At 38.5% G+C, this 57,671-nt stretch carries 55 protein-coding genes, 3 pseudogenes and 1 riboswitch (1 of these 59 running past the window's edge); of the genes and pseudogenes, 9 read left to right on the top strand and 49 right to left on the bottom strand.

Annotated features, from left to right (window positions below):
• From murB to EO118_RS00265, 8 genes and pseudogenes are all read right to left on the bottom strand, one after another.
• Window positions 1-408, bottom strand: a pseudogene (gene murB / locus EO118_RS08710) (UDP-N-acetylmuramate dehydrogenase); its annotated part reaches 495 nt to the left of the window's first position; the annotation flags it as partial.
• A gap of 1 nt (window position 409) precedes the next feature.
• Window positions 410-760, bottom strand: coding sequence for a YlbF family regulator (locus tag EO118_RS00290; protein ID WP_127067981.1), 351 nt, complete (start codon window positions 758-760; stop codon window positions 410-412).
• 190 nt (window positions 761-950) lie between these two features.
• Complete coding sequence (gene trmL, locus EO118_RS00285; RefSeq protein WP_127067979.1) at window positions 951-1,439, bottom strand: tRNA (uridine(34)/cytosine(34)/5-carboxymethylaminomethyluridine(34)-2'-O)-methyltransferase TrmL; 489 nt, start codon at window positions 1,437-1,439, stop codon at window positions 951-953.
• Between the two features lie 15 nt (window positions 1,440-1,454).
• Window positions 1,455-1,925, bottom strand: coding sequence for a cyclic pyranopterin monophosphate synthase MoaC (gene moaC, locus EO118_RS00280; RefSeq protein ID WP_062400980.1), 471 nt, complete (start codon window positions 1,923-1,925; stop codon window positions 1,455-1,457).
• A gap of 189 nt (window positions 1,926-2,114) precedes the next feature.
• On the bottom strand, window positions 2,115-2,789 hold the full coding sequence (locus tag EO118_RS00275; protein WP_127067977.1) for a metal-dependent hydrolase: 675 nt from the start codon (window positions 2,787-2,789) through the stop codon (window positions 2,115-2,117).
• Window positions 2,790-2,967: 178 nt separating this feature from the next.
• The gene (locus EO118_RS08565) at window positions 2,968-3,129 is read right to left on the bottom strand and encodes a hypothetical protein (RefSeq protein ID WP_164723867.1); all 162 of its coding nucleotides are present in this window, start codon (window positions 3,127-3,129) and stop codon (window positions 2,968-2,970) included.
• 15 nt (window positions 3,130-3,144) lie between these two features.
• Complete coding sequence (locus tag EO118_RS00270; protein ID WP_127067975.1) at window positions 3,145-4,011, bottom strand: SHOCT domain-containing protein; 867 nt, start codon at window positions 4,009-4,011, stop codon at window positions 3,145-3,147.
• Window positions 4,012-4,032: 21 nt separating this feature from the next.
• Window positions 4,033-4,701, bottom strand: a complete 669-nt coding sequence (locus EO118_RS00265; RefSeq protein WP_164723911.1) for a DUF4352 domain-containing protein — start codon at window positions 4,699-4,701, stop codon at window positions 4,033-4,035.
• 328 nt (window positions 4,702-5,029) lie between these two features.
• Here EO118_RS00265 and EO118_RS08705 point away from each other — a divergent pair, with 328 nt between their 5' ends.
• Entirely contained in the window at window positions 5,030-5,128 is a 99-nt protein-coding gene (locus tag EO118_RS08705; protein ID WP_240626942.1) for a putative holin-like toxin, read from the top strand.
• Window positions 5,129-5,375: 247 nt separating this feature from the next.
• Here EO118_RS08705 and gnd read toward each other — a convergent pair whose 3' ends face one another.
• Genes gnd through thrC form a run of 3 tightly spaced genes read right to left on the bottom strand, consistent with a single transcriptional unit; the run spans window position 5,376 to window position 9,179 of the window.
• Complete coding sequence (gene gnd, locus EO118_RS00260) at window positions 5,376-6,791, bottom strand: decarboxylating NADP(+)-dependent phosphogluconate dehydrogenase (RefSeq protein WP_127067971.1); 1,416 nt, start codon at window positions 6,789-6,791, stop codon at window positions 5,376-5,378.
• A gap of 23 nt (window positions 6,792-6,814) precedes the next feature.
• Window positions 6,815-7,672, bottom strand: a complete 858-nt coding sequence (locus EO118_RS00255; protein ID WP_127067969.1) for a DMT family transporter — start codon at window positions 7,670-7,672, stop codon at window positions 6,815-6,817.
• A gap of 7 nt (window positions 7,673-7,679) precedes the next feature.
• Window positions 7,680-9,179 carry a threonine synthase gene (gene thrC / locus EO118_RS00250; protein WP_127067967.1) on the bottom strand — a complete coding sequence of 500 codons (1,500 nt, stop codon included), beginning with the start codon at window positions 9,177-9,179 and terminating at the stop codon, window positions 7,680-7,682.
• 244 nt (window positions 9,180-9,423) lie between these two features.
• On the opposite strand from thrC, the gene EO118_RS00245 reads away from it, so the two are divergent.
• Window positions 9,424-9,855, top strand: coding sequence for a DUF4236 domain-containing protein (locus EO118_RS00245; RefSeq protein ID WP_127067965.1), 432 nt, complete (start codon window positions 9,424-9,426; stop codon window positions 9,853-9,855).
• A gap of 173 nt (window positions 9,856-10,028) precedes the next feature.
• A riboswitch (cobalamin riboswitch) is annotated at window positions 10,029-10,199 on the top strand.
• A 357-nt stretch (window positions 10,200-10,556) separates the two neighbouring features.
• On the opposite strand, the gene EO118_RS00240 is transcribed toward EO118_RS00245, so the two are convergent.
• Entirely contained in the window at window positions 10,557-11,363 is an 807-nt protein-coding gene (locus tag EO118_RS00240; protein WP_127067963.1) for an ADP-ribosylglycohydrolase family protein, read from the bottom strand.
• A 256-nt stretch (window positions 11,364-11,619) separates the two neighbouring features.
• Between EO118_RS00240 and EO118_RS00235 the strand changes: the two genes are divergently transcribed.
• From EO118_RS00235 to ychF, 4 genes are all read left to right on the top strand, one after another.
• Window positions 11,620-12,957, top strand: a complete 1,338-nt coding sequence (locus EO118_RS00235) for an MATE family efflux transporter (RefSeq protein WP_127067961.1) — start codon at window positions 11,620-11,622, stop codon at window positions 12,955-12,957.
• A gap of 161 nt (window positions 12,958-13,118) precedes the next feature.
• The gene (locus EO118_RS00230) at window positions 13,119-14,348 is read left to right on the top strand and encodes an LL-diaminopimelate aminotransferase (RefSeq protein WP_127067959.1); all 1,230 of its coding nucleotides are present in this window, start codon (window positions 13,119-13,121) and stop codon (window positions 14,346-14,348) included.
• Between the two features lie 162 nt (window positions 14,349-14,510).
• On the top strand, window positions 14,511-15,485 hold the full coding sequence (locus EO118_RS00225; protein ID WP_127067957.1) for a diaminopimelate dehydrogenase: 975 nt from the start codon (window positions 14,511-14,513) through the stop codon (window positions 15,483-15,485).
• A 326-nt stretch (window positions 15,486-15,811) separates the two neighbouring features.
• Window positions 15,812-16,918: a redox-regulated ATPase YchF gene (gene ychF / locus EO118_RS00220; protein ID WP_127067955.1), complete on the top strand. Its 1,107-nt coding sequence runs from the start codon at window positions 15,812-15,814 to the stop codon at window positions 16,916-16,918.
• Between the two features lie 244 nt (window positions 16,919-17,162).
• On the opposite strand, the gene EO118_RS00215 is transcribed toward ychF, so the two are convergent.
• The 5 genes and pseudogenes from EO118_RS00215 to EO118_RS00195 all read right to left on the bottom strand — a co-directional run bounded on the left by EO118_RS00215 (window position 17,163) and on the right by EO118_RS00195 (window position 19,677).
• Window positions 17,163-17,477, bottom strand: a complete 315-nt coding sequence (locus EO118_RS00215; RefSeq protein ID WP_127067953.1) for a DUF3343 domain-containing protein — start codon at window positions 17,475-17,477, stop codon at window positions 17,163-17,165.
• Between the two features lie 58 nt (window positions 17,478-17,535).
• A pseudogene (gene yedF, locus EO118_RS08800) lies at window positions 17,536-17,874 on the bottom strand (sulfurtransferase-like selenium metabolism protein YedF); the annotation flags it as partial.
• 378 nt (window positions 17,875-18,252) lie between these two features.
• Window positions 18,253-18,333: pseudogene (locus EO118_RS08795) on the bottom strand (hypothetical protein); the annotation flags it as partial.
• A gap of 64 nt (window positions 18,334-18,397) precedes the next feature.
• Window positions 18,398-19,426, bottom strand: a complete 1,029-nt coding sequence (gene selD / locus EO118_RS00200; protein WP_127067951.1) for a selenide, water dikinase SelD — start codon at window positions 19,424-19,426, stop codon at window positions 18,398-18,400.
• A gap of 44 nt (window positions 19,427-19,470) precedes the next feature.
• Window positions 19,471-19,677: a DUF951 domain-containing protein gene (locus EO118_RS00195; protein WP_127067949.1), complete on the bottom strand. Its 207-nt coding sequence runs from the start codon at window positions 19,675-19,677 to the stop codon at window positions 19,471-19,473.
• Between the two features lie 530 nt (window positions 19,678-20,207).
• Here EO118_RS00195 and rbr point away from each other — a divergent pair.
• Window positions 20,208-20,756 (top strand): rubrerythrin, encoded by a 549-nt coding sequence (rbr, locus tag EO118_RS00190; protein WP_127067947.1) that lies wholly within the window; start codon window positions 20,208-20,210, stop codon window positions 20,754-20,756.
• A 506-nt stretch (window positions 20,757-21,262) separates the two neighbouring features.
• Window positions 21,263-21,754 carry a hypothetical protein gene (locus EO118_RS00185; RefSeq protein ID WP_127067945.1) on the top strand — a complete coding sequence of 164 codons (492 nt, stop codon included), beginning with the start codon at window positions 21,263-21,265 and terminating at the stop codon, window positions 21,752-21,754.
• Between the two features lie 107 nt (window positions 21,755-21,861).
• On the opposite strand, the gene EO118_RS00180 is transcribed toward EO118_RS00185, so the two are convergent.
• Window positions 21,862-23,250, bottom strand: coding sequence for a cation:dicarboxylate symporter family transporter (locus tag EO118_RS00180; RefSeq protein WP_127067943.1), 1,389 nt, complete (start codon window positions 23,248-23,250; stop codon window positions 21,862-21,864).
• A 330-nt stretch (window positions 23,251-23,580) separates the two neighbouring features.
• Here EO118_RS00180 and EO118_RS00175 point away from each other — a divergent pair, with 330 nt between their 5' ends.
• Window positions 23,581-24,477: a LysR family transcriptional regulator gene (locus EO118_RS00175; RefSeq protein WP_127067941.1), complete on the top strand. Its 897-nt coding sequence runs from the start codon at window positions 23,581-23,583 to the stop codon at window positions 24,475-24,477.
• A 46-nt stretch (window positions 24,478-24,523) separates the two neighbouring features.
• Here EO118_RS00175 and EO118_RS00170 read toward each other — a convergent pair whose 3' ends face one another.
• From EO118_RS00170 to EO118_RS00005, 31 genes are all read right to left on the bottom strand, one after another.
• Window positions 24,524-25,849: an APC family permease gene (locus tag EO118_RS00170; RefSeq protein WP_127067939.1), complete on the bottom strand. Its 1,326-nt coding sequence runs from the start codon at window positions 25,847-25,849 to the stop codon at window positions 24,524-24,526.
• 1 nt (window position 25,850) lies between these two features.
• A complete protein-coding gene (locus EO118_RS00165) occupies window positions 25,851-26,576 on the bottom strand; it encodes a gamma-glutamyl-gamma-aminobutyrate hydrolase family protein (RefSeq protein ID WP_127067937.1) in 726 nt (241 codons plus the stop codon).
• 206 nt (window positions 26,577-26,782) lie between these two features.
• Window positions 26,783-28,333 carry a citrate lyase subunit alpha gene (citF, locus tag EO118_RS00160; RefSeq protein ID WP_127067935.1) on the bottom strand — a complete coding sequence of 517 codons (1,551 nt, stop codon included), beginning with the start codon at window positions 28,331-28,333 and terminating at the stop codon, window positions 26,783-26,785.
• Entirely contained in the window at window positions 28,323-29,255 is a 933-nt protein-coding gene (locus EO118_RS00155; protein WP_127009957.1) for an aldolase/citrate lyase family protein, read from the bottom strand. Before EO118_RS00155 ends, citF begins: the two co-directional genes overlap by 11 nt.
• Window positions 29,255-29,524 carry a citrate lyase ACP gene (locus EO118_RS00150; RefSeq protein WP_126939352.1) on the bottom strand — a complete coding sequence of 90 codons (270 nt, stop codon included), beginning with the start codon at window positions 29,522-29,524 and terminating at the stop codon, window positions 29,255-29,257. Before EO118_RS00150 ends, EO118_RS00155 begins: the two co-directional genes overlap by 1 nt.
• Before the next feature lie 123 nt (window positions 29,525-29,647).
• Window positions 29,648-31,069 carry an anion permease gene (locus EO118_RS00145; protein ID WP_127067933.1) on the bottom strand — a complete coding sequence of 474 codons (1,422 nt, stop codon included), beginning with the start codon at window positions 31,067-31,069 and terminating at the stop codon, window positions 29,648-29,650.
• 652 nt (window positions 31,070-31,721) lie between these two features.
• Entirely contained in the window at window positions 31,722-32,624 is a 903-nt protein-coding gene (locus EO118_RS00140; RefSeq protein WP_127067931.1) for a LysR family transcriptional regulator, read from the bottom strand.
• 96 nt (window positions 32,625-32,720) lie between these two features.
• Window positions 32,721-33,419, bottom strand: a complete 699-nt coding sequence (locus EO118_RS00135) for a Bax inhibitor-1/YccA family protein (RefSeq protein WP_127067929.1) — start codon at window positions 33,417-33,419, stop codon at window positions 32,721-32,723.
• Between the two features lie 9 nt (window positions 33,420-33,428).
• Window positions 33,429-35,165, bottom strand: coding sequence for a pyruvate kinase (gene pyk, locus EO118_RS00130; RefSeq protein ID WP_127067927.1), 1,737 nt, complete (start codon window positions 35,163-35,165; stop codon window positions 33,429-33,431).
• Between the two features lie 10 nt (window positions 35,166-35,175).
• The gene (locus EO118_RS00125; RefSeq protein ID WP_127067925.1) at window positions 35,176-38,583 is read right to left on the bottom strand and encodes a DNA polymerase III subunit alpha; all 3,408 of its coding nucleotides are present in this window, start codon (window positions 38,581-38,583) and stop codon (window positions 35,176-35,178) included.
• Between the two features lie 164 nt (window positions 38,584-38,747).
• Window positions 38,748-39,359 carry a L(+)-tartrate dehydratase subunit beta gene (gene ttdB / locus EO118_RS00120; protein WP_009352944.1) on the bottom strand — a complete coding sequence of 204 codons (612 nt, stop codon included), beginning with the start codon at window positions 39,357-39,359 and terminating at the stop codon, window positions 38,748-38,750.
• Window positions 39,359-40,258 carry a L(+)-tartrate dehydratase subunit alpha gene (ttdA, locus tag EO118_RS00115; protein WP_127067923.1) on the bottom strand — a complete coding sequence of 300 codons (900 nt, stop codon included), beginning with the start codon at window positions 40,256-40,258 and terminating at the stop codon, window positions 39,359-39,361. Before ttdA ends, ttdB begins: the two co-directional genes overlap by 1 nt.
• A gap of 14 nt (window positions 40,259-40,272) precedes the next feature.
• Window positions 40,273-41,541, bottom strand: coding sequence for an SLC13 family permease (locus EO118_RS00110; RefSeq protein ID WP_127067921.1), 1,269 nt, complete (start codon window positions 41,539-41,541; stop codon window positions 40,273-40,275).
• Between the two features lie 283 nt (window positions 41,542-41,824).
• Complete coding sequence (locus EO118_RS00105) at window positions 41,825-42,871, bottom strand: AraC family transcriptional regulator (RefSeq protein ID WP_164723879.1); 1,047 nt, start codon at window positions 42,869-42,871, stop codon at window positions 41,825-41,827.
• 43 nt (window positions 42,872-42,914) lie between these two features.
• Window positions 42,915-43,778, bottom strand: a complete 864-nt coding sequence (locus EO118_RS00100) for a M48 family metallopeptidase (protein WP_127067917.1) — start codon at window positions 43,776-43,778, stop codon at window positions 42,915-42,917.
• A 589-nt stretch (window positions 43,779-44,367) separates the two neighbouring features.
• Window positions 44,368-46,179, bottom strand: coding sequence for a translational GTPase TypA (gene typA, locus EO118_RS00095; protein ID WP_127067915.1), 1,812 nt, complete (start codon window positions 46,177-46,179; stop codon window positions 44,368-44,370).
• Window positions 46,180-46,314: 135 nt separating this feature from the next.
• Entirely contained in the window at window positions 46,315-47,265 is a 951-nt protein-coding gene (locus tag EO118_RS00090; RefSeq protein WP_127067913.1) for a DDE-type integrase/transposase/recombinase, read from the bottom strand.
• Window positions 47,266-47,427: 162 nt separating this feature from the next.
• Complete coding sequence (locus EO118_RS00085; protein WP_127067911.1) at window positions 47,428-48,657, bottom strand: DUF695 domain-containing protein; 1,230 nt, start codon at window positions 48,655-48,657, stop codon at window positions 47,428-47,430.
• Window positions 48,658-48,676: 19 nt separating this feature from the next.
• The gene (locus EO118_RS00080; protein ID WP_127067909.1) at window positions 48,677-48,922 is read right to left on the bottom strand and encodes an immunity 17 family protein; all 246 of its coding nucleotides are present in this window, start codon (window positions 48,920-48,922) and stop codon (window positions 48,677-48,679) included.
• A gap of 117 nt (window positions 48,923-49,039) precedes the next feature.
• Entirely contained in the window at window positions 49,040-49,591 is a 552-nt protein-coding gene (locus tag EO118_RS00075; RefSeq protein ID WP_127067907.1) for a DMP19 family protein, read from the bottom strand.
• Between the two features lie 103 nt (window positions 49,592-49,694).
• Complete coding sequence (locus EO118_RS00070; protein WP_206168279.1) at window positions 49,695-50,330, bottom strand: hypothetical protein; 636 nt, start codon at window positions 50,328-50,330, stop codon at window positions 49,695-49,697.
• A gap of 139 nt (window positions 50,331-50,469) precedes the next feature.
• The gene (locus EO118_RS00065) at window positions 50,470-51,459 is read right to left on the bottom strand and encodes a tetratricopeptide repeat protein (RefSeq protein ID WP_206168402.1); all 990 of its coding nucleotides are present in this window, start codon (window positions 51,457-51,459) and stop codon (window positions 50,470-50,472) included.
• Window positions 51,460-51,654: 195 nt separating this feature from the next.
• Window positions 51,655-52,299 carry a hypothetical protein gene (locus EO118_RS00060; RefSeq protein ID WP_127067905.1) on the bottom strand — a complete coding sequence of 215 codons (645 nt, stop codon included), beginning with the start codon at window positions 52,297-52,299 and terminating at the stop codon, window positions 51,655-51,657.
• A gap of 525 nt (window positions 52,300-52,824) precedes the next feature.
• Window positions 52,825-53,019: a DUF6678 family protein gene (locus tag EO118_RS08650; protein WP_206168277.1), complete on the bottom strand. Its 195-nt coding sequence runs from the start codon at window positions 53,017-53,019 to the stop codon at window positions 52,825-52,827.
• Window positions 53,016-53,498 (bottom strand): DUF6678 family protein, encoded by a 483-nt coding sequence (locus EO118_RS00045; RefSeq protein WP_206168276.1) that lies wholly within the window; start codon window positions 53,496-53,498, stop codon window positions 53,016-53,018. Before EO118_RS00045 ends, EO118_RS08650 begins: the two co-directional genes overlap by 4 nt.
• A gap of 58 nt (window positions 53,499-53,556) precedes the next feature.
• Window positions 53,557-53,841 carry a DUF2695 domain-containing protein gene (locus EO118_RS00040; RefSeq protein ID WP_127067903.1) on the bottom strand — a complete coding sequence of 95 codons (285 nt, stop codon included), beginning with the start codon at window positions 53,839-53,841 and terminating at the stop codon, window positions 53,557-53,559.
• A gap of 38 nt (window positions 53,842-53,879) precedes the next feature.
• The gene (locus EO118_RS00035; RefSeq protein WP_127067901.1) at window positions 53,880-54,299 is read right to left on the bottom strand and encodes a hypothetical protein; all 420 of its coding nucleotides are present in this window, start codon (window positions 54,297-54,299) and stop codon (window positions 53,880-53,882) included.
• Between the two features lie 275 nt (window positions 54,300-54,574).
• Window positions 54,575-54,778: a hypothetical protein gene (locus EO118_RS08695; protein WP_240633513.1), complete on the bottom strand. Its 204-nt coding sequence runs from the start codon at window positions 54,776-54,778 to the stop codon at window positions 54,575-54,577.
• A gap of 39 nt (window positions 54,779-54,817) precedes the next feature.
• Window positions 54,818-55,681, bottom strand: coding sequence for a hypothetical protein (locus EO118_RS00025; protein WP_127067899.1), 864 nt, complete (start codon window positions 55,679-55,681; stop codon window positions 54,818-54,820).
• 372 nt (window positions 55,682-56,053) lie between these two features.
• Window positions 56,054-56,230, bottom strand: a complete 177-nt coding sequence (locus tag EO118_RS00015) for a hypothetical protein (RefSeq protein ID WP_206168401.1) — start codon at window positions 56,228-56,230, stop codon at window positions 56,054-56,056.
• Between the two features lie 759 nt (window positions 56,231-56,989).
• Window positions 56,990-57,671, bottom strand: a 682-nt coding sequence (locus EO118_RS00005) for a hypothetical protein (RefSeq protein WP_206168400.1), incomplete at its 5' end; no start/stop codon positions are given.

Raw genomic sequence — 57,671 nt, 5'->3', positions numbered from 1 at the left:
GAACACAGCACCTCCCAAACTGCCAGGAATGCCAACGGCAAATTCCAAGCCACTTAAGCTTTCACGTTGAGCATATTCAGACACTTCTTTCAAGGTATATCCTGCGCTCATGGTAATCGTTGTACCCTCGTGATATTGTTCCTCTTGCAATTCTTTCAAGCAAAGCACAACGCCACGCATGCCACCATCTTGTATGAGTACATTAGAACCTAAACCGAGTACGAAAGGTTCCTCACCATGAGTATGTAGAACACGCATACACTCTTGCAATTCTTGTACCGAATGAGGTAATACAAGCAGATCTGCAGGCCCTCCAATTTGAAAGGTCGTATACGGTGCCAACAGGGCATTCCGTTGGATACGATCCGGTGGAACCACCTGTTGCAACGCTTCCCATACAGCGTTCATATTACTGTGCCTTTTCTAAAATTTTCATACCTTCAGTGATTGGTTCGCTGATGATGCGATAAATGTCGTTTGCCACTTGTGTCCAACGTGCATGAGCTGTTAAGTATGCATTCGCACCAGAATTAGCTTGCACCATTGGCAATAATCCTTCTAATTTTTTCAACAAATCTTCCGCTTCAGGAGCGTCTGCAATTTTTGCATATTCCAATTGCATTTGTAAAGACATGAATTCTTCTACCATGCCTTTTGCCGCTTGGTCATCTTTAATCGCTTCTTGGGCTGCCATCATTTCTTTATGCTCTTCGCTGTCGCGCATTGCTTTTTGCAATTCATAAGCTAAATCGTAATTCATAATTCCTCCTCAATCCTATTAGGATTTCATTCTTATATACTTTCATATATTGTGTATGCCATACCACCTATCACATCTAATCTTCGGTCGTACTGTGAAAGTCTATAGTTTTCACCGCATATAGACTATACCATATGATTAGACTGATTATATACACTATTTCTATAGACCAACACCTACTATCAAGAGCCTACACCTCGATAGATACTCCTGGTCCAACGGCCTGCAAATCTGGGAAATCCAGTTGGCGCATAGCTTCATAGGCAATGATTGCCACTGCATTCGATAAATTCAAAGACCGCGCTTCATCAATCATAGGAATGCGAATGCACGTATCTGGATTAGCCGCAATAATTTCTTCTGGCAAGCCTTTTGTCTCTTTACCAAATACTAACATATCTCCAATTTCATATTGCACTTCTGCATGGGTATGGGCTGCCTTTGTCGTAGCATACCAAAAACGCCTGTCATTATATTGCTCATACACTTCATCCAAAGACTTATGTATTTTTACATCCACTAAATGCCAATAATCAAGGCCTGCTCGTTTTAAATATTTATCTTCAATGGAAAATCCCAATGGTTCCACCAAATGTAGTGTCATATGATTTGCTGCACAAAGGCGTGCAATATTGCCCGTATTACCAGGAATTTCCGGTTCTACTAATACAATTTCCATGATTCACCTACTATCTTATCGCTTAAAATGTCCGCTTTTACCACCTTGTTTTTCCACAAGATACACAGGACCAATGGTCATACTTTTATCTACGGCTTTTACCATATCATAGACCGTTAATAGACCAACTTGAACCGCTGTTAACGCTTCCATTTCCACCCCTGTAGGGCCCGTAGTTTTCACCGTGCTACGAATGCACACAGCTTGTTTCTCTTCTACCAAGGAACAGTCTACACTCACCTTCGTCAATGCCAATGGATGGCAGAGCGGAATGAGGTTGGACGTTTGCTTCGCTCCCATGATGGCTGCCAATTGTGCCACTGCCAGAACATCACCTTTTTTGACATTCCCGCTAGCCACAATACTGAAAGCTTCCTCACTGAGCGTAATGAACCCTTCTGCTACGGCCACGCGCTCTGTGTGATCCTTTTGGGACACATCCACCATATGCGCATTACCGCCTTCATCAAAATGTGTTAATTTCATAGATACCTCCATGTGAAGATTATTATACCATAGAGAAGGGATTGACGTCAGTAATCTGTATTGTGAAAGGTCTAAGATATAGAAAAGAACTGTCCCAATGTGATTCAGGAACAGTTCCTTTCTATTATACGTCTTCATGTAAAGATCTTTTTATCGCATCTAAATGAATATAAGCTTAGTGATATGTAATTACAGTTCAATAGTTTGCCCCGGGTCGACCACAAGTCCTGCTTGTTTATGTTTTGCTTCCAACAATGCTACAAAGGTTGCTGGTTCTTTATCGATAACAGGCCATGTTTTGTAATGAATTGGAATAGTTGTATTCGCTTGAATCCAAGACGCTGCTGTCACTGCATCTTCCACACCCATGGTGTAGTTATCGCCAATTGGTAGTAATGCATAGTCGATGTCACCATGGCGGCTGATTAACTTCATATCGCTGAACAATGCCGTATCACCTGCAAAGTATACACGTTTACCAAAGAACTCAATCACTACGCCTGCTGCATGTCCACCTGGCACTCCAGAACCATGGAAGGCTGGCGTTAAACGAATGGAACCAAATGGGAAATTGAACTTTCCACCTAAGTGCATGGCATGCGTGCGAGCACCTGCAGACGCCGCTTTACCTGCTACCTCAGCCGTAGAGATGACAAGAGCATCGTTATTTTTCGCAATCACATCGGTATCACCATAATGATCATCATGACCATGAGACACAAAAATGTATTGGCACTGTATATCCTCTGCCTTTGCCACATCCCAAGTATTACCTGTAAAAAACGGATCACATACCAACGTGACCTCACCATTGCTCAAAGCAAACGTAGCATGACCATAATACGTTAACGTTACCTTGCTCATAAGAATACCTCCCTCAGATTATCTTAATCCAACAATATTTGTTAAGTAAATTATATCATTCATAGAAAGCTGGTCGCAAGATAAGTAAATGAATTCTACATTCACATATTCCAAAAATAGAGGAGTTGATTAATTTATCAACTCCCCTTCAATAATATATTTTTCAATTAAGTTATAGTTAATAGTCAAACCACATTAATATTACACTTACAATCATAATTAAAGTAATTTTTAATCCAGCTTTATCTTGTAGAGCAAGAGGCAATCTATGTCCAAAAAATGTTTTTGCAAATGCATAAGCTCCACCTATTAAGAATAAAGTTCCCGCTATATCCTTCATTAATATCCCTCCAATCTACAGTTTCTTCAATAATTCTATTTTTTTCATTTCAAACTCATTTTCATTAATTAAACCGAGTTCTTTTAATTCTGCTAACTTTTTTATACTTTCAATTATATCAACTGATTGATTCCCAGTATAAGATGGTTGTCTTGTATCAGTTACTACAACTGTATTATTTATCTTTTCTGCATTTCTTTTCATTATAATTGTTAGAAGAGACACACATTCTTCTAATGCTTTATAGATATTTTTATATTCGTAAGACGACCTAGACTGTGGTGGTACACCTGAATGTTCTCCGATAAAATTGATATATCTTTGAGACGCACCTATGCTATTCAATACTAATTTAATTTGTAGCATTTCACATTTTCTATTATCAGTTCTTGACGGTAACATTGCACCAATAATCCCACCTGCTTCGCCAAAAAGTAATCCACCTACTGCAGCTCCAACTAAACTACTACCCACACCAGTTTGATTTCCATTATCTATAATTGCAAAATCTACTATATTATCAAAAGGCACTAAATAGTCTGTAATTGTATCACTAAAAAAGCCCGTATCTAATAAAGGTATATTAACAAGTTGTCTTTTTTCATCTAATTCAATATATACATTGTTCGCTCTTCCTGGTGCTACACGATGTACTCTATGTGTCACAGTAAAATCTTCAGGCGAAACCCATTTTTTCTTTTTATATAAAGCTAAGAGCTCTTCGTACTCTAAATCCTCAATTTCCATATTAATAAGATTTCTACTTTTAAAGCATGTAGGACAAAGATATTTTTCCGATTTCTTCATCATACCTTTTTGTAACTTCCCATTAAAGTCAGCTACAATTGACTTATTACATGAAATGCATCTATAAGTTTTCATATTAGCTACCTATTTATTTAACTATGGATTTAAAGTAATATATTGATCCTTTGTACGGCTTAAAGCACTTCCTCCAATAACAAAATTCAAAGCTTTGCTATTAGCTACATCTTGCGGCACATCAAAATAAAGTTTTTTCGTATGCTCAACCCCTGGATTGACTAAATCTAGGTAATCTTGGTTAGCATGTTCAATTCTATAAGAGTACGCATAGGAATTTTTTCCTGCCACCATTCCAATTTCGTTCCCCTCTATTTTTGCGGGATTATTACTAATATTTTTATATTTTAAAGTAACAACCACATATACGCCCTGCGGTTTTTGATGTTCAACGCCATACTCATCTATCCATTGTGGTAAAATTTCTCGATTTAATACCACAAACTCAAACTCTTTAGTTTTAACTACTTCTCCTATTTTATGTGTATTCTCAGATTTTGTTTCTGTATCAGCTTTTTTAACTTCTTTTTCACTCTCTTTTTTAGTCTCTACTTTTGTAGTTGATGCTGTTTCCTTAGGCTTTGTAGCTGGAGTATCCCCAGAAAGCCATATACCAACACATATAATCACTATTGATGTTCCTAGAATTTTCAATCTAGGTTTAGTAGAGAAAAATGGCGCCACCATTCTAGGTTTGACTAACCCCACTAAAAGCCAAATAATTGCCCCAAAAAACAAAAACATAGCCATTATCATTTCCTCCTTTTATGATAACTCACCCTCTTTTACAACGTCATAAAGACGCTTCTTAGCACAATTATACAAAATGTCCCCCCCCCGTCAACATTTTTAATGAGATATTCTCCTATAAAAGACAATTTACCTACACAATTAAAAGCGACCACCCCTCACATTCTCTGCAAGAAGTAGTCGCTTCGCTATGTATTATCCAGTTGTAAAGTGCTATACTAAACTTAGAGCAATTAATGTTGCCCCTAGGGGCGATATGCGTTTGGCTCATCTCTTAGTAGACTTCGGATTTACTTGTTAAATCCCCCCTCGAAAGGAGGTGAGTGCCATGACTGTATTTGAAGCTTTAATGATCGCATTAACTTCATGTACCTTAGTGGTACTTTTAATCACATGTATTGTCATGATCATTACATTGATCAAGTAATATATAAGTATTAAGGCCTAACGTATATGTAGAGTATTAGCCGTACTCTGCACGTTAGGCCTCATCTTAGATTCCGAGATGAGCTTGACGCTGTTAGACATCAATTGCTCTTCTTATGTATATAGTAAAACATTGTCCTGTAAAAGTCAACATCCCTAGGCCATCACCTAGGGATGTTTGCTATATGTTCATTTCACAAAATCTAGTTATAGATTAGCATTTTTAGGAAAAAGATGCAATATAGTTCTTACGCTTCCGCCCACTCTGTATGGAATGTGCCTTCTTTGTCTGTACGTTCGTAGGTGTGAGCACCGAAGAAGTCACGTTGTCCTTGGATTAGATTTGCTGGCAATACGCCACGACGATAGGAATCGAAGTAATCTAAGGATGCACTGAACGCAGGTGTTGGGATGCCATAACGTTTCGCAGCAATGATCGCTTCACGCCATTTTGCTTGGTGTGTTTGCAATGCTTCTGCGAAGAATGGATCCAACATCAAGTTATTTAAATCAGGGTTATTAGTGAATGCTTTTTTAATATCTTCTAAGAATGCTGCACGGATAATGCAACCACCACGCCACAATAATGCCATATCACCGAAGTTGATATTCCAATTATATTCTTTTGCTGCTGCTTTAATCAATGCAAAGCCTTGTGCATAGGAACAAATTTTAGACGCATATAAGGCAGAATGAATCGCATCAATCAAGGCTTCTTTATCGCCTTCAAATACTTCTGTAGGACCTGCCAACACTGGTTCTGCCAACACACGTTCCGCTTTGTAGGCGGACATAGCACGAGCAAATACCGCTTCAGCAATAGTTGGAATTGGCACACCAAGGTCTAAGCCTTCTTGGCTCGTCCATTTACCAGTACCTTTTTGACCTGCTTTGTCCAAGATTTTTTCTACTAATGGAGTTCCATCAGTATCTTTTACTTTCATAATTTTAGCAGTGATTTCGATTAAATAAGAATCTAATAATCCTGTATTCCATTTCGCAAATACATCACCGATTTCGTCATCACTCATACGAAGCAATTCTTTCATCATGAAGTAGGCTTCGGAAATCAATTGCATGTCGCCATATTCGATGCCGTTATGAACCATTTTTACATAGTGACCAGCACCGTCATCGCCTACGTATGTGCAGCAAGGACCGTCTGCCACTTGGGCTGCAATAGATGTAAAGATTGGCGCTAATTCGTTGTAAGACGCTTCGTTACCACCTGGCATTAAGCTCGGTCCGTTCAAAGCGCCTTCTTCACCGCCAGATACACCAACGCCTAAGAAACGGAATCCTTTGGATTCTAAGTATTTTGTACGACGGATTGTATCTGGGTAATGGGAGTTACCGCCATCGATTAATGTATCACCTTGGTCTAAATATGGTAAGAACGCTTCGATCATGTCGTCTACAGGTTGACCTGCTTTCACCAAGAACATGATTTTACGAGGTTTCTCTAACATCGCTACAAATTCTTCTGGTGTATGTGCTCCTCCGATTGTTCCTTCATGGCTATAGTTGGCTACAAACTCATCTGTTTTTTGTGGTGTACGGTTGTACACAGCAATGCTGAATCCATGACGGGCAATGTTACGGGCCAAGTTTTGTCCCATAACAGCCAAACCGACTAGACCAAATTGATATAATTTTTCACTCATCGTCATACCTCTTTCTTGATTGACTACCGTGTGTGAGCTTGTTCTTCTTTCAAACGAGCCAACATCACTGATGAACTAAACATAATAATACCTGCAATGACGGTCGCCAAGGCTAGGTTTTCTCCGAAGACGATAAATCCCCAGAAGGAGTTAAAGAATACCCCTACATATTGCATAAATTGTGCCACCACCGCATTGGTTGCCACAAATGCACCGGTTAGGAAGAACTGAGCCACTACGGAAATGGCTCCAATGCATCCCAAATACAGCGCTTGTGTTGCATTAGGCCACACAAATTCTGGTATCATCACGATGCCGCCTACTAGCATGGTGGTGACTAAAAAATAAAACATAATTTCATAGGAACTGTGACCGCCCTTTAAGCTAATGGTGCGAATCGTTGTATAGGCCGCCGCCGATAAGGCTGCTCCTGCAATGGCAATAAAAGAATACCAATGCAATCCCGATAAATTCCATGGTTGAATCATATACACAACGGCTAAGAAGATCAATCCTAACCATTTAGCAGATCCATCAGGCAATTTTTCTTTCAACACAAAGTTGCTAAAAATCAGGACGAATATACCTGATAATTGAAATAGTATGGATGCATCTGCCATCGTCATATAGACTAATGCAATGAAATTACTTAAATTTCCTAATCCACCGAAGATACCACGCAAGGTTAATAGTCCTCTATGTTCCGTGGAAAAAGAAATTCCTTTTTGTCGCATCACTATGAGTACGGCAATTGTTCCTATGAGCCCTCTGAAAAATGTCACCTCTGCCGCCGGCATACCATCGCCTAGAAGTTTCACGAATAAATTCATAATACTGAAGGCGAAGGATGACATGAGGGAAAAGAAAAATGCTTGTACCATAGGTCACCTATTGTTTGAAAGTATCCACAAAGGATAGAATTTCTTCTTTCATAGATTCTTTCGGAATCACCTTAGTAAAACGCAATGGTTTGTGTTGTAACTCCGCCAATTGTTTTGGACAACTCACGCCTGTAACAGCGGAAATATTGTCTAAGCTTTCATAAGGAGTTGCTCCTACTTTGATATCCAAAGCTTCGCAAATCGGTGTTGGGAATTTGAAAGGATGTGCCGTGGAAGCAATCACTGTGTGACGGTGACCATCTTCAGGATGAGCCTCTAGCTCTTTCATATAAGCTCCCATCGCCACCGCTGTGTGTGGATCCATCACATATCCATAGGAATTGTATACTTGCTCAATAACAGCTTTTGTCATCTCATCGTCTACATAAGCACCAGCAAATTCTTTTTGCACTGCTTGTAGTTCTTCTGCTGTTACAGAGAATTTCCCCTCTGCTTTCAACGCTTTCATGCGCTGTGCTGTCAATTCCGCATTTTCACCACTCACATAATAGATAAAGCGTTCAAAATTAGAACTTTCTAAAATATCCATGGATGGAGATATGGTCGTGTAAAATGGACGATTCATATCATACGTACCAGTGCTGAAGAAATCTGCCAGTACATTGTTTTGATTGGATGCACAAATCAATTTGCCCACTGGAATACCCATGCGTTTTGCATAGTACGCCGCCAAAATATTGCCAAAGTTACCTGTTGGCACCACCACGTTGAACGCTTCATCTTCGTGGATAGCTCCTGTATTCACTAGCTCCGCATAGGCTGCTACATAGTACACCACTTGTGGCGCTAGTCGGCCGATATTGATGGAGTTTGCAGAGGAGAACTTCACCCCTTTGTCTGCCACTTCCTTCGCCACATCAGCATCCACAAAGAGACGTTTCAAGAATTGTTGCGCATCATCGAAGTTCCCTTCGATGGCCGTTACATTTACATTGGCCCCTTCTTGCTTTTGCATTTGCTCTTGTTGCATTGGGCTAACGCCGTCTGTAGGAAAAAACACTTGAATGTGCGTTCCTGGCACATCTTTGAACCCTTCTAAGGCTGCTTTCCCTGTATCACCAGAGGTGGCTGTCAAGATCAATACTTCTTTTGTTTCTTGCTCCGCTTCTTTCGCTGCCACCAACAAATAAGGGAATAAGGACAACGCCATATCTTTAAAAGCTTGTGTACGACCGTGGAACAACTCCAACACAGACACTCGCTCTAACAAGGAATGCATAGGCGCCATATCTGGTGTATCAAAGTTCACCGTATTGTAAGCACTGCGAATCATCGTTTCTAATTCTGCTTCTGTAAAAGTAGTAAATAACTTACTCAACACAACCAGTGCAATTTCTTCATAACTTTTGTCTGCTACATCTTGATAGGAAAGGCATTTCTCCGGAAATGTTTCTGGCACGTAAAGACCGCCATCACTCGCCAATCCATTGAGCAACGCAAAGGTTTCACTCACCGTTTCATGACTGCGCGTACTTGTATATTTCATTCTTTCATCCTTTATGTTTCACAATATATTGTATTATCTTCATTCATTATAAATTAATGCTATCCATTTAGCAAGAAAAGGAGTACTCCAATCTCGGACAATTCTATTACGATACCTTTCATCTTTCATACCTATAAATCAGTATTCAATTCTATGAAAGTATTGTACAATGATACATAAGAATACGTTCGACAAACACTTAGGAACCACACCTAAAAATTAATGAGAGAAGGAGGGGATACACATGGGTTTTAGATTCAGAAGAACCTTAAAGATTGCACCTGGCATTCGCCTTAATTTTGGTAAAAGCGGAGTCAGTGCCAGCATCGGTCCTCGTGGGGCAAAGATGACTGTAGGAAAGGATGGAGTACGCACAACTGTGGGCCTTCCTGGTAGTGGAATGTCTTATACTCACTACGAACGTTACCCTGATGGCGCTAGTACTACAAGTAATTCTATCCCATTCACGCCTACATGCCCCCGTTGTGGTCATCACATGCGTAAAGCCTGGGCGAACTGTCCAAAGTGTAGCTACAATTTGTTACCTACATCAACACCACCTAGCAATCCGAAGCCAGTAAACTCTGATTCCACACAAGAACCTTCGTCAACAGCAGGCTGTGGTTATTTATTATTAATAATAGTAGTCATTGCTTTCATCATATACAGTATATAACTATAAAAAATCCATTCAACAGGTTATATAAGACTGAATACCTGTGCAGATAATACAAGGTATGATAATTAGTAATAAAAGTCACAATTATACCACCCTAATTATAAAAAAGTCATACGTATTCATCTTGTTCTTGACATAAAAAAAACAAAAGAGTACAATACACACATACAATCAAACATTCGGGAATAGGTGCGAAAGCATAATAGAGAAGCCAGTTAAAGTCTGGCACGGTCCCGCCACTGTAAAGCAGAGCAAATCCAAATTATGTCACTGGGAAACTGGGAAGGCTGGAGGCGCGTTGAAGCTGAGTCAGGAGAACTGCCTATTCATCATTCACCACTTGACCTACGAGAGATAGGGAGGAGAATCAAAGGCCTTTTTCTGATACTCCAAAATGCAAGAAAAAGGATTTTTTATTACTACGATATGCGTTGTATGGGATACGTCACATATTGATGATCGCCTTATCATGGCCAAGTGAACTTACCATTATGGTATTAGCACTCAAAGTGTTGATATAGTTGTCATGATTTTGTATGGGCGTACATCATCATCCTAAAAAGAACCTGCCGGCGGGCAGGTTCTTTTTTATTTTCTCTCTATCGTCATTGCCTTTCACATGGTACAATACAATTGCATGGGGATTCCGGCCCCTTGTATCATACCCTCAAAGGCAATATGCGTGTCCAGCGCTAGCTTTAGAGGGTTTTTTCTTTGTCCATATACATGGTCTTAAAATCTTCATAATCTTCCACCATGTAGTCTGGCATCATTGACAAGGCTTTTTCTTGTATCCATTCTGGAATACCATAATAAGCACCTGCTACAGCACCAACGATAGCACCTAAGGTATCGCAGTCACCACCGATGTACATTACATTACGGATAGCCGATTCATAATCTTCACTTTCAAAGAAACACTGCATGCCTTCTGGCACAGTTTTCTGACAGCTTGGCTCAAACGTATACGTCCTGTGCAGTTCTTCCACACTGTAGTCACCTGGATAGTAGGATTTTACCATCTTTTGGATTTCCTCTTTCGTCGCTCCATGCAATGCTTTGAACACGGCTAACGCTGTCACCTCTCCTCCTTTTAATCCTTCTGGATCATTATGAGTCGTACCTGTTACAATTTGGCTCAACAATTTGACTTCCATTTCACTATTCGCTACATACGCTACAGGACTAATACGCATAGCCGCTCCATTGCCCCAACTACCATAAGGTTCAGTTACATCCGACAAAGCCCATTGAAAAAACTTCGCTCCAAATCCACCCATTGGCAACGGATTGGCAAGAAAATATTCTTTTATGCGAAACATAGTCACTCGTTCTAGCTGCGTCCCCCTTCCTTTTACGTCAATCAAAGCCCGTGCAATAGCACATGTTAAAATTGAATCATCTGTAGGCTCACATTGTTCTGATAAGAACTCAAAATCTCGGCTTTTGATATTATCAAACTCATAGATAGAGCCTGCCATATCACCAATGATTGCTCCTAACATATAACTCCTTTCTTGTGTCTCTACCATAACAGTTGCATTAAAAGTATAATTCTATGCGAAAATTATATACTTCTATATTTTCTATGCAACATACCACGTTATACCCATTGATATAACTGAATTATCATCATTATATACCACATCCTTTTAAGAGACAATACCTCCTGATAGTCATAGACATAAAGTATATTTAGTGATAAAATTAAATGTTATTAAAAATATTAAAAATGTAAGTAAGTTTGTTTTGGGAGGCACTATGTCTTTACTTTCGATGATTAAACACTTTTGTTTAGTGGCCGCCCCCGTCACAGCAACACAAGTTTCATTAATTCTCGGCAGCTTTGTAGCTGTCACCTTAACGGGGCAATATAGTACAGTGGATCTAGCCGGCATGGCTATGGGCTATAATTTATGGGTAGCAGCCTTTTTTGGTCTCACCGGTATTCTTCTAGGAGTCACTCCTATCGTATCTCACGCTTTAGGAGCTAAAAAAACAGAATCTATCGCTTCTATTATGTGGCAAAACGTCTACTTGGGACTTATCTTCGCAACATGTCTTATTATAGCCACCGTCAGCGGTCTTTCTCCTTTACTAGACATGCTCGGCATTGAGCCCGCTGCTAAAATAGTATGTCTGCAATATATGCATGCAATGTGCGTAGCCTTTCCTGCCATGATGATCATGTCCGCTTTCCGATACATCGTCGATGCTCATGGCAATACACGCTATTCTTTATACATTATTAGTAGTAGTGTCTTGATTCAATCCATTGGCAATGCTATCTTTATTCCAGGTCTCGGCCCTATTCCTGCCTTCGGTGGCTTCGGTGCCGGCATCGCAACAGTCATCGCCTATTGGTATATGATGTTCTGTTATCTTGGAATGATTACGTACCACCAAAAATTTAAGCACTATCACTTTTGGTCCTCTTTTACAGGACCTAGTTGGGTACTCATTCGCGACCAATTGTCCTTAGGTATTCCTATCGGATTATCTATCTTCGCTGAGATTAGCATTTTCAGCGCTGCTGGTATTTCCATGGCCAACTTCGGTACGGACATCATTGCAGCCCATCAAGCTGCAGCTAGTTTCCTAGGTGTTACTTTCTCCTTTCCTCTCAGCTTGAGCATGGCTTCTACCATTGTCATCGCCTATGAATTGGGTGCCAAACGATACGAGCAGGCCATTACCTATACATGGATTACTCGTGGCGTAGCTATCTTTATCGCCCTTTGCATTGGCACCTACTCTTTTACGCACATCGATTACTTGGCAGGGCTGTTCACCAATGAGGATCACATGATTCCTCTCATTGAAAGTTTCATTTCTTACGCCGTATTCTTCACTATTATCGATGCCTTAGGCACTCCATTGCAAGGAGTGCTACGTGCCTATCGAGATGTAACAAGCGTATCTATTATTGCTATCGGCACATACTGGGGCGTGACTGTCCCTGTGGCCTATCTTTGCTTCTTATTCACAGACTTCGGTCCCTATTCAGTATGGATTGGATTATTAACTAGTACTTCGACCGCTGCCTTGTGCTATATGTATCGTTTGAGGAAAGTACAGCGAACCCTATTAACAATATAACTATTAACCTTTACAGGGCCGTTCTTAGAGCGGTCCTGTTTTTTGCTTTGACATATTGCTATTAATACTATAGAATATAGAGATGCAATTTAAAGGTTCTCTTGAAGTCCCTTTGCTTCTCTATAGATTACTATTGTTATATTTTAAGATAAGGAGCTCCTATGGCTACTGTAAATCCAAATTATGAAAACCTACAAGGTTCTTATTTATTCGCTAATATTGCTCGTAAAGTAGAAGCTTTCAAAGAAAGCCATCCTGATGCAGACATCATTCGCCTTGGCATTGGTGATGTGACACGTCCTCTTGTACCGGCTGTCATCGAAGCTATGCATGCAGCAGTAGATGAAATGGGATCTGCCGACACATTCCGTGGCTACGGCCCTGAACAAGGCTACGATTTCTTGCGCAACGCTATCGCCGAAGGAGATTACGCTCCCCTAGGCATCACAATCCAACCGGATGAAATATTCGTGTCTGACGGAGCAAAATCTGATGTGGGTAACATCCAAGAAATTTTCTCCGAAGATAACATCATTGCAATCACCGACCCTGTATACCCTGTATACCTAGATTCCAATGTCATGGGCGGTCGTACTGGCAAAGCTATCGATGGTATTTATGAAAAAGTAGTATACCTACCAACGAATGCAGAGAACAACTTCTCTCCTGCATTTCCAAAAGAGCGAGTAGATATCGTATACCTTTGCTGCCCTAACAATCCAACTGGTACTGTATTAAGCCGTGCTCGCTTAGCAGAATGGGTGCAATGGTGTAAAGAAAACGAAGCGATTTTGATGTTCGACTCTGCTTACGAAGCTTTCATCACTTCTACGGATACAGTTCGTTCTATTTATGAAATCGAAGGCGCTCGTGAAGTGGCTATCGAATTCAGATCTTTCTCTAAAACAGCTGGATTTACTGGCACTCGTTGCGCCTACACAGTAGTTCCTCATGAAGTAACGGCTAAAAACGCAGAAGGCAAACGCGTTCCTCTAAATCCTATGTGGAATCGTCGCCAAACGACAAAATTCAACGGTGTTCCTTACATCATCCAACGTGGTGCTGCTGCTGTTTACACTCCAGAAGGTCGTGCCCAAATCAAAGAGCACATCGCTTATTACATGGAAAACGCTCGTATCATTCGTGAAGGCTTAGAAGCTATTGGTCTTACTGTATTTGGTGGTGTAGATGCCCCATACATTTGGATCCAAGCTCCTGCTGGCATGAGTAGCTGGGACTTATTCGACACTTTATTAGAAAAAGTACACATTGTGAGCACTCCTGGTTCTGGTTTTGGTCCGGAAGGTGAAGGTTATTTACGCTTAACTGCCTTTGGCAGCCGTGAAAATACACTTCGTGCAGTAGAACGTATTAAAACACTACAATTTTAAAATCCCCCTTTTCTCCATGGGAATTTTTCGCTATAATGGTACATGCGAAAAATAGCGGACACAGTTCCTCTATTGTATTTCATCATATACTGTAATTTCTTATTACAGTCCGTATAGTGTTTCATATTAATGAAAGTGTCAACTTTCACGAAAGGAAGTAACATGAGCAACATTCGTATTGGTATCGTTGGATACGGTAACCTTGGTCGCGGTGTAGAAGCGGCTGTAGCATTACAACCAGATATGGAATTAGTCGGTGTATTCTCTCGCCGTTCTGGTTTACAAACTGTCAGTGGCGTGCCTAGCTACACTATGGAAGAAGTTGAATCTTTCAAAGGCAAAATCGACGTCATGGTATTATGCGGTGGTAGTGCCACAGACCTAATCGATCAAACTCCAGCTATCGCAGCTCATTTCAATGTCATCGATAGTTTCGACACACATGCTCGCATCCCTGAGCATTTCGAAAACGTACGTAAAGTAGCACAAGAAGCTGGCACTGCTGCTTTAATTTCTTGCGGTTGGGACCCTGGCATGTTCTCCTTGCAACGTGTATACGCTGAAAGCATCTTACCACAAGGTGATTCTTACACATTCTGGGGCCGTGGCGTATCTCAAGGTCATTCCGATGCAATCCGTCGTATCGAAGGCGTAGCAGATGCTCGTCAATACACTGTACCTAAACAAGAAATCATCTCTGCCATCCGCAATGGTGAAACTCCTGAAGTCACAGCGACTTCTTCTCACCTTCGCGAATGCTATGTAGCGCTTGAAGAAGGCGCTGATGCAGCTCGCATTGAAAACGAAATCAAAACAATGCCTAACTACTTCGTTGGTTATGAAACAACAGTGACTTTCATTTCCCAAGAAGAGTTAGATGCCCACCACAGAGGCATCCCTCATGGTGGTCTTGTCATCCGTAGTGGCGAAACTACAACAGGTACAAAACACATCTACGACTTCGGTTTACAATTAGATTCTAACCCTGAGTTCACTGGTGCAGTACTCGTTGCCTTCGCCCGTGGCGTACATCGCTTAGCAGCACATGGTGGCCGTGGTACTTTCACAGTATTCGATATCGCACCAGCTTGGTTATCCCCAAAATCTGCTGAAGAATTACGTGCCCATTATCTATAAGATATACCTTTGACAATAGTATCTCCTTTCATGAGATACACGAGGTTGTAACAAATAGCACTAAAAAAATAGAGGAACGTCGATCAAAAAGTGTCAACGTTCCTCTATTTTTATATTTTCTATAAATCTATTGGCAGGTAGTATGCAATTATGGTATACTATGACTGTAAAAAAGAGAGCCCACAACGCGCACTAGGCGTTAGGCTCATCTCGAAACGTATCAAAAATCGAAATGCCTAACGTGTTAAGGTACGCGAAACCTTATATCGTTAGGCCTTTATATTACTTCGATATTTTTTCGCAATTAACAAAGGAGTTACCCTCACATGAGCACAAATTTAGAAGTAGGCATTGTAGGCCTTCCAAATGTCGGAAAAAGTACATTGTTTAATGCTATTACAAAAGCTGGCGCAGAAGCAGCAAACTACCCTTTTTGTACCATTGAACCAAATGTAGGCGTAGTAGACGTACCAGACGCTCGTTTAGCTGTGTTGGCTGAGATGTTCGGTTCTAAACGCATCTTACCAGCTGCTATGCGTTTCGTAGACATCGCTGGATTAGTGGCTGGTGCATCCAAAGGTGAAGGTTTGGGTAACAAATTCTTAAGCCACATTCGCCAAGTCGATGCCATCGCTCAAGTCATTCGTTGTTTCGATGACCCTAACATTACACATGTGGCTGGTTCTGTAGATCCTGTTCGCGATATTGAAATCATCAACACTGAACTTTGTTTAGCCGACCTTGAAAGCGTAGATAAACGCTTACAACGTATTGCTAAGTTAGCAAAATCTGGTGACAAAGATGCTCGCATTGAAGCGCCTATTTTAGAAAAAGTATCTGCTGCATTAGGCGATGCTATTCCTGTTCGTGCCCAAGGCTTAACAGAAGATGAATTGGAAATCTTAAAAGACTTAACACTATTAACAGCTAAAAAATCTTTATACGTAGCCAACGTGGGAGAAGACGAAGTATCCGATTACTCTGGCAACGAATTTGTAAAGCAAGTAGAAGAATATGCAGCAAAAGAAGGCTCTGGCGTAGTTGTGGTATCTGCTCGCATTGAATCTGAAATTGCTGAATTATCCGACGAAGAAGCAACGGCTTTCTTAGCTGACCTTGGGTTAGAAGAAAGTGGTTTAACAAAATTAATCAAAGCTAGTTATTCCTTATTGGGTTTAATTAACTACTTTACAGCGGGCGAAATGGAAGCTCGCGCTTGGACTATTGTAGAAGGCACAAAAGCACCTCAAGCAGCCGGTAAAATCCACTCTGACATCGAAAAAGGTTTCATTCGTGCAGAAATCGTATCCTTTGACGATTTAGAAGCTTGCGGCAGCCAAAATGCGGCTAAAGAAAAAGGTCTTGTTCGCCTAGAAGGCAAAGACTATATCATGAAAGACGGCGATGTAACGCATTTCCGCTTCAACGTATAATAACCTACTAATACAATACAGGCATATACAGTGTACTTTGACTTAGAATATCACTGTATATGCCTCTTTTACTTTCTTTCACTTCAAAACTCATTTACAATATGTATCTATCAATGATGCAAGCATATAAACACGTTTACATACAAACTACGCATAAAAAACTAGGCACACATTTTCCGTGTGCCTAGCTTTTATACTGTTTATACTATTTTAATACATCCTCAACTATTTACTATTACCTATGTTAGCAAAGTGTACGTACATATTCTATCGGCTCTTTCCCCTTTTCATAATAATACATATGAGAAGGGGTTATTTTTTCTACTTCAAAGATACGCAACACTTCTTCTATGTATTCTTCTTGCACACCAATAGAGAGCCCACAAGCGCTAGATAGCTCTGGTGGAACTGGCATTAACTGATGAGGCACTTTATATTGCCCTAGCATTTTATCTGCTTTGTCTGCAAAATAGTAAGAGCTAAATAGAACGAGTACTTTTTGTGGTACCTTATCTGTGGCTGTATCAGGTTTCTTACTATCTACTGCAAAAACGTTCATGTCCGCCTACCTCATTCCATCTTTCCAGTTCTATCTGTCAATGTTACCACGCCTCTAATTACAATGTAACAAAGGGTTCTTGCATCATACTTTCAGTAATAGCATACAGATTCGTAATAGTGCCTACTTGTACTTTGTCTTTCACCTCGTAAAAGTCTAAGCAAATGCCACAACCACTAACAGTGACCCCTGCCGCTTCTAAGGCTTTCAAGTTTTCTATATGTTCCGACCCTTCTACTAGCATTTTTGCAGCGCTATTAATGCAATAGATGGCTTTTGGTTTCACATCTGTTTCTGTCAATACATAGATGAACGTTTTCATCAAATTACGACCTAACTCTTCACTGCCTTCCCCTAAATAATCTTTTGTCAACAATAGCACTTTACCGCCCATAGAAGAGGTTGGCACAGACGGTCCCGCAGTTCCCATCAATTCAGGTGGTACCGTATCTTGACTAATCGGTGCGCCCATAGCTGCTTTTTCTGCTTTTGTTTTTTCATAGGCTGCTATGCTACGTTCCAAGCTACCTGTTCCATTTGTCATATAAAATGGGGCCTCTCCACCAGCAATCGTTGTATTTGTGACAACCTTTCCTAAAGGGGCAGCAAATTCATTTTCAAAAATAGCTTCCAAATCTAGGTCTTCTAGATCATTCGACGTTTGAATATTCACAGCACTAACCGCAGCCACTTCCTCTTTCACCGCTGTAGGAGGAATCAATACCACAATGTAATTTCCCTCTTGCTCTAGCACATGGTTTTCATAGCCTCGGTATTCCCCTAATTTCACCACATTGTCACGACTCACATCATTGTCGACGATGACTTTCACATACGTATTTGCATCGGCATCCATCGCCTTTTTCGCTTCAATCACCGGCGCTGGGCATACTTGGCCTCGCATATCTATCGTTACTTCTTTATTTGACATAGACTTGTTTCCTTCCTTCCTGAATGACACGGCCGATCTGTGCAGCCTGTAAACCCTTTGCTTGTAACTCTGAAAGCAACTGCTTTCCTTCACTTTCAGAACAAGCAAATAATAAACCACCCGATGTTTGTGGATCAAAGCAAATATCGCTCCATACAGGCTCTAAATGAGCCGAAAATTCTGCTTGGTCTCCCAGAGCCTTGCGATTCCCATACGTGGACGCTGGAACTAAACCCATACTAGCAGCCTCTAATACATCGGTAAAGAGAGGAATTTGCTCCACATAGAGTTCAATAGAGGTTCCACTAGCTTTTGCCATTTCAGACACATGACCAATTAAACTAAACCCTGTAATATCCGTACAGCCATGAACAGCAAACTGTGCAGCCACATCTCGAGCCCCTTTATTAATCGTTCCCATGCTTTGCATAGCTTCCTGCACACCTTCCGAGAATACGCCACCTTTTGCAGCCGTGTTCATAATCCCGGTCCCAATCGGTTTAGATAGAATCAGCACATCCCCAACTCGAGCATCTCCATTAGTCCAAATATGTCGAGGATCGATGAGACCTGTCACAGCCATTCCAAAAACAGGCACTTCATTTTCAATACTATGACCACCAAGAAGCGCTACTCCTGTCTCTAGTAAGACCTCATTAGCACCTTCTAATACCTCACGAAGGACACCTTCTTTCACTAAAGGCACCGGAAAACCTACAATATTCAGCGCTGAGATGGGAGTACCACCCATAGCATATACATCGCTTAGGCTATTACACGCCGCCACTCGACCAAAGAGTCTAGGATCTGCCACTGGAGGTGTAAAAAAATCCACCGTCTGTACAATGGCTTGACTATCATTAATTTGATACACCCCAGCATCTTCCATACCAGATGCATCGGTCAATACAGCTGGATGCGTAGGCATCTGCATATGTTGCAACACATCCGCTAAGATATGAGGCCCAATCTTACACGCGCAACCACCCTTGGCTGCATATTTCGTTAAATCAACCATAGATATCCCTCTCCTAGAAAACTATACTGATATACGAACACATCTTATTCTTCTGTTGCTTCTTTTCTGGATACTATCTTTTTTACATTCTTTTCAAACTTAGGTCGTGGTATCATCACTTGATGCCCACAGCCTTCACAGACTGTTACAAAGTCAACGCCAGTTCGTTTAATCTCCCAATTCTGACTACCACAAGGATGAGGCTTCTTCATTTGTACCACATCACCTACTTGGTATTTTACAAATCCCATAGGCACCTCCTATTTCCATGATTATGTCTATAGTATATCATCTAACAATACATTTCTCTATAGGGCCCTATGTGCATTTGTGAAAGTTTCCCCTCTATCTTATACAAATATACAAATATACTAATAGCATTGATGACTAGTATCACTTAGTAGTATCTTACAAGCACCTGTTACTTCTTCCTCTCTAGGAAAGCCTATAAATAGAGGGTTTTCTATATATTATCATTACGGTTTTATCTTTTGAGTTCGATTCTCAATTTCTTTTCTGTGTAATCCCCTTATTTTTACAGGGAATTAAACGACTATAAATACGATAATAAAGCCGATTGAGAGACTTTATCATTTATAAAAAATTTTTAAAATTTTCTAAAAAAAGACTTGCATTTCTCATTTTCATAGTCTATAATGTAATCAACAATGATTATTCGTTAAGTAACGAAATCAATAGGGACTTGTTCAAGTGAATAAGCCCACTATACAAATAAGTATTTATTTTATTACAACTATGTAAAGTACATGGAGGAAAGAAAATGCCAGAATTAAAAGGTACTCAAACAGAAAAAAATCTTCAAGCAGCATTCGCTGGTGAATCTCAAGCTAACCGTAAATATACATACTATGCAAGTGCAGCTCGCAAAGCTGGTATGAACAAAATCGCTGATTACTTCGAAGAAACAGCAATCAACGAATCCGCTCATGCTAAAGTATGGTTCAAATTGTTACACGGTGGCGATGTAAACGCTGACGTAGCGATCAACTTAAAAGACGCTGCTGCTGGTGAACACTACGAACACACTGTAATGTACCCAGAATTTGCTAAAGTTGCAAAAGAAGAAGGTTTCGCTAAAATCGCTTACTTATTCGAACAAGTTGGTGTTATCGAAGCTCGTCACGAAGAACGTTACCTTGACCTTGTAACTGCTGTTGAAGGCGGTACAGTATTCAAACGTGAACAACCAGTTGCTTGGATCTGTGCTAACTGTGGTTACATCCACATCGGCGAAGAAGCTCCTAAACTTTGCCCAGTATGTGCTCATCCACAAGCATTCTTCTCTCAACACGGAGAAACTCTTATCTAATTAGTAAACCGAGTGGTTTCTTAGGTAAGTACTATACAACTGTATCAAGTGATACAAACCAATCTATATAAGAACTAAGTAGTTCTAAAGGCAAGTGCCTGATATACACAATATACTAAGTAGTAATGATGTCTACCCAAGTGGGTCAAATTAAATATACATCATCCCAAGTGGGTTAGAGCTAGTATAGGTATACTAAAGCGACTGTGAAAACAGTCGCTTTTTTGTATGCTAATCTATATAAGTTCATGGATATTCTCTATGTAGCCGAGATAACTATCTTTTAGTATTCATCATCTTCTCTTCATATTAGTAAGATATACTTTAGTTACAGATGATAAGGTACACTAAATGAATCCTAACCTTTATGCTTCTAATTATATGTTAATTCATAGTTTACCCTCCCTATGAAAGCCTTGAAATAGCATATAATATACTCTGGGTAACCTACTAATAGGAGATACCTAATTAATATTTATAAACTAGATACTAAGAAGGAGACGCTTATGAAACGTGCATTACTATTAACAACCCTAGCCATGACTATCGGCTCTTCCGCTTTTGCTGCATCCATTAATTACCCTAGTTTTCAGGGAGAACATAAACCTGTGTCTTTCAAAATGGCATCTACGGAAGATATGAAGGCCTATACAAAGGATCTAGAGGATTACTTAGCCGATACAGATGCAGTGATTCAAATGTTAATTACTAAAAAACGTGCCGCTATCGATGCTTACAACGCGGGTGTACGTGAATATAATAAGGACGACTTCTTCCATAAAGATCGTGTAGAACCATACTCTTACGATGAAAGCTACTCCCAAACTAAACGTGTAGGAGGTCATACCTACCATTCTTTCGGAGATACAGTAATTATCACATCTAACAATATCATTCCTGTAGCTGAGGAAACAAAATCTCAAAAGAAAGAAGAAGACGACGCTTTCGCACGCATGATGCGCCGCATGGAAAAACATCTTGGCGTTGATCGCTGGTAAATATACAAATAGGCTGTAGCCCCTGCAAATCAGTGGCTACAGCCTTTTATTTGTTTCTCAGTACTTTCATCATAGATACATCCTGTATCTATGGCATTACTTATACCTTATCGAATTGTTTTTGTATCATTAAATGCTTCTTGATCAAAAGTTCCTTGTAATCTATCCACCACAATTGCATTTGTCATGGAACCGCTTACATTTAACATCGTACGTCCCATATCAACGATAGGATCTACTGCTAAGATTGGAGAAATAGACCCGAAGAATGCACCCATACCTGTACCAGATAAAGAAACAGATGCAGCCATAGTCGCCGTACCAGGTACGCCAGCAATCCCTAAGGAGCCCAATGCAATAACGATTACACTCATTACATACATTGTGAAATCTAATGGCACGCCAGACACACGAGCAATGTAAATGATACACAATGCTGGGAAAATGCCCGCACAACCTTGCATACCTGCTGTAGTACAGAAACTTGCTACTGTATTCGCAGTGGCAGGGTTAACACCTAATTTTTTAGTCAATGTTTCTACTGTTAATGGCAATACGCCCATACTAGAACGAGATGTGAATGCCAAAATTAACGCTTCTTTTGCCTTGCGGAAGTACATAATAGGGCTCACACCGAATAGTGTTAATAATACGGCTTGTACAAGTAACATAATCACTACGCCTACATAGATCAGCACAATGAACAATGCCATATCCGCAATAGCACCAAATCCTTTTTGCGCTAATGTAGTTGCTAATAGAGCAACGACACCGTAAGGCATCAAACTAATGATGAAATCAGCTACCCAGAAAATCACTGTGTACGCTTCATCAAATAATTTTGTGATAACTTGTAAATCAGTAGCCCCATGTTGTTTAGCCAATCGAGCAATGCCACCGATGATAACACCGAATACTACGATGGCGATGACATTCGTTTGCGCCATAGCATTCACAGGGTTGGACGGAATCAAGGCACGTAGTGTGTCAACCACTGGTTTCACTTCACGCATTTTAGAATCGCCTACCACCGCTAATGTGCCTTCACCTAATCCTGTTACTGTACCTAATACTAAGCCCACGATAGCCGCAATGCCTACCATGACTAAGGCAACTATACCTGTGGAAGATACAAGGCGTTTTAAATTCGCATTCGTATCCATATGTAAGATAACGTGAACAATGGAAATAAATACCACAGGAATAACAAGCATACGGATTAAATCAATAAATCCTCCCCCAATCAGAGAGAACCACTTCGTGCTTTCCTTAATGAACACCACGTCCATTGGATTTTTAGGAAATCCTGCAATCAACTGCACTGCAACCCCTAGTACAGCACCCACTACTGTGGCAATCATTACTAGTGTGCCGAAGTGAACGTTTCTTTTTTGAAGAAAATAGACATATCCTAAGGCGATAACAAATAGCACGAGTATGCCGATCGTCATAGGATCGCTAATCATGAGAAATTGTGTAAAAAATGGCATATCCATACAAATTCTCCTTCCTTTCCAGACCAAACTATAGTCCAATTTACTTTTACGTCCCTGTACTATACAGGCAACAATACGCCTTATTATACCATTCTCAATATACTTTTGTCTATATCCTACTTCTTATATAGGTTTATATCCATGCATTATATTCATATAGCAGACAATAATTAACACTATTACTTAATAAATATAGGAGACGAATTATAAAATTTATAGTACAATAGAGTAGTAAAGGTTAACAATAAGAGATCTATTGTACGATGATGTGCGCCCATGAATAGAATTGATCTAACATGACATCTGACTACTTTTGTTTAGGAGGATACCATGGATACATCTTACTATTATAATTTTATCATCTTAGTACAAACGGGGAATATGACTCAAGCAGCAGAGATACTGCATATTACACAACCAGCTTTAAGTAAGCAGCTCAAGTACTTAGAAGCAGAATTTGGTACCCCCCTATTAGTGATTAAACGCGGTCAGCGCGGATCCAGCTTTCACCTTACGGAAGCAGGCCGTATTTTTTATGAAAAAGCGCAGCAATTATGCTCCATCGAAGAATCTACCTATGCCGATGTAAAAAGACTTAGTTCGGAAGTAGAAGGCACCTTACGCATTGCCTCCTCTGCTTCAAGGTCTACCGCTTTAATTCAACAATATTTGCATTTCTTTTCGCGCCAATATCCTGTGGTGCGTTATGAAATTTATGAAGGATTAATGACAGATGTAACCGAATCTTTATTGAATGGCAGCGCTGAAATTGGATTATGCAACGAACAAATGGTGGATTCTAACAAATTTGATATCCTCTACACACAAGCAGAGGATCTATATGCGCTCTTTAGAAAAGACTTGTTTTGGACAGACCGTGACTTAGAAAGTATTTCTTGGAAAGATATTTCCAAGTGTCCTCTTAGTCTATCTGGTGGTTCCGTACGGATGCTCATGCAAGCTCATCATAACGACTTCTCTTCTCTTAATGTCATTTCTGTGACTACCACGAAGAGTTCTGCCATTGAATGGGCTCAGTCAGGACGTACCATAGCCATCATTCCTATGGATGCTCAAGAAACAGTATCTCATCCAGATATGACACGTATCAAGTTAACAGAACTGACAAATACGTTCTATAAAGCATTTATCACCATTAAAGGGCAACCTTTATCCATGGTGGCACAACAATTCTTAGAATTCTACAAAGCTCATTCTGGAGAATAATATAGTAATACAAAAGGGTCCCGAAGGACCCTTTTTTTATATCTGATTATAATTCTTCTGTTTCTTTAATTAAGCCTCGTTTTTTCTTATTTAAATATAAGAAATACAATGGCAAGATAATAATACAACCGCCAAGGCCCCAAATCAATTGATTAGGTTTTGCTTGTGCCAGCATCCAAAGAGATGTAATGATGGCAATTACAGGGATAATAATACCTCCTGGAATTTTGTACGGGCGCTCTTTATGAGCCCATTTTTTACGGAAAATAATGACAGAAATACAAGTTGGTAAATACTGTGTAAACCGAGATACGGCACTGATGGCTGCCAACTGAACAAAGCTACCGCTCCATGCTAGTAATAAGCTAAATACACCTGTCACAATACATGCTACAACTGGTGTGCCCCAACTAGTACGTTTTGCTAGGATACTTGGTAGCATACCATCTTCTGCCAAGGATGTTGCAATACGAGGCCCCAAGAAAGATTGAGCAATGTTAATGCCCCCCATGGATAACAACGTACCGGCTAGCACAAAATACATGCCCCATGGTCCCATAATTTGACCAAATGCCGTTTGCAATGGCGCTTTATCATTAGCAAGGCTATCACCCATAATACCGATACATACTGCCAATACCAACATATATAGCACAGATACGATGATCATGACCGTAATGATGGCACGAGGTAAATTCTTTTTAGGATTTTCCATATCTTCTGCGGCTACCGCAATGGCTTCAAATCCAGTATACGCAAAAAATAGCAATATCGCAGTGGCTGCGAATGCGCCCGATACGCCTCCATCTGAAAGTTCCACGAAGTCTGGTACAAACGGTGTAAAGTTCGTGCCATTAATAGCAAATAATCCGATCACAATAAATGCAAATAGAGGTACTAACTTAGATACGGTAATCAAGTTATTCAGAATTTTAGTCATATTAACGCCAATAATATTAATCACTGTTAATAAAACGATGATAATCGTGGCGATGACATCTTTCATAAAGTCACCAGATAGCGCTGGAATGGCTGCCCCTAAGGCTGTCGCAAATCCTACTGCCATAACTGCCCAAGCGATGAGCACCACAATCCATTTAAGAACGCCTACTTCAAATCCCCAAAAGTCACCTAAGGAATGTTTAGCGTATAAATAGGGTCCTCCATTACGAGTGAAGAATCCCGCTACTTCGGCAAAGCATAGAGCAATACAAATAGCAAGGAATGCATCAAATAACAGCACCCCTAAACTCGCTGGTCCCATAAGAGCATATGCTTTATTCGGCAATAAGAAAATCCCAGTTCCTACAATGGCGTTAATACCGAGGAGAACGATGCTCCAAAAGCCAAATTTACTATCTTTTTGTTCCATATTACGCCTCTTTCTTAGCCGCTTCTACAAAGTCTTTGAAAATCGCTGCATTCAACTCTGTATGACGCATCATTTCTGGATGGAATTGGTAAGTACGTAGGTATGGGTAGTCAATGCCTTCCATAGCTTCTACTACGGTATCTTTTGCACGACCTACTACACGTAATCCTTCGCCTACTTCTTTCACAATTTGGTGGTGATGAGAGTTAACCATGACTGTTTCAGAGTCTAAGATACCAAATAATTTGGAATCCTTTTCAATCACCATAGAGTGAGTTGGTAATCCTGCTGTTTGATTTTGGGAATGCTTAATCGTAGCAAAGGCAGGTAAGTCTTGATATAAGGAACCTTTATGAGCTACATTGATAATTTGATGTCCACGGCAAATCCCCATAATAGGAAGCTTGTATTCTTTTGCATAGGCTAATAAACGCATATCAAAGATATCTCTTTCTGGCCAAATAGCACCTAATCCACGCTCTGGTTCTTCTCCATAGAATTGTGGGGCAATATCATGACCACCAGAAAGAATAAGTCCATCTAAGCGTTCCACCAATGCTTTTAATGTTGCTTCATCTTCTTGGAATGGAATAATCACAGGAATTCCGCCTGCTTCTAATACAGACTGCACATAATCATCATTCACATAGGATCGTTTATATCCTGGAAATGGACCGCCTTGGTCAATCATATGAGACCCTGAGATACCGATTAATGGTTGTTTCATAAGTAACACCTCTCCTTACTAATATAGAGTATACATTATAATTCTATGATAAAGGATATAAGACGATATGACAACTATAAAAATAAACAGCATTTTTTTATTGTAAGGCTTATGTTATTGCCTTATACCTTTGTATCTTCACCACTATATGTAGAAAAGAGACCAGACCTAAGGTCTAGCCTCTTTTATTGACTACTATAAATATCTTATAGTAATGGTTTACGTACTACGTCGATAATGGAGCCATCTCGGTATTCGATGATAGCTACTACATCTTTAGGATCTTGAGATACTTCAATACCTTCTGGTTTACCAACCATGTCATACGCCATTTGTTGTAACTCTTCAATTGTGTAAATTGGCAAGTTAGAATCTTTGAAACGTTCGATCAAATCTTGGCGATTTGGATTGATCGCGATACCACGTTCTGTTACCAACACATCGATACTTTCACCTGGTGTGATAACTGTTTCCACGCGTTCACGAATCATTGGCAAGCGTCCACGAATCAATGGGCATGTAATAACAGTTACTTTTGCACCTGCTGCTGTATCGGAGTGACCACCGGAAGCACCCATCAAGATACCATTGGAGTCAGTCATGCAGTTTACATTGAAATCTGTATCGATTTCTGTAGCACCCAAGAATACTACGTCTAAGTAGTTTGTCATACAGTCTGTAGTAGGGTCTGCATACATGGATGCACTCATTTCGATATGATTTGGATTAGTATCCAAAGATGCCGCTGCTGTTGTATCAAATGTTTGTGTATCATAAATCGCTTTGATGTGGCCTTTTTCAAGCATGCTTACTAGTACGCCTGTAGCACCGCCAACGCCGAATCCGCCAACAACGCCTTTTTTCTCTAATTTTTCACCGATAAATTTAGCTACTGCTAATGGAGCTCCGCCAGCGCCCAATTGGAAGGAGAACCCTTCTTGAATAATACCAGCTTGATCAAGGAATTCAGCCGCCATTTCAGCAATTTTGATTTGTACAGGATTTTTCGTAATCCCTACGGCACCAGATGCGATACCTTCTGGGTCACCGATAGCTTCTACTTCAACGATGTAATCTACATCTGTTTGCGGAATGGAGATAGGATATACATAATCGATTAGGTTGTCTGTTAACAATACAGTTTTATCTGCATAGTGGGAGTCAACCATAGCGTAACCCAAGGCACCGCAAGCAGATTTGCCTTTACGGCCTGTGGCATTACCACGACGGTCACAAGCAGGTACGCCCATGAAAGCTACATCAATGTGAGCTTCTCCAGTGCAAACTGCACGAGCACGTCCACCATGGGAACGAATCACTACAGGTCGTTTTAATACGCCAGGGTTCAATGTTAAGAATTTACCCAACGCATCACGAAGACCAGATGTTTCGATAGCTGTTACAGTACCATCTTTGATCATATCGATTAAAAACTCATGACAAGGAGCTAAGGAAGAGTTAAGAATTGTAATATCTTTAATTCCTTTTGCTTGTACACGATCCATTACCAATTTCATCACATAGTCACCATTACGTAAATGATGATGGAAGGAAATGGACATACCATCTTTTAAACCTACTTTTTCAATAGCTTCATCGATGGAGCCTACTAATTTATTTTCACCTGGAGTGTGAAGTTTGACTGGTTTACCTGCACGAGTACCAGTTTCTGTCATAGCGAATTGACCTTCATATACACGACGACCTTGAAGGCATTCTAATTCCATAGGAATGTCACGACCAATTTTATTTAACATCGATTTCTGCTCCTTCCTCAAGTTCTACTTTAATACCTGCTGCACGGGCTTTATCTACCACACGTTGCGCACGTACTACGATAGGACCATCGATCATTTTACCATCTACAGCGATAACGCCTTTATTGTTGCGAAGTGCTTCTGCATAGGAGTTCAATACTTTTACAGAATGAGCAATTTCTTTTTCATCTGGAGTGAACACTTCATGGATAATTTTGATTTGGCTTGGGTGAATACAAGATTTTCCATCATAACCAAGAGCTTTGATGAATTCTACTTCTTCACGGAAACCTTGTGGGTCTTTCACGTCGGAGAATACTGTATCAAGAACACGGATACCTGCTTCACGAGCTGCATGAAGGATAGTTTGACGAGCAAATAATAATTCATGAGCTGGTTTATGTTTACCTGTACGAAGGTCGGCACGATAATCCTCTGCACCTAATGCGATAGCCACTACACGAGGACCTTGTGCAATTTCACGCACATTGTATAGACCTTTTACAGATTCGATAGCAACGATAATGTTAATAGTGCCTTCTTCCCAACCGTTAGCTTTTTCTACTTCTTCAATTTTTTTAGCAACGATTTCTACTTCAGATACATCTTCAGTTTTTGGAAGACGAATCAAGTTAGGTTTTGCTGGTACAATCACATCAAGGTCAGCATAACCATATGGGGTTTGTGTTGGATGGTTGATACGTACTACTGTTTCACCTTTGAATTTTAAAGTTTTTAAAGCTTCTGCTGTTAGTAAACGAGCTGTATCTTTTTCTGTGACTGCTACGGAGTCTTCAATGTCAAACATGATGGAGTCGGCACCGTGGATATCAGCACTGTTAATCATTTTAGGTGTGTTACCTGGTACGAACATCATGGAACGAGATAAACGTTTTTTTGCTAATTCAGTTAATCGGCTCATTATTCTGCGCTCCCTCTTTCTAATGCACCCAATACACGGGCTTTAATCGTATAATCCCAAGCTGCTTTGTCGATAGCCGTTACTTTCACGCCATCGAATCCTGCTTCTTTTACAGTCGCTTCGATGAAAGCACGAATATGCTTACCATAAGCACGCTCAACTTTAGATTTCAATTCTACTTCGATACCAGATGCAATTGGTTCCACTGTTACCAATACATCATTTTTTTCATCAAAGCCAGCCATAGCTGCTTTCACTAGATGTTTCATAGCAAATCCTTTCTATTACATCAAACTAGATTATGAAAAGCCAGAGACCAGTGATAGAGAATCACTGGATTCTGACTTCATTAACTAAAGATACGGTCTATCTAACTGATAGAGCTAGGCTCATTAAATTAAGCCTACAATGGACCACCAAATTGGACCAAATACAAGTGTTACAATCAAGCCTAATACAGCTACTACTGCACCAGTTACCCACCATTGGCGAACTTCGTTGTAACCTTCACCGAAGACGATCGGACCAGGGCCACCACCAAAGTGAGTGACAGCACCACCGAAGGCATTTGTCATGAAGATCACAAGACCTAATGTCCAAGGGTCAATGCCAGCTACTTTACCTACTGTAAAGAATACAGGCACCATCGCTGCAATGTAAGCACTGCCGGATGCAAACAAGTAACGAACTAGCACAGACAACACTGCAATCACCACAAGTGCCAATGTCTCATGATGTCCGAAGTTCATTTGAGCTTCTAACACTTTTGCTAACCAAATGAAGAAATCCGCTTTTGTTAATGCACCGGATAAACCAAGGATACCACCGAACCAAATCAATGTGTTCCAGCCACCTTTGTTTTGAAGAGCGTCTTCCCACTTGATAGCGCCGAATATGTAGCAAGATACCATCGCTACTAGTGCTACTGCCGTTGCATCTAATTTAAATTTAATACCTACCATACCAAGGATAGATGGTAATGCCCATCCAAGTAAGGATAAGAAGAAAATAGTAATTAATACTTTTTCACCTGTCGATACAGGACCTAATTCTGCCAAACCTTCACGAGCAATTTTCTTATTGTCGATTTCTTTCAACTCAGGTTTATTTAATACATAAGATACGAATGGAGTAATCAATAACAAGATCAAACCAGGTACAAATAAAGCTACTGCCCAAGTTACCCAGTCAATAGAAATGCCTAGGATTTTTTTGAAGTAATCCGCTGCCAATGCATTTGGCGCCATGGCTGTTAAGAATAAAAGGGATGTTATTTTTGTTACCATGTATGTATTAGTCATTAGGTAACGACCTACTTTATTCGCTGTTTCACCAGGCTCAGAACCTAAAGATCTTGCCACAGAGTTCATGATTGGGAATACGATACCACCACAACGAGCTGTATTAGATGGTGTAGCTGGGGAAATAATTCCGTCCAATAATGCAGTTACATAACCAAGACGAAGTGTAGTATGACCGAAGGCATCAATCATATGATACGCAATACGACGACCCAAACCTGTTTTTACGAAGGCTACAGAAATGGAGAATGCCGCAAAGATCAACCAAGTTGTAGTAGATGCATATCCAGACAATACTTCTTTTGGATTATTTAAGAATAATGCAGAGGCACCAATGGCAGATAATACTGCTACTGGAGCTGGGAATGGTTTTAATACCAAACCAACGATAGCGGCTAAATAAAAGCCAAACAATTTCCAAGCACCGTCAGCTAAGCCTTCTGGAGCTGGAGTGAACCAGATTATCAATGGGATAGCCCACGTAATCAAGGCATTGATGATTTTTTTGTTCATCTTGTGTCTCCTTACTACATAAGATATAAATACATTGCCTATATCGATTGCACTCATACTTTCTATAAACGTGAAACTTACTATATCAATAATTATATATAAGGGCGGTTCACCACTTACTAGAATACTAGATCGTGCAAATGTCTAGGTCTTTCTACGCTCTCATTATATCCAATCATTTCAGACGGTAAAAATAAAAATCCTTTATAAGGTTTATAAAAATTTTATTATCCCCAAAAATCCTTCATGTATGCATTTAAGGAATATATTATAAACATAGGTATCATGCGGTTCTTATTCTATTCCTACTAAATTATTCCTATTTTCATGATATATATCTACAATAATTGCTACTTTCATATACATTAACAGTACGCTTATAGTATTCTAAAGTAATCAAAATTTACTGTTAGAACAATCTGTTCATTGCAAAATATTCGGACATAGTGAAAGTAAAAGATGGTTACCTACAAAAAACGCTAGCTACAATAAAAACTACATACAACGAGAGCGCAACTATATTAGCTGCGCTCTCTATCCGTAATACTATATGCTTTTTATTAACTATGCATACTCTCCATATAAAAATTCAAGCCCTACCTATATAAATAGGCAGAGCCATTCTTTTGCTTACCATACGCACACATTCCTCTTAGCTAGTATACCCTGGTAAGGTAACGATTTGATGATTTTCGTAATACTCTGTTACATAATCGATGAAAGTTTTCACCGCAATAAGTTTCGTGCTCACCTCATCATGGAACAAATAAGTAGAACGCACCAATGGACGATTATCTTTCATTCGTAAAGGTTCTACATAAATACCATGTTCACGGCAACTACCTAATCCTAAATACGGCAAAATAGCCCAACCTAGTCCTTCTCGCACGAAGTGACGGCACGTCACCATAGAGTCTAGCTCCATAGCTGGTCTCACATCCCCTACGTTATGTTCTTTCTTCCAATTTTCTACCACTGTTGCAATGGATCCATCCGTGCGATAGTTAATCATAGGAATGTCCCGTAATTCCTTGTAATCTACAGGATGCTTATACACTAAACAGTACGGTTCATCAAAGAGACGCACACCATTGGGCACATGATTATATTCGCCACGGGCAAAGGCAATCATTACTTCTCCAGAATTGAACATTTTATTCACGTGAGAACTATAACCTGTCTTCACTTCGATACGAATCTTGGGATACTGTTTCGTAAAATTATTAAGTAAATGGGGCAACTCGTAATCTGCAAAATTGATGGATGCCGCAATTTTTAAGGTACCTTGGATCTTCCCCGTTACCTTTCCAATATTTTGTCGCAATTCCTCCCGGGAACGAATCATACGTCGGCAATAATCGTAATACAGCTCACCTTCGGCAGTTAACGCAATGCCATCATTGGCACGAATTAATAAGGGGCGCCCTAATATATCTTCTACTTGTTTTAATCGATAACTTAATGCAGGCTGTGAAAGAAATAGTTTTTCTGCCGCTTTCGTAATATTTCCTTCTTCCACCACTGTGACGAAGGTTTGCCATTCTTTTGCTTCCATCGTATCCCTCCTTACTAACTATCATCTATATCAATTTATAAATTACATACTAAAGGGGAGCTTCAGCGCTCCCCCATACTAGTATTATATCATACATTAGCGACGACCGAAAATGCGAAGTAAATTGATGAAAATATTGATGAAATCAAGGTATAAACCTAAAGCACCAATCAATTCAACACGTTCAAGGACACTTTCATCTTCATAAGCCACTTCCATGATAGTCCGTTTAATACGATACACATCATACATGGTAAATAAAGAGAAAATCCCTACAGCTATATAGCTGTACACCAATAATCCGAAGTCGCTAGCGCCAAAGAACATCATAATCAAACTAGCAATGAGTAAGGCAATCACTGCCCCCATTAAGAATGTGCCTAATCCGGACAAATCTTTTTTCGCCACTACGCCTAAAAAGGCAAAGCTACCAAACACCGCTACAGCCCCTGTTAAAGCATACACGACAACTTCAAAAGAATAGTGTAAAGCGATAGCGGTCAAGGTCAATCCATTCATAATGGAATAGAGGAAAAACATAGCTTTCAAAAATGTGTTAGACGCCGTATATTGACGGAAAGAAAATAAGAAAACCACCGCCACTTCAGCTAACAAAATAATATTAAAGTTAGAATGAGCAAAGCGCAACCAACTAGAGTTCGTTAACGCCATAAATCCAATGATGGCTGTCGTCAATAAGCCCCAGACCATCCAAAGCATAGAATTGCGCAATTTACGATTCACAATTTCCTCAACTACCACTGTATCTGCTTGTGTAGGAACATGATATTCCATAGTTACCTCCTATCTTGCGTTTGCAATACCTTCATAGACATTACCACGAATGCCATCGACTGTTACAATCTGACCATTTGTCAATTGAGATTGATCATGAGCCCCTAAAATGACAGGAATACCAAATTGAATCCCTGCAATCGCTGCTGTCGATGTATATCCTTCTTCTGCAGTAATAATAGCACCTGCTCGTTTCGCTAGTTCCATATATTCCGGTTCTAAGTCAAGAACTACTAAGATACTACCATCTGCCATAGGCTCTGCAGAATCACCGTGGTGAATTGGTCCTGTGACAGACAATTTACCCACTCCACGGCCTTTAATCAACACATTACCAGTGACATGAACACGAATCATATTCGTTGTGCCAGATAAACCAGATGGCACACCTGCTGTAACCACTACTAAATCACCAGACTGAATCAATCCTTCTCCTAAGGCTGCACTCATAGCGCAGTGTACCATTTCATCAGAATTGGAATGGGAAGGCCCTTGGATAGCTGTCACGCCCCAGTATAACTGCATACGGCGCAAGGCGCTTTCATGTGGGGTAACCGCAATGATTTGGCAATTCGGACGGTGGCGGGAAATGCTCATGGCTGTAATACCAGATTCAGTACAAGTAATAATAGCTCCAGCACCTAAGGAACGACCTACTTCCACGGTAGCAGAACAGATAGCATCTGTCGTTTTGGCTTCTTCTAATGGTACTGTATGATTACTATTCACATACAGATCAGATGTTTCAGTTACCTTCGCAATGCGAGCCATAGTTGTAACCGCTTCCAACGGATAGTCACCACCTGCAGTTTCCCCAGATAACATGACCGCATCCGTACCATCTAATATGGCATTCGCTACATCACTAGCTTCTGCTCTTGTCGGTCTTGGGTTCGTTACCATAGACTCTAACATTTGGGTCGCTGTAATCACCGGCTTAGAAGCAGCATTACATTTTTGAATCATCATTTTTTGTAATACTGGCACTTCTTCGGCTGGAATTTCTACACCCAAATCACCACGAGCCACCATCAATCCATCAGACACTTCTAGAATGTCATCTAAATTATTAAGTCCTTCTTCATTTTCAATTTTAGAAATGATGCGAATATCTGCCCCTTTAGATTCCAAAATGCGACGGATTGCTACTACATCACTAGCTCGTTGCATGAAAGAAGCTGCTACATAGTCCACACCCATTTCGCAACCAAATACCAAATCTTTTTCATCTTGTTCCGACACTGGTGGTAAAGATAGAGACACCCCTGGTACAGCTACGCGTTTCCGATTGCTCATCATACCAGTATTCATAACAGTCGTATGAATCTCCGTGCCCTCGATAGAATCGATGCGCAATGTCACTAATCCATCAGATAAGAGAATTTGTTTGGCCTCTTTCACGTCTTCTGGTAATCCTGAATGATTCACGGAGCAAATTTCCTTTGTTCCTTCCACATCTCTTGTGGTCAATGTGAAAGCTTGTCCTTCTTCTAAACACACTTTACCTTCTTTGAACAAACCAAGGCGAATTTCAGGGCCCTTTGTATCCAACATTAATGCCACTGGAATCCCTGTTCTAGTAGAGGCTAAGCGAACGAGTTCCATACGCTTTGCTTGCTCTTCATGAGAACCGTGAGAGAAGTTAAAACGTGCCACGTTCATCCCTGCTCGCAACAATGATTCTACCATTTCTAAACTATCTGTACTAGGTCCCATGGTACAAACAATCTTTGTCTTTTTATTCATATCTATCTCCTTATAGTAACTCGACTGCATTCGCCCCTAATAAAGCTTGCACACGCCCAATAGACTCTTTCGATGGGGTGAAATAAAAGCTGCGGTTCGTCGCTAAACTGCGTTTTTGACGTTGTAAGAATAAGGTTACTGGTGTATCTCCCTGCAATTCTTGCAACAACTTTTGTAATTGCTGGCTCACTTGCGGTGTGTCATGAGCCGCATCAATATGAATGCGAATTTGTCGCACTTTATCGTATTCTACTTTTAATAGTTGTACGGAGCTAGCAATGCATTGTACCCCTTTCTCATCCGCATCAATACGCCCTTCAATAGCTACTACGCCGTCTCGTTGCAATAACATATGGCTTTTTTGATACCCTTGAGGGAATACTACCACTTGCACAGACCCTGTAAAATCTTCCAAGGTTAAGGTACACATTTTTTCTTGCTTTGCCTTCGTTAATCGATCCACTTTCTCCGTAATCAATCCACCAATGGTAACAGTTTTGCCGTCGAAATCCTCTGGATTTTCGGCTAATCGTCCTAATTGAAATAATCCTTCTAGTTCATCACGATACGCATCTAGGGGATGCCCCGTAATATAAAACCCAGTATATTCCTTTTCATCTTTTAGTTTCAGCTCTTTTGGCAAATCCGGCAAATCTGGAACATGGATAGTTTCCATTTCCTCTACCTCTGCAAAGAGACTAACCGCTCCTAGGGCACTATTTTTCTGTCCTTTAGAACCAATGCCTTGAGCTTGTTCATAAATCTGTAACAGCTGATTTCTATTTTCTTTGAAAGAGTCCATAGCACCGCAGCGGATTAAACTTTCCAACAAACGCTTATTGACCACACGATATGGTATACGTTCACAGAAGTCGACAATGGACGTAAATTGCCCATGTGCCTTACGCTCTGCTAGCAATTCTTCAATCGCATTATCTCCTACATGTTTAATACCACCTAAGCCAAAACGAATTTGTCCATTTTGTACGGTAAACATACGCTCTGAATGATTGATATCTGGTCCCAATACTGCTACTTGTTTAGCCTTACACACATTGATGTAATTCGTCATTTTATCCATATTGCCCATGAAGCTTGTCATCGTAGCCGCCATAAACTCTGGGAAATAATGAGCTTTCAGATACGCCGTTTGATATGCAATATAGGCATAGGCTGCAGAGTGAGATTTATTGAATCCATAGCCCGCAAAGTATAGCAAGAGGTCAAATACTTCATTAGCCAACTTTTCATCAATACCATTGTTCACCGAACCAGATACAAAGGAATCTCGTTGTGCTTTCAGTACAGATTCCTTTTTCTTGCCCATAGCACGGCGCATTAAATCCGCTTGCCCCAAAGAGAATCCACCCATGGCGGAGGCAATCTGCATAACTTGTTCCTGATATAGAATAACTCCGAAGGTATCCTCTAAAATAGGCTCTAAGATTGGATGTAAATAGGTCACTTCTTTTTCTTTGTGACGGCGCTTGATGAAGTCTTCCACCATGCCCGATCCCAACGGTCCAGGGCGATAGAGGGCTACCAAAGGAATTAAGTCTTCAAAATGTTCTGGCTTTAAGTCCATCACCAGCTTTGTAATCCCTTCTGACTCTAATTGGAACACCCCTGCCGTTTCACCACGACTTAGAAGTTCGCAAGATGCCTGATCATCTAAGGGTATCGTATCTAAGTCTAAGTCGATACCGTGGTTTTCTTTAATCAAGCGCAATGCCTCACCCATCACCGTCAGCGTACGAAGCCCTAAAAAGTCCATCTTCAATAGGCCTAGTTCCTCAATATTATCTTTGTCATATTGCGTAACAAATCCATCTTCATTGGAGTTTTGCACCGGTACATACTCATCTAGGGGCGCCGCTGAAATCACGACCCCCGCCGCATGGGTAGAGGAGTTTCTCGCAATGCCTTCCAATCGTAAACAAAGGTCAAATAACTCTTTTACAGATTCATCGGTGTCATATAAATCCTTAAGATCCTTCACCTCTAAGGCTTTTTTTAGAGTAATGCCCAGCTCATTGGGAATCATCTTCGCTAATCGGTTCACATCTGGCAACGGCATATCTAGCACACGACCTACGTCACGGATAACGGCACGAGCCGCTTCCGTACCGAAGGTAATAATTTGAGCTACTCGTTCTTGTCCATATTTTTCTGTTACATAGTCGATGACCTTATTGCGAGTTTCATAGCAGAAATCGATATCGATATCGGGCATGCTCACCCGCTCTGGATTCAAGAACCGTTCAAAGAGCAAATCATATTTAATGGGATCTAGACCTGTAATCCCTAATAAGTAGGCTACCACTGACCCTGCCGCACTACCACGGCCCGGTCCTACTAATACACCATGTTCACGAGCATATTTGACATAGTCCCACACGATGAGGAAGTAATCTTCAAAACCCATTCGACTAATAACACCTAATTCATAGTCTAAGCGTTCTTGTAACACCGGCGTTACTTCTGGATAGAATTGAGGAATATAGGACTCACACACTTTACGCAAATAACTATGTGCCGTTTCCCCTTCTGGTACATCAAACTTTGGCAAATGATGAGCATCAAAATTGAACTCCACATGGCAACGATCTGCGATTTTCAATGTATTATCCAAAGCTTCTGGAATATGCCCAAAAAGCTCTTCCATTTCATCGCCGCTTTTCATGTAAAACTCATTACTGAAAAACTTCATACGGTCTACATCATTCCGCCTTGCACCTGTAGCAATACATACCTTAATATCATGAGCCTCAGCATCATCAGCATATACATAGTGAAAGTCATTAGAACATACTAAACCTACCCCATATTGATCTGCCATCTCTACTAGCACATCTTGGACACGCAATTCCTTTGGGTCTCCATGGTTCTGAATTTCTAGGAAAAAGTTATCCTTTCCATAGGTCTCTAGGTACCATTCCAAGGCACGATAAGCCCCGTCCATATTATCTTGCAATATAAGCTGTGGAATTTCCCCAGCAATGCAAGCGCTCAAAGCGATAATCCCTTTATTGTAGGTAGACAGTAGTTCTCGATCTGCACGAGGCTTGCGGTAGAACCCTTCTGTGGAAGACTTGGAGACGATTTTTACAATATTCTCGTATCCTTCCATAGTTTCCGCTAAGAGAATCAAATGCTTTAATCGTTCATAAGTTTTACCTTCAGGACGGTCAAAACGACTGCCTTCCGTCACATACACTTCGCATCCTAAAATCGGTTTGATGCCTTGTGCCATAGCCTCTTTATAAAAATAAATGGCACCATACATATTCCCGTGGTCCGTCAACGCTAGGGCCGGCATATTGAGTTCTTTCGCACGGCTCACCATTTGTGGCAATCGACTAATGCCATCAATGAGGCTATATTCACTATGACTATGCAGATGTACAAATGGTCTCATGGGCCCTCCTCAAGAACGTAATACAGTATGTTTTATTCTCTTTATTATATCATAGGTTAGGTGTTTCAGTGTACCGTGAAAGCATTTGTCACTCCTAGATTAATTGATGCTCACAAAATAAAAATGCCTATGTAATCTGCATAACAAATTACATAGGCATTGCATTATTTAATAAACTTTACTTCTTGGTAGATAGATTCTAATACTTCTTCTTTTTTCGCATTATACTCTACTTTTTTCTGTTCAAACCAGTTATTGCCTTCTGTATCAATGGATACAATTAAAGGACCAAACTCTTTCACACGACATGTCCAAAGTGTTTCTGGCATACCTAGCTCTCGCCAGTTAGCACTTTCAATTTCTTCCACTTCTGTAGCCGCTAGTACAGCATTGCCCGCAGGAAATACTAGATGCAAGGCTCCAAACTCTTTACAAGCACGTTCTGTATTCGGTCCCATACCACCTTTACCAACAATAAGGCGTACACCTGTCTCTTTTACAAAGTCATACTCAAATTTTTCCATACGCATACTTGTAGTAGGTCCTACAGAGACCATTTCAAATGTGTCATCTCCTAGGTCTCGGACGATAGGTCCTGCATGCAAGATGGCACCATCCCGTACATCCACAGGCAATTCACGGCCTAATTCAATCAACCGACGATGCGCTACGTCACGACAGGTCGTAATATGACCTGTTAAATAAATGATGTCCCCTGCTTTAATACCTTCTAAATCTTTCCGCTGAATCGGCGTTGTTAATACTTTCTTTTCCATTAATATGTCACCCCACTATGCGATAGAATTGTACATTGTCCATCTTTATCAAATACCATATGGCCTCTGCGGTGATTCCAACATCCCACATTAACTGCAACAGAAATAACCGATGGATGACGAGCCCCATGCTCAATATTGACGCCTAGCAAGCACTTATCTCCACCCATACCTTGTGGGCCAATATGCAAGGAGTTAATCCCATCTTCTAGCAATTGTTCCATTTTTGCTGCTCGTTCATTAGGTGCCACGGAACTCACGGGTCTCATTAACGCTTTTTTTGAAAGTAACGCCGCTGTATCAATAGACGTAGCCACACCGACACCAATTAACAATGGTGGGCACGCATTTAATCCGTAGGATGTCATCAAATCTAAGACAAACTTTGCTACTCCCTCATAGCCTTCTCCAGGCATCAATGTTTTACCGCTACCTGGCAAGGAACAACCACCACCTGCCATGTAAGGGAAAATTTCAACATCATCTCGATCCGGCACAATATCCCATAAAATATAAGGTGCTAAAGTACCAATGTTTTTTCCAGTATTATATTCATCAAACGTTTCTACACAATTATGTCGAAGCGGAGTGTCCTGTGTTGCTTGATACGTTGCATTTCTCAAGATACTTTCCAATTCACCAAGTAATGGATAATTAGCACCTACTTTTACCCAATATTGCAATACTCCTGTATCTTGGCAGGATGGGCGACTTAACTCTTTTGCTAACTTCATGTTTTCTTTCATAGTTGCATAAATTGTTTTCGCTAGCGGATTTCGTTCATCATTCGCTAATTCTGTAATTTTTTCTTGCACATCGTCAGGTAATACTTTAGCAACATGGCCTACAAAATCACTAACGATCTTTGTCATTCGTAACACTTGTTCTTCTTTATTCATAGAAACCTCCTAAATTATGGGTAAAAGGGAAAGAATATTGGCAAAATAATTAATGACACGATTGTCACTATCACAATAAGAGGAACCCCTACTTTCACGTAGTCCATAAAACTATATCCTCCAATGTTGTACACCATAGTATTAGCAGGCATACCAATTGGTGTTGCATACGCACAAGACGCACCGATAACAGTAGCCATCAACACCGCTTTAGGATCTGCTCCCATAGACTGTGCTAATTGCAAACCGATAGGCACCAACAGTGCTGTGGCTGCCGTATTAGACATAAAGTTTGTTAATACAGTGGATAAGATAAAAATCACTGCCATCACAATATATGGACTTGGATTGCTACCTAATAATCCCATAATCGTATTTGCTACTACAGAACCCGCACCTGTTTTCACAAGAGCTGTAGCAATAGATAAGGAACCAACGAACAAGAATATTGTTTTCATATCAATGGATTTTACCGCCTCTGTTTCAGTCACCACATTCGTAGCCACTAAAATAAGTGCCCCAATCCATGCAGATACATACAGTTTAACACCAATTTGAGTTTCAAAAATCATTGCTAAGATAGTACCTACCAATACCAATGTCGCCATCCATTGTTTCCATTTTGGTACATGGCTATAATCTTCCACTGTATCATAGGTAGAGTCTACAGCACGACTTGGTGTGTCTGGCAGTAATTTATATCCCAATAACAAGAAGTAAATAATACCTACTAACAAAATTGGTCCACCAATTAAAGCATAATCAAAGAATCCAAAGGATAAGCCAATTTTTTCTAATCCTGCTTGTGCGATCATATTTCCTGGGGCCCCAATTAAACTAAGATTACCACCCATAGCCGATGCCAATACTAAGGGGATTAAAAATTTTGATTGGTTAAATCCTGATTTTTGTGCAATTCCAATTGCAACAGGAATCAATACCGCTGCCGTTCCCGTATTAGACAAGAAGCCAGATAATAATCCTGTAATTAGCATGACTGCAACAATGAGCATTTTTTCAGTGCTAGCCATTTTTGTAACTACACTACCTACCACTTGTGCCACACCAGTTTCAAAGAATGCTGCACCCACGATAAACATAGCCATAAATAAAAGAACATTACCATCTACAAAGCCTGCAAAGGCCTCTTTAGGAGATAAAACTCCAGATAAGACTAGACCAACTGATACTAACATCGCCGTAATCGATAAAGGTATCTTCTCCCATACAAACATAACTATGGCAAACACTAAATAACATAACGTAATACTAACTGCATCCATTCCATTCCTCCTGAATCTCTAGTACCGTATTAATATATGCCCTCATTATAGCTATTTATACATCCTCCCTTCTATCCAATATTCATCATGATACTTTTCTATAAAATAGGCATATTTATCTATATTTTTGCAATTTTAAGTCCAATATATATAAAAAAATGCTATGTTATTACATGTAATAACATAGCATTTACCAGTATTAATTAAATTCAGCCTTATTTTATTATATAAAAATATATCCATATACTTAATATTATATATATGCAAGTAAAGTATACCTAGCTTATTCTAGGGTCTGCAATAGCTGCTGTAATTCTTCTTTAACCCGCTGAACCTTACTAACAAGGCTTTGTTTTGTATATTCATTTTCCTCATACTTCACATTTTCTCTAGTCAGGTAACTTCCATACATTGTTAATATCCCCTTAATTTCTGTATCATCAGAGCTAATATATTCTTTCCAATCTTCTAACACTGTATGACGCTCAATTCTCTTTGCCCGTTCACGATAGGCAGAAGGAGTTAGTTTAAAATGTTTTTTAAACGTACTATTAAAAGCTTTTACGTCAGGGAACCCACAATAACTTGCAATATGAATAACCATATCATCCGTATTTACTAATCGTATCGCTGCCTCACGCAATCGCATACGTGACACATATTCTAAAAAAGTAATCCCCAGCTGCCGTTTAAATAGTTGAGAGGTGTAGCTTTCAGTATATCCACCTACATCAGCAATCGTTGCTAACTCAAGACGGTCGCGAAAATATTCATCGATAAAATGAACCATCCGTTCAAAATTTTCTTCTTGATGCAATATCTTAGTGGATAATTGATTCTCGTATCGACTAGCCAGTATAATCTCATACACATCTGACAACACTGTATATATAACACCATCTACCTTCATGGTTTCTAGCGCACTAATGCTTATTTCTGCAGTATGATGATTCATAATATACGCTAACGATTGGCGAAGCTCTTTATACCTTTCAGCAATATTTATATCTTGTGTGGAGACTGACACAAATCGATACTTCATAAAATCCTGATCATACTGCAAAAACCATTGTGGTTCTACATGAAAGACGAGAGCAATCGTATCCTCTTCTAATGCCAATGTAGCATGCCCACATTGTGATGAATACAAAATCATATCATCTCGTTGTAATGTATAGGTCTGCCCCTCTACACACACTTCTAAAGTTCCTTTTAATACCCATAATAACTCAATATGATTATGCCAATTATAATGATAGGTGGAAATACGATATATGTGACTTTTAACTTGTAATAACCCTCTATCAATAGCGTATCTAAAATATTTCATAGGAACCTCTTCATCTCTATAATTGTACATTACCTAACCTTGCTTATGTATAATATACCTTCATCTCCGCTTTCACTTGCTCCCAATTTGGCAACACATCGCTCATAACCTTATAAAAGCGTGACGAATGGTTCGGCTCTATAAAGTGCGCAAATTCATGGACCATCACATAGTGAGCAAACTCGGTAGGCCCTAATAGCAATCGAGTATTCATAGTGATAATTTCTTTTACAGGCATACAGGATCCCCAACGGCTCGTCATATATCGCAATCGCAAGGTCGGTGTCGGCACTGTATACCCCGCTTGTTGAAACTCACTATACACTTGTTGTGCTAGTGTTTCCATGAAGTCCTGACCTATGGTTTTCCAAAAGCTAAGCCACATTCGTTCTACTTTGCTAGCATCCAAGGTCTCATGATTACTTGGGTAGCGTACCAACAATATGTCGTCTACCACCGTTACTGCATAGGTAGAGGCGTTCCCTCTCGACAGTTTTCTTTGTGATCGGCTTCCTTGTGCACCCTTCCTTTTTGATGAACTACCTTTCAATGGAGAATCTGACGGAGTATCGCTTAATTGACTATCCTGCGAAGATATTTCCAAGTAGGCAGATACTGCGTGAGGCTTTTCTAGTACTACTCGATACATCTTACCCATCACCATGATTTCTGTATCTACATCTTGTACCATAGGGTGACCGCCTCTATTTTTCCGATTTTGCAGCGCCTTTTCTATGAAAGTTCGATGACGACAGATGAAGGCTTCAATCATTCCTAGGGGGACACGAGGGGAGGCAGACACTCGTACTACGCCACTGGTGGTGACACGAAGATTCATGTTCTTCACGCGTTTTCTATGCAGTCCATAAGTAATGCTGCCATCTGGCAGTGTGCGAAGTTCTTTCATCCTGTCTCCTGTATCTCCTATATCATTGCTAATGTATTACTTATATATCTATTATAGGCTTTCACCCCTATAAAATACAACAAAATATCATTGCATAACTAAAAAGCACAGAATTTGCCTTCTGTGATTTTTATATATTTTATGAAAGAAAAATCTGCTATAATAAACATGTCACTATCACCCAATCCGTGACGGGAAGGAGGTGTTATCATTGCTTAATTTTTTAATCTTGTTGTTTGTTACTATCATGGCGAATGTAATTAGCTACTACATTTGCAAATGGCTAGATAGTAACAATAAATAGTGACTAGCCAAAGTCGTTACTTTTAGACGACAAAGAAAAAGCACAGGGCGGCAACCCTGTGCTTTTTTTGGTGTTATCAATGCTAGATAATCCTTGTTGTTTTAGCTACTGTTATTATATCACAATTACCCTACAAATTCCAGCCTTGTTTCATTTTTCTTCTATCTGCTGCCTCTCAGATACATGACATTTATATTCATCCTTATACTTTCCATGCGCAGTTTCTCTATTTTGAGAGATAGAAGCTAAGTCTTTCAATGGAATTATTCCATATAGCGTATGCAATTATTTTGCTGCTTTTGCTGCTTTCGCACGAGCAGAACGATCCAAAATAGCTTTACGCATACGGATGTTTTCTGGTGTTACTTCTACCAATTCGTCATCGTTGATCCACTCTAGAGCTTGTTCCAAACTGAAGATACGTGGAGGTGTTAAACGAACTGCCTCATCAGAGGAGCTAGAACGCATGTTAGTAACATGTTTCTTTTTGTTAGGGTTTACGTCCATGTCATTTTCACGAGCGTTTTCGCCAATAACTTGACCCGTATATACTGGTACGTTAGCACCTAAGAATAAAGTACCACGGTCTTGTACAGAGTTCAAGCCATATGGTGTTGTTTCGCCGTCTTCGAAAGCTACCAAGGCACCGCGCGTACGGCCTGGGATATCTCCTTTGTATGGTGCATAGCCATGGAATACATGGTTCATGATACCATTACCTTTTGTAGCTGTTAAGAACTGCGCACGGAAACCAATCAAGCCACGAGCAGGGACTACGAATTCCATACGTAAGTAACCAGCTAATTCAACCATGTTGATTAACTCAGCTTTACGAACACCTAAGTTTTCCATAACGGCGCCCATAAATTCTTGTGGCACATCGATAGTTAAATGCTCCAATGGTTCACATTTTTGACCATTGATATCTTTGAAAATTACACGAGGTTTACCCACTTGCAATTCGTAACCTTCACGGCGCATAGTTTCGATCAATACTGCCAAATGCAATTCGCCACGGCCAGATACTTTGAAAGAGTCCGGAGAATCTGTTTCTTCTACACGCATGGATACGTTAGTTTCTACTTCTTTGAACAAACGGTCACGTAAATGACGACTTGTTACATAGTCACCTTCACGGCCTGCGAATGGAGAGTTATTAACGGAGAACATCATGGATAATGTTGGCTCATCGATAGAGATTGTTGGTAGTGCTTCTGGATTTTCTGCATCCGCTACAGTCTCACCGATATTGATGTCATCGATACCTACGAAAGCGATGATGTCACCCATGCCTGCTTCATCTGTTTCTACACGATTTAAGCCATTGTATGTGTACACACGGCCGATTTTGCCTTTACGAGTGCTTTCGCCATTCATCAACACCACTTGTTGATTGGTTTTCATGCGACCACGAACGATACGACCTACTGCAATTTTACCTACGAAATCATCATAGTCAAGGGTAGTTACCATGAATTGCAATGGACCATCGATGTCGCCTTGTGGAGCAGGAATTTCTTTAATCAATACATCGAATAATGCCGTCATATCTGTGGAATCATCTTCCATGGATGCTTTCGCAATGCCATCACGAGCAGAGGCGTATACCACTGGGAAGTCCAATTGATCATCGTCTGCTTCAAGTTCCATGAACAATTCTAATACTTCGTCTTCAACTTCATGAACACGTTGGTCAGGACGGTCAATTTTATTGATAACCACGATTGGTTTCAAACCTTGTTCCAAAGCTTTGCGCAATACATATTTAGTTTGTGGCATTGGGCCTTCAAAAGAGTCCACCAATAACAATACGCCGTCAACCATGTTCAATACACGTTCTACTTCACCACCAAAGTCAGCATGGCCCGGTGTGTCCACGATGTTGATTTTTACATCGCTATGCATAACTGCTGTGTTTTTGGAAAGGATCGTAATTCCTCTTTCACGTTCTAGGTCATTAGAGTCCATTACACGCTCAGCAACTTTTTCATTATCACGGAAAATATGGCTTTGTTTAAGCAATGCGTCTACCAATGTTGTTTTACCATGGTCAACGTGGGCAATAATCGCCACATTGCGAAGATTTTCACGAATCATTCTATACTCCTTTATCTACTTAAGTAGGATATTCCTAACATTTGTACAAATCGTACTACAACAGTCTATTATATACTTTATTTTAGGATTTTACAAGGAAATAGCTATACTTTCATGGCAATATCTCTATAGTAGTCAAACATTTGTGACACAACTGCCTAAAGATTTATTTAAGAAGTACTCTGCTATATATTCATTGGGTGATTTAAATCCCAATACTTTTTGTGCTATGTTATTATATCTACTTGCATATCGTTGATGTGCCTTTAAGAAAGTGTTAAGACTCCTAAACCTTCTTGTATAGAATCTTTCTCCATCAACCTTATGGCTCCGCTCTACCTTTCCATTTTGCCATGGAGAAAATGGGCGAATTAGCTTATGTTTTATACCTAATTTACGTAACACTCGATCAAACAAACACTCTCGTTCTTTAAGACCGTAATTAGTAAACTTTCGCCCATTATCTGTCTGTATCGTACGTATTTTAAACCCCATACGTGCCTCTAAATCTACTAAGAATCTACTCGTATTAGTCACGTTCTTCTCGTCTACAATGGATAGTATCCGTTTTCTAGAGTATTCATCTATAGCCGTAATTTGGTAGTATTTAATGCCATTGGTGTTAAATAGCAAGCATTCATTAGGTACATATTTAATATCAATTTGAACTTTTTCACCTGGATATGTAACCACATCAGGCTTCCAATTGCTTTTATAATATTGTTTAGATTCCTTTTTCTTAGGTATATGCTTGCGTATTTGACAGCACATCGATCCATAGGAACGAGTATATCCGCGTTTCTTAGCTTCTGTATATACTTGTGGCAACCCTTCATGTTTAAACTTTGAGTATACGCGCTTAATTAAGGATAACTCTTCTTCTGTATGTTGATTTGGATGAGAATAGGGTCTACGGCTCTTTAACCGCAAAGATTCAATAGTTCCATCATAGCGTTTTACCCAGCGTTGTACTTGTTGTCTACTTGTATGATACCGTCTAGCTGCTTCAGCATTATTTTTGTGTTTTATAGCATATTCACAAACTAGTTTACGAAAGCGTAATTCTTCAGTTATAATAGATGACATAAGAAGGTCTCTCCTTTGAAATAATGATTCGGTTTAGCAACTTTCATTATAACAGAGAGCCTTCTTATTTTTTATTTTTTTGTCACAAATGTATTATACCCTTACAATAGCTATACTTTCATGGCAATATCTCTACGGTAGTCAAACATTTGTGACAATAGATTACTTCACAATATGGCATCCCCAGCCACTATATTCTCCGTCAAATTCTTCTGCTAGATCCATAAGATACCAGACAATTTCATCGATATTTTCAAAAGCATCTTCCCTACCAATGACAAGTACATATGGATATTCCTTATCTATATCTTCATTATCGCTCTGATTTTCTGATGAAAGTTTTATAAAACTGTCTTCCATTACTTTGGCTAAAAAGGCTTCCCCATTTTCTTCTGTTGTAAAGAGTAGGCAATGTTCAAGCACTCTCGGCACCATACTATCACCATCACTTTTAATATCCTCAATGAGCCTCATATTCATAATGCTTTGATATTCATATCTGTCAGGATACAGTCCATTAAAATACAGTTCCCAGTCCTCATCTTCAACGACTGCCAATGTATAGGCATAGTCAGGGAAGTTTTCTGACATAATCTCAGAAATTGCATTGTCGTACCCCAGCTCATTCTTAACATACGCAAAAATATGTGCCCGCTCATCGCATTTAACAACGCCTGCTAATATATCTCCATGTTGTTCAATAATCTCTGCTACAGCGTCTTCTATAGGATATACATATTCCCCTTCTTCTCTTGTAGGAAAACCGCTGTCATCAGCATTCTTATATAATATTTGTAAATGTAATCTTTCAGGGTAGTTTGCAGTACATTCAAAATCCCTAAGAGCTAAATTGGCTCTAATCACAGCCGGCAAGTCATAAGCAAATGAATCGCATAGATAAACGCCCCAGTCTTCATCAATTTCAGCAGTTTCTTGATTGATTACTTTCTCCGTAGCCACATTTGCTCTTTTTTCTATTTCTTCTCTACACTCTTTTACTACTCCCAATGCATCCTTATCCTCAGGATCTAACTCCGCCCAACGCAAGGCATAAGGAATCGCTTTTTCTTCCTCATGGGTCAAGTATTGATAGGCATATGCCATACGCATATTCCATTCAGCTTTATCTTGCCCCTCTTCTCTAACTGAATTTAAAATATCTATGGATTTTAATAAAAATTTATCGCCAATAAAACTAGGTGTTCCTTGATCATCATTTCCGATAATCGCAAAGTTTTGATACGCACGAGCAAGCTGATACCATACTTGGTAATCCCGTTCTTCCATAGGGATGCTTTCCAATGCTGTCATACATTCCGTATATGTATCTTCATCTGTAAGCTTTTCTATATACGCAAAAAATTCTTCGCGATTTTCTGAGTTCCACTTCATGTTAAGTTACCTCCGCTTTTTATCGTTTATCTAACATTAAAAACACAACACCACAAATTACAAGCAACGATCCACATATTCCTATAAAAACTCTATATCCTTTCTCACCCCACACTTCAAAAATAAATGCGTGTCGCACCTTATCTCCGACTGTAGCTTGATACACCCATTTCCAATCTCTTATAGCGCCGATTAAAAATAGTAATCCACCTGCTATCAAGACATACTGGTAATGTGCTCTTAACCATTCAAATATTCCATCCATATCGTTTATCCACTTCCTATATCAAGTATTTCTCTAATTATTTCTCTTTTTCACACACTAAAGATTCTTCACTCAAGCGCCATTCTCTCAACTTTTTAGAAGATTACTTTTTCTTTTTTAACGCCGATTGTAAAAGCTCTCGTATTCTCCTTCAAATACAAACTTTTCAGGATGAGATTTGATGTAGTTTAGTTCGTTTTCTTTACCTGTATAATCGTAAATGAAATCATCGGCTTCATCTAAAATATTAAAAAATTCCTCTCCGTATTTTTCTTCCAATATTTCTAGCATATGGTATCTTTCTTCTCTACCAAACGATATTGTCCCACCACAATAGTCCACAACTTTTTGAAAATTACCTGCATATTCGTTCATCCCAAAATGTTTGAAACCTTTTATTGCATCTTCCCAAACTATCCCTGTAGGATTATATAAAAACTGATGATGACCTCCATTATTTACTTCTACAAAATACCAAGTAATGGCTAATAAATATCTTTGCTCTAAAGTGAAAGTCTGCGCTGATTGAATATACTCATCATATCCATCATAAATATTAATTGTTTCCCACATTGGCTCAACAACATCAAAATAAGAGTTTTCATCTAAACTTTTAATATTTTCTATGGTAATCTTTGCATATTTTAATTTTGTTTGTGTTTCACCCATTTCAGTTGTCTCCTCTATATTTTCATTTTCTTAATTGATATATTCAAAATATTTTTCTGTTAAAATAAGAGGTTTCATATTTTACCTTTCGTAATTAATAAACTTATGCAAGTTCTAACTCACAGATAACTCTTTTGGTATCCAGTTCGTCTATAGCAGTAATTTTTATATAATCAAATCCATTGCTCTTCACTTCTTCAAAAAAAATTTTTTCTCCGTTAATAGTTTCTGTAAAGTCACCTTCATCAAACTCAAAATCTTCTTTCTCTTCATCATAATCAATGTTATAGGCAAAATCCATTTCAATTTTAGAGTTTGGAATCTCTAATTTAGAAAGTGGACGTTTTTTGATATCTTCTAAATTTATCTCATCACAGAACATAGGGTTGTATCCATATTTAGCTCCATCATAGAGTAAAATTTCTTTTCCTGTATGTATACATTTTGCTACTATCATGCAAGGATCGCTAATCTCATTTTTTTCATCATACATACCACAAATCATATATTCTTCAAAAAGTGAACCAAAAAAATAAATTTCATACAGTCCGTTGGTATCTCCACTTTCTAAGTTGTTGCAAATACTAATACTTGTAAATATATCATCTATATTTATTATATTGTAATTTTCTTCTTTAATATAAGTTGGTACTCTCACTTTGTTTGCTCTCTTAATTATTATATCATTATTAAATACGTCATCATTTCTACAGAATGTTTCAAATACCCAAAGCCTCATATGTTTCCTGAACTAGCCTTATGACTAAATCGTATATCTACCATAACTAATTATCAAGTACTATTAGCCCTTTGCCCTTATTATAACTTATTCATTTATTATAATTGTTGCAGCACCAACTTCAAACTTTTACAACATTTCATTTAAATTTATGCCTCACACAGTCTACCATGAAGCAAGAAAACTCTGGATACAACTTAAGCCTCACTTTTGGTTTGAAAGTTAGAGATTTTACACGAGAAATCATTTCTTCATATTCTCTTTTATCTTTTTCCAATTCCTCAATATATTTCTTCTTATCTTCCTCGCTCACATAGTCATCATCAACTATAGCTTCTTTAATAGCATCCATTAAATAGAGTCTATTTTTTTCTTCAAGGACAAAAAACTTTGCTTTTTCATCCTTTAGCCATAAAGCATAATAATAGTGTTCCCAGTCAGCTAGATAGTATTGACAAATAACTTCATCGCTATAGTAATGTAAGAATTTGTCGAATTCTTCAAGTACATAATAGGCATCAAAAATTTGCTCCGCAGAAATATCATCTGTTTTCAAATTGTGATTTTCATCTTCTCCTGACTTTACTTTTTCTAACCAAGATATTGCTTTATCTTTATTACCAAGATATACTTCGCAGTATGCAATGCTAAGCAATAGACTCATTCTATCAGGATATTGTTTTAATAATTCTAAAAATATTTCTTTAGCTTTCTCATATTCTTTGAGTTCATATAAAGAGACTGCATGATTGAAGGAATATTCATAACTATCATCAATATTTTTAGCTTTTTCAAAATATTTTTGACTCAATATAAGCCATTCTTTATCTTCATTAGATTGGTACATACTAAAGTAATAAAGCCCCAATCCTGTATATGTTTCAACAAAAGGCGAATCTAAATTCTTTGCCTTTAGTAAATATTCTAATGTTTCTACAGTATAATCATGGTTAAATGCAATATTGGTGTAAACTCTTGCTTTTTGAGCATTATCTAAATAACTTTCAAATTTATCAAGAAAAGAATTTAAATATCTTATATACTCACCGCGTCTAAGCTCTAACTTTAAAGAAGCAAGCGTACATACTATATCAATATCTGAAGGATATTCTTTTTGTTTGGATAACAAGTAGCTTTCCATTTTTTTAAGGTATTCTCTTGATCTTTCATAGTCCTTTAAAAATGTCTCTTTATATCTATCCTCATATTCTTTTTTCTACTTGTCCCAATATGCCTTTATCTCATTTATCAAAATCTGTACTCCTAATTTGTTAAAATTTAACAAACACTATTTCTACTTTTTATCCTGACCCTTCAGCATTAACTAAAAGTAAGATTCTATTGTATTTCCTTGTTGGTCTTTCATATTATGGATTTTATTTTTCAGAATATCAAAGTTGCAGATTTCATCTCTAATATTGTTATCCGCTCTGTATCTATTAATCATCTCAGTCAGAGTTTTCCCTTTACTACCATTCTTTATAGTGGTATTTACTCTTTTTATCTTGCTTTCATAAGGCTCACATGTTTTATACTTAATGACTTCATCTCTAAAATCAAATAAAGGTGTATCCAGCTTAGCATCCCATAAAATAATCAACCACATTATCGCATTATAAAGCTGCTTTGCAGTTTCATTCCAATTTTCAGATTGTAAATTCCCACTCCCTCTATTGTCATATTCTTTTCTATTATTTACGTGACGTTCGCTTATAAGAGGATTAAAAAGAGGTAACCCTTTGTGATTAATTAACTCTAAAAAATCTTTTGCCGCACACATGCCACACTGAATAAATTCCTTCTTGCCATCAGCTTTATGCTTAGCACTAAATACATAATATTCATCTTCAATAATTGCTCCTGCATCACTATATTTTTGTTGATTTGCTAGCAGCTTAATATGTGCTTCAGTCTGAACTTCATAATCTCTAACAATTCTTTGTCTTGTTTTACTCCCTCTACACTTCATTTAGGCTCTCCTTTCCACTTGTTTTTGAACTATACTTTTTATTCTTTCCTCAAGATTTTCGATTTTCCCCCACTTCTACATTACTACGCAGTTCCATTTCTAATTGAACTGTTTCAATTTGTTCCGCTTAGAATTATCCCATTGTCTATACTTCCTCTTTCACATTTTTTATCATTCTATTAAATTCTGATATTATCGAGCCTGTCTTAGCAGATGCCACATCAACAAAAACATCCACAACAGTAAAATTCTGCAAACGAAAATTGCTATACTCTTATTTCATCACCACGATCTCTAAACTTCGTTAACACATCTGATGAAAGCATCTTTGATTAAAGATTCCAACACATACTTTTAAAATAAATGCGTATTTACTATTTTTAATCCATTCTTTTTTCAAACCGAAACATTCCATCCGGAAATTGCTCATCAAAATTCTTAATATCTTCTTCCGTTTCATTTGGGTCAGGATGAAATTTATTAAAAATTTCAACACACCTGCAACCTCTAATTTTCAATTTTTCATTATCTATATCCAAAAATAATAAAACATTTTTCAATATCATCATATTCATAAGGAATACTAAATTTATTAAGCATACGCTCTATTTCTGATTTTTTATCAGTAACACATGTCTTTGGCTCAATTAAACGCCCTTGACCAAGAACTTTCTCAAATTTACTTCTAATTTTGAACCATTCAACAATTCTCATATTCATATGAAAAAATGTTCATCAGCATCAATCGTCCAATATATGCTAGGCTCTTCTTCATCAAAAAACGTCTTATATTGTATCGGGATGTCTCTCATGTTCTCCATGATGGAATCTATCAGTTCTTTCCATTTTGTATTGTTCATAAAAGAGGTTAGATTTCTTTCTTCAAGAACCTGCTTAATTGTTTCTTTTTCAGTTTTTTTGTCGTTATATTTTCCATTTTCAATCTCGTCTATAATGTGTTGCATAACAGATAACGCTCTATTATCTAGTTCTTTATAAACATAAGATGGCGATATACATTGTTTATCTCTTTGTACATAATACCACCCGTAATGCACCCAACCAGTAACTATAAAATGGAAATCTCCCTCCCAACTTATATCGAAATAAATTCTATCATCATCTTTAGAACTACTTATTTTTATAACTCCACTTCTCGGATTTAGTTTTTCACATAAAATATTATGTATTGATTTCATCTACCACTATTTCTCCTTACAACTTTAAATTTACCTGTCTATTTCTAATACAAACATTTTATTCTTCAAACTTCTCCTCAACATTGAAAATCACTTCACAATCGCAACCAGCACCATTTTCTCGCAAAAATTCTATAACCTTTTCAATATCCGCATTTTTATCTTTCAAAAACTCATTTGTTAAAGAAAAATCGTGATTACACTCTACCGTTTCTGATTTATCATTTAGATAATCAAATAATTCATAAAATAATTTCTTTTCCATCGGTAAGTTCTCTTCAAATTCTTCCATTTGTTTGACTTGATATTCTTGTAAGAATTTTCTCTTCTCAAATTTGTTCATGAGCTTTTCTCCTTTATAAAATTATTGTTTTAAATCATTTATTTTTTTACGTTATACACCATATCTCCGCTATTCCAAACATACATAATTGCCGACACTGGTCTTTTTCCGTCTTCCCGAAGCCATCCTGTATATGTAGTTGTGTTGCCATAATAGCCTTCAATAATGATTTCAAATTCTGTGTCTGTATATTCATCTATAAATTGTTGTAAACCAATAGACTTTCCATTGAAGCGTCCTTCACCTAAGGTTTTGTTAAATATCAATACATCGCATAGTTCGATATCACATTTTTCAAAACATATTTCACCTGGGTATGATCTTTCTTTACCTTCTACAAATTCATATATTTTATTAAGTCTTAGCGACAAAGTTTCATTGTGATATTGGATTTCTTTTACCCTGCTATCATGAAGGCTAAAAAGGATGTTGCTATTTCTATCGTGTATAAACTTCATACTGTTCCTTATAATTTCATCTTAATATATTTAGTTATTATAATTTTTATTATTTTCCTCTTCCATTAATTCTAACTTTCCCATCTGTTCCTAATACAACCATTTGACTCTTCAAGCTGTTTCCCAACATTAAAAATCACTTCACAATCGCAACTGGCACCACTTTCCCGTAAAATACCTAGAGCCTTTTCCATACCCACAAGACAGTTCTACCAAAGCTCTTATTAAATTATCTAACTCAAATGCAGACTGTAAAGAAACTAATTTAGCATCCTCTACGTCATATATTTTCCGCATAAGAATTTCCACATACTATCATCTCCACAATGTGATACAACTAAAATTGGTTCATCTCTATTTATTACATGACTGCATCCAATAACGGCTGTATTTGACTTATCATAAAAAGAAAATTTCCGCTCTACAATTTCAGCATTTTTATTCATTTCCATTTTTTCAAGCAGTCCTATAGTCAACATCGCCACAACTTCCTATTTATCTATCCTATAACTTGGACTTTATTTTGCTTTATACTCTACAATATTACTACTATTATTTATAATTTTCTCAACATCATCTTCGGACAGCTGGGTGATTGTTGAAAGTTTACCTTTACCAATTCCATTCAAAGAAGTTCCACACAGAATACCTTTTTTTACATTTTCAATTATCCACCATCTATCATGTATAGTTTCCGAACAATAAACAGCACATTGCACTGACACCTTCTCAATAATATTTTTACATAAATTAATGTCACATTTACGTCGGTCAACAATTAATTTTAAACTTGATACTCCTGCTTCTCTAATAATTCCCAAAAATAGGTCTATATAATCTTTATCACATTTCTTAGGGAAAAGATATGGATCAAAAATTGTTAGTTTATTTCCCTTACTACCGATATTAAGTAATTCCTGAGAAAAAAAAGAAATCTTCTCAGATAGAGTCATATTTTTGTTACCAATAGCCTCTTCAATGTATTGATAATCATTTCCCACCATATAGTTTTCCCACGCGAGATTTACTTCTTTGTTAGGAATACGAGTTATATATTCATAATGTATCCCCATATCTTTTAAAGATTTTCCTATAGCTATAATCTTCATCAAATGTGCAGTCTTCATTAATTCAAGTATTTCTTCAAATGAAGTTTCAACACTTTCATCATCTAGAGAACACAATCGCCACTTTTTTCCTCTAAGTATATCATTATTTACGAAGGGAGGGTCTTCCGACCAATTGTTTAAGAAGACTTTCACTCTTGATAGATTGGAAAATACCGTATTGAAAAATAAACATTCTATATCTCCTAAATTACTCTCTTCTCCATTAACCATAGGATCAATAAAGTTTGTCGTATTTAAATGAAAGTAAATCATTTTCTTTTCCTCCTTCATCAACAATTATGCAAATTCCAATTTGTCGACTCTTATTTGATTAGTTGTCCAATTTCATTATACAATTAATCCATTATCTTGTTCTAAAAATCTCTTAGGACTTCCATCTGTAGAAACAGTCAGCCCTCTATTCCTTAAAACAGTTAGTTGTTAATTAAAAGTCTTATATTTTTTCGCTGTTAATCTCCATAAAAAATAGTCAGGGCATCGTATGCTTCCTGACCTAATCTTATGACTAAATAATATATTTTCAATCACTAATTGTCAAATACCATTAGCCCTTTTTGCTCTTATTATAACTTATTCATTTATCATAATTGTAGCATAATCCTTTTTGGGTTTATACTTTATTCATCATAAGCCTCGCTCTAGCTCTTCAAATACTTCTGCAACAGAATACGTTTCCCCTCGTACTGCCTGTGAGTACCCTGTTTCCATCAAAGCATTAAATATGCTTTCATCCATATTCTCATGTATTGGTAACTCTTTAGGTATTGTCAATGGGAACGGAATGTCATTTTCTAGTGCCATATCCATCACCTTCCTTTATGCATAGTATACATCAATGTGTCGTATATTGCGACACGATTTAGTATACAGTTTGTATGTAACATAAAATAGCCCTCCACAATAGAATTCTGCGTATTTTTATATCGACCACCAATTCCTTTTTCACTATACTTAAATAGTTCTTTATGAAGTTGCAAAATATAGTTACTGCTGATTGGAATATATTCATAACTTTCATGAATTGTATTTAGTACATCTCTATATCCAAGAATTTCTTCTTCATCCCTATTTCTAGGAGTTGTTTTTTGATTCATTAACGATTTTATTCTGACTGCTGTAGTAACAATTCCCTCTATTTTATTAGAATCCTCTACACTCTGAATTTTAGCAATCTCTACTAATTTATCTAAAACAGCAGGTTTGCGTGTTAAAAAAACTTCTTGTTTTCCTTTGTGTTTATGAATTTGTGAAAGAAGATTTATAATTTCACTATCCCACTTACTTCTTGCTAGATTTTCATAACTAAAAAATCTTATTCGCCTACCTCCTTTTTATTTCGCCTAATTATGCCATATTTTTAGGCGATTACTAATAACTTAGGCGATTATTAACACTTTCCTGAGTTGTAAAATAAAATGAAACAAAAAAAGCATTTTTTCTATTAAAATTACTTCATCCACCTTATTTAACAAAGAGTCCTAAAAAAGGAATTAAGCAACCTGACGCTGCTTAATTCCTTCACTAAAATTGTTTCATCAACCCTATTTGACAAAGAGCCTTTTAACTATCCGATAATACTCTTAAAATACTCTTAATATATTTTTTTATATTTGTTTTTCTATCAATAATAAAATCCTTAAAATCTTTTATTTCCAAACTAACTCCATCAGATAAAAATAAATCATCATGTGTCTTGTTTTCCGCATCAACCCATTCTTTAAGAGACTTAGCATTCTTAGATTCATTTTGCCTTCCGTTTAATAATTGCAAATTAGCAATTCCATTCCAGTTTTCTCTTTTCTTAGCAAAATCTTGTACTTCGTATGGAATGAAATTATTAAACTTTTTCTCGTCAGTGAAAATGGTTGACGGGTGTAAATGATCTTGATGAAAATCTTGGTTTGAAAAATCCAAATTTGAATACATTAAATGCAATATGTAATATGCATTATTAGAATCTTTCTCTGCTTCTAATAAACCATCTATAAATTCGTCATCAAAACTATAATTTCTTGCCGGATCATTTTTAAAAGCATTCATTAGCTCTTTATCCGGAAAGTCTTTTCCTAAATTCGCTTTCAAAACATCCCTCATTTTCTTTAGAACGGTATCAGTTTGTCCACCGAATACCGACTTAATAAACGTAAGTATTAACCATTTTGCTATTCTATCTTTATTTTCTTTATTCTTGTAGATAGGACTAGAAATAGTTGTTTCTAGATTGTTATAATAGATATAATAT

This window comes from Veillonella sp. 3891, from assembly GCF_003992315.1.
GTDB lineage: Bacteria > Bacillota > Negativicutes > Veillonellales > Veillonellaceae > F0422.
The sequence above is the reverse complement of the archived record's forward strand: the minus strand, read 5'-3'. Positions and strand labels throughout refer to the sequence as shown.

Coding starts and splice junctions, on each gene's coding strand:
- EO118_RS00290 (WP_127067981.1), bottom strand. CDS start 760: ATGAATTACGATTTAGCTTATGAATTGCAAAAAGCAATGCGCGACAGC.
- trmL (WP_127067979.1), bottom strand. CDS start 1,439: ATGGAAATTGTATTAGTAGAACCGGAAATTCCTGGTAATACGGGCAAT.
- moaC (WP_062400980.1), bottom strand. CDS start 1,925: ATGAAATTAACACATTTTGATGAAGGCGGTAATGCGCATATGGTGGAT.
- EO118_RS00275 (WP_127067977.1), bottom strand. CDS start 2,789: ATGAGCAAGGTAACGTTAACGTATTATGGTCATGCTACGTTTGCTTTG.
- EO118_RS08565 (WP_164723867.1), bottom strand. CDS start 3,129: ATGAAGGATATAGCGGGAACTTTATTCTTAATAGGTGGAGCTTATGCA.
- EO118_RS00270 (WP_127067975.1), bottom strand. CDS start 4,011: ATGAAAACTTATAGATGCATTTCATGTAATAAGTCAATTGTAGCTGAC.
- EO118_RS00265 (WP_164723911.1), bottom strand. CDS start 4,701: ATGGCTATGTTTTTGTTTTTTGGGGCAATTATTTGGCTTTTAGTGGGG.
- EO118_RS08705 (WP_240626942.1), top strand. CDS start 5,030: ATGACTGTATTTGAAGCTTTAATGATCGCATTAACTTCATGTACCTTA.
- gnd (WP_127067971.1), bottom strand. CDS start 6,791: ATGAGTGAAAAATTATATCAATTTGGTCTAGTCGGTTTGGCTGTTATG.
- EO118_RS00255 (WP_127067969.1), bottom strand. CDS start 7,672: ATGGTACAAGCATTTTTCTTTTCCCTCATGTCATCCTTCGCCTTCAGT.
- thrC (WP_127067967.1), bottom strand. CDS start 9,179: ATGAAATATACAAGTACGCGCAGTCATGAAACGGTGAGTGAAACCTTT.
- EO118_RS00245 (WP_127067965.1), top strand. CDS start 9,424: ATGGGTTTTAGATTCAGAAGAACCTTAAAGATTGCACCTGGCATTCGC.
- EO118_RS00240 (WP_127067963.1), bottom strand. CDS start 11,363: ATGTTAGGAGCAATCATTGGTGATATGGCAGGCTCTATCTATGAGTTT.
- EO118_RS00235 (WP_127067961.1), top strand. CDS start 11,620: ATGTCTTTACTTTCGATGATTAAACACTTTTGTTTAGTGGCCGCCCCC.
- EO118_RS00230 (WP_127067959.1), top strand. CDS start 13,119: ATGGCTACTGTAAATCCAAATTATGAAAACCTACAAGGTTCTTATTTA.
- EO118_RS00225 (WP_127067957.1), top strand. CDS start 14,511: ATGAGCAACATTCGTATTGGTATCGTTGGATACGGTAACCTTGGTCGC.
- ychF (WP_127067955.1), top strand. CDS start 15,812: ATGAGCACAAATTTAGAAGTAGGCATTGTAGGCCTTCCAAATGTCGGA.
- EO118_RS00215 (WP_127067953.1), bottom strand. CDS start 17,477: ATGAACGTTTTTGCAGTAGATAGTAAGAAACCTGATACAGCCACAGAT.
- selD (WP_127067951.1), bottom strand. CDS start 19,426: ATGGTTGATTTAACGAAATATGCAGCCAAGGGTGGTTGCGCGTGTAAG.
- EO118_RS00195 (WP_127067949.1), bottom strand. CDS start 19,677: ATGGGATTTGTAAAATACCAAGTAGGTGATGTGGTACAAATGAAGAAG.
- rbr (WP_127067947.1), top strand. CDS start 20,208: ATGCCAGAATTAAAAGGTACTCAAACAGAAAAAAATCTTCAAGCAGCA.
- EO118_RS00185 (WP_127067945.1), top strand. CDS start 21,263: ATGAAACGTGCATTACTATTAACAACCCTAGCCATGACTATCGGCTCT.
- EO118_RS00180 (WP_127067943.1), bottom strand. CDS start 23,250: ATGGATATGCCATTTTTTACACAATTTCTCATGATTAGCGATCCTATG.
- EO118_RS00175 (WP_127067941.1), top strand. CDS start 23,581: ATGGATACATCTTACTATTATAATTTTATCATCTTAGTACAAACGGGG.
- EO118_RS00170 (WP_127067939.1), bottom strand. CDS start 25,849: ATGGAACAAAAAGATAGTAAATTTGGCTTTTGGAGCATCGTTCTCCTC.
- EO118_RS00165 (WP_127067937.1), bottom strand. CDS start 26,576: ATGAAACAACCATTAATCGGTATCTCAGGGTCTCATATGATTGACCAA.
- citF (WP_127067935.1), bottom strand. CDS start 28,333: ATGTTAAATAAAATTGGTCGTGACATTCCTATGGAATTAGAATGCCTT.
- EO118_RS00155 (WP_127009957.1), bottom strand. CDS start 29,255: ATGAGCCGATTAACTGAATTAGCAAAAAAACGTTTATCTCGTTCCATG.
- EO118_RS00150 (WP_126939352.1), bottom strand. CDS start 29,524: ATGAAACATCTAGTGAAAGCAGCTATGGCTGGCTTTGATGAAAAAAAT.
- EO118_RS00145 (WP_127067933.1), bottom strand. CDS start 31,069: ATGAACAAAAAAATCATCAATGCCTTGATTACGTGGGCTATCCCATTG.
- EO118_RS00140 (WP_127067931.1), bottom strand. CDS start 32,624: ATGGAAGCAAAAGAATGGCAAACCTTCGTCACAGTGGTGGAAGAAGGA.
- EO118_RS00135 (WP_127067929.1), bottom strand. CDS start 33,419: ATGGAATATCATGTTCCTACACAAGCAGATACAGTGGTAGTTGAGGAA.
- pyk (WP_127067927.1), bottom strand. CDS start 35,165: ATGAATAAAAAGACAAAGATTGTTTGTACCATGGGACCTAGTACAGAT.
- EO118_RS00125 (WP_127067925.1), bottom strand. CDS start 38,583: ATGAGACCATTTGTACATCTGCATAGTCATAGTGAATATAGCCTCATT.
- ttdB (WP_009352944.1), bottom strand. CDS start 39,359: ATGGAAAAGAAAGTATTAACAACGCCGATTCAGCGGAAAGATTTAGAA.
- ttdA (WP_127067923.1), bottom strand. CDS start 40,258: ATGAATAAAGAAGAACAAGTGTTACGAATGACAAAGATCGTTAGTGAT.
- EO118_RS00110 (WP_127067921.1), bottom strand. CDS start 41,541: ATGGATGCAGTTAGTATTACGTTATGTTATTTAGTGTTTGCCATAGTT.
- EO118_RS00105 (WP_164723879.1), bottom strand. CDS start 42,871: ATGAAATATTTTAGATACGCTATTGATAGAGGGTTATTACAAGTTAAA.
- EO118_RS00100 (WP_127067917.1), bottom strand. CDS start 43,778: ATGAAAGAACTTCGCACACTGCCAGATGGCAGCATTACTTATGGACTG.
- typA (WP_127067915.1), bottom strand. CDS start 46,179: ATGATTCGTGAAAATCTTCGCAATGTGGCGATTATTGCCCACGTTGAC.
- EO118_RS00090 (WP_127067913.1), bottom strand. CDS start 47,265: ATGTCATCTATTATAACTGAAGAATTACGCTTTCGTAAACTAGTTTGT.
- EO118_RS00085 (WP_127067911.1), bottom strand. CDS start 48,657: ATGAAGTGGAACTCAGAAAATCGCGAAGAATTTTTTGCGTATATAGAA.
- EO118_RS00080 (WP_127067909.1), bottom strand. CDS start 48,922: ATGGATGGAATATTTGAATGGTTAAGAGCACATTACCAGTATGTCTTG.
- EO118_RS00075 (WP_127067907.1), bottom strand. CDS start 49,591: ATGGGTGAAACACAAACAAAATTAAAATATGCAAAGATTACCATAGAA.
- EO118_RS00070 (WP_206168279.1), bottom strand. CDS start 50,330: ATGAGGCTTTGGGTATTTGAAACATTCTGTAGAAATGATGACGTATTT.
- EO118_RS00060 (WP_127067905.1), bottom strand. CDS start 52,299: ATGAAGTGTAGAGGGAGTAAAACAAGACAAAGAATTGTTAGAGATTAT.
- EO118_RS08650 (WP_206168277.1), bottom strand. CDS start 53,019: ATGAATATGAGAATTGTTGAATGGTTCAAAATTAGAAGTAAATTTGAG.
- EO118_RS00045 (WP_206168276.1), bottom strand. CDS start 53,498: ATGAAATCAATACATAATATTTTATGTGAAAAACTAAATCCGAGAAGT.
- EO118_RS00040 (WP_127067903.1), bottom strand. CDS start 53,841: ATGAACAAATTTGAGAAGAGAAAATTCTTACAAGAATATCAAGTCAAA.
- EO118_RS00035 (WP_127067901.1), bottom strand. CDS start 54,299: ATGAAGTTTATACACGATAGAAATAGCAACATCCTTTTTAGCCTTCAT.
- EO118_RS08695 (WP_240633513.1), bottom strand. CDS start 54,778: ATGTTGACTATAGGACTGCTTGAAAAAATGGAAATGAATAAAAATGCT.
- EO118_RS00025 (WP_127067899.1), bottom strand. CDS start 55,681: ATGATTTACTTTCATTTAAATACGACAAACTTTATTGATCCTATGGTT.
- EO118_RS00015 (WP_206168401.1), bottom strand. CDS start 56,230: ATGGCACTAGAAAATGACATTCCGTTCCCATTGACAATACCTAAAGAG.